The organism is Paenibacillus sp. FSL E2-8871, from assembly GCF_038000345.1.
GTDB lineage: Bacteria > Bacillota > Bacilli > Paenibacillales > Paenibacillaceae > Paenibacillus_AQ.
Genome location: NZ_JBBOBV010000001.1, coordinates 2,998,914 through 3,056,584, shown reverse-complemented (window position 1 = coordinate 3,056,584; position 57,671 = coordinate 2,998,914). Strand labels below are relative to the sequence as shown.

47 protein-coding genes, 1 other RNA gene and 1 pseudogene (2 of these 49 cut by a window edge) are annotated in these 57,671 nt (G+C 45.8%); 43 read left to right on the top strand and 6 right to left on the bottom strand.

The features are described 5' to 3' along the window. A protein-coding gene (gene mtaB, locus NYE25_RS13985) for a tRNA (N(6)-L-threonylcarbamoyladenosine(37)-C(2))-methylthiotransferase MtaB (RefSeq protein ID WP_339243213.1) crosses the window boundary here: on the top strand, nt 1–1,047 show its 3' portion. The gene continues 297 nt to the left of window position 1, outside the view; only the last 1,047 of its 1,344 coding nucleotides appear in the window; its start codon lies off the left edge, out of view; its stop codon occupies nt 1,045–1,047. 196 nt (nt 1,048–1,243) lie between these two features. Beyond that, a complete protein-coding gene (locus NYE25_RS13980; protein ID WP_341146141.1) occupies nt 1,244–1,615 on the top strand; it encodes a hypothetical protein in 372 nt (123 codons plus the stop codon). 244 nt (nt 1,616–1,859) lie between these two features. Here NYE25_RS13980 and NYE25_RS13975 read toward each other — a convergent pair whose 3' ends face one another. Beyond that, entirely contained in the window at nt 1,860–2,186 is a 327-nt protein-coding gene (locus NYE25_RS13975) for an AzlD domain-containing protein (RefSeq protein WP_149647625.1), read from the bottom strand. Next, complete coding sequence (locus tag NYE25_RS13970) at nt 2,177–2,911, bottom strand: AzlC family ABC transporter permease (protein ID WP_076284796.1); 735 nt, start codon at nt 2,909–2,911, stop codon at nt 2,177–2,179. The genes NYE25_RS13975 and NYE25_RS13970 overlap by 10 nt, the downstream gene beginning before the upstream one ends. A 211-nt stretch (nt 2,912–3,122) precedes the next feature. On the opposite strand from NYE25_RS13970, the gene NYE25_RS13965 reads away from it, so the two are divergent. From NYE25_RS13965 to NYE25_RS13950, 4 genes are all read left to right on the top strand, one after another. Beyond that, nucleotides 3,123–5,351: an Ig-like domain-containing protein gene (locus NYE25_RS13965; RefSeq protein WP_341146140.1), complete on the top strand. Its 2,229-nt coding sequence runs from the start codon at nt 3,123–3,125 to the stop codon at nt 5,349–5,351. Between the two features lie 158 nt (nt 5,352–5,509). After that, on the top strand, nt 5,510–6,070 hold the full coding sequence (locus NYE25_RS13960; RefSeq protein ID WP_341052248.1) for an ECF-type riboflavin transporter substrate-binding protein: 561 nt from the start codon (nt 5,510–5,512) through the stop codon (nt 6,068–6,070). A gap of 110 nt (nt 6,071–6,180) precedes the next feature. Continuing rightward, a complete protein-coding gene (locus NYE25_RS13955) occupies nt 6,181–7,887 on the top strand; it encodes an ABC transporter ATP-binding protein (protein ID WP_341146139.1) in 1,707 nt (568 codons plus the stop codon). After that, a complete protein-coding gene (locus tag NYE25_RS13950; protein ID WP_341146138.1) occupies nt 7,884–8,714 on the top strand; it encodes an energy-coupling factor transporter transmembrane component T family protein in 831 nt (276 codons plus the stop codon). The genes NYE25_RS13955 and NYE25_RS13950 overlap by 4 nt, the downstream gene beginning before the upstream one ends. 52 nt (nt 8,715–8,766) lie before the next feature. Here the strand turns inward: NYE25_RS13950 and NYE25_RS13945 are convergent, their stop codons facing one another. Beyond that, nucleotides 8,767–9,753, bottom strand: coding sequence for a Na/Pi cotransporter family protein (locus NYE25_RS13945; RefSeq protein WP_076284792.1), 987 nt, complete (start codon nt 9,751–9,753; stop codon nt 8,767–8,769). Nucleotides 9,754–9,852: 99 nt separating this feature from the next. On the opposite strand from NYE25_RS13945, the gene NYE25_RS13940 reads away from it, so the two are divergent. Continuing rightward, on the top strand, nt 9,853–11,277 hold the full coding sequence (locus NYE25_RS13940; protein WP_341146137.1) for a class I SAM-dependent rRNA methyltransferase: 1,425 nt from the start codon (nt 9,853–9,855) through the stop codon (nt 11,275–11,277). Nucleotides 11,278–11,564: 287 nt separating this feature from the next. After that, nucleotides 11,565–11,713: pseudogene (locus tag NYE25_RS13935) on the top strand (alcohol dehydrogenase catalytic domain-containing protein); the annotation flags it as partial. Between the two features lie 25 nt (nt 11,714–11,738). On the opposite strand, the gene NYE25_RS13930 reads toward NYE25_RS13935, so the two are convergent. Further along, complete coding sequence (locus NYE25_RS13930) at nt 11,739–12,413, bottom strand: DUF4097 family beta strand repeat-containing protein (RefSeq protein WP_341146136.1); 675 nt, start codon at nt 12,411–12,413, stop codon at nt 11,739–11,741. 248 nt (nt 12,414–12,661) lie between these two features. Here NYE25_RS13930 and NYE25_RS13925 point away from each other — a divergent pair, with 248 nt between their 5' ends. The 30 genes from NYE25_RS13925 (at nt 12,662) to rnpB (ending at nt 50,297) form a co-directional block, all read left to right on the top strand. After that, on the top strand, nt 12,662–13,456 hold the full coding sequence (locus NYE25_RS13925; protein ID WP_341146135.1) for a MerR family transcriptional regulator: 795 nt from the start codon (nt 12,662–12,664) through the stop codon (nt 13,454–13,456). A 503-nt stretch (nt 13,457–13,959) separates the two neighbouring features. Continuing rightward, nucleotides 13,960–17,472, top strand: a complete 3,513-nt coding sequence (gene addB / locus NYE25_RS13920; RefSeq protein WP_341146134.1) for a helicase-exonuclease AddAB subunit AddB — start codon at nt 13,960–13,962, stop codon at nt 17,470–17,472. Nucleotides 17,473–17,474: 2 nt separating this feature from the next. Next, nucleotides 17,475–21,593, top strand: a complete 4,119-nt coding sequence (gene addA / locus NYE25_RS13915; RefSeq protein WP_341147728.1) for a helicase-exonuclease AddAB subunit AddA — start codon at nt 17,475–17,477, stop codon at nt 21,591–21,593. A gap of 41 nt (nt 21,594–21,634) precedes the next feature. Then, nucleotides 21,635–22,816 carry an exonuclease SbcCD subunit D gene (locus NYE25_RS13910; protein ID WP_341146133.1) on the top strand — a complete coding sequence of 394 codons (1,182 nt, stop codon included), beginning with the start codon at nt 21,635–21,637 and terminating at the stop codon, nt 22,814–22,816. Nucleotide 22,817: 1 nt separating this feature from the next. Further along, nucleotides 22,818–26,231: an AAA family ATPase gene (locus tag NYE25_RS13905; protein ID WP_341146132.1), complete on the top strand. Its 3,414-nt coding sequence runs from the start codon at nt 22,818–22,820 to the stop codon at nt 26,229–26,231. A 366-nt stretch (nt 26,232–26,597) separates the two neighbouring features. Further along, entirely contained in the window at nt 26,598–26,957 is a 360-nt protein-coding gene (locus NYE25_RS13900) for a histidine triad nucleotide-binding protein (protein WP_042130338.1), read from the top strand. Between the two features lie 139 nt (nt 26,958–27,096). Next, complete coding sequence (rpsU, locus tag NYE25_RS13895) at nt 27,097–27,270, top strand: 30S ribosomal protein S21 (RefSeq protein ID WP_036657994.1); 174 nt, start codon at nt 27,097–27,099, stop codon at nt 27,268–27,270. Between the two features lie 15 nt (nt 27,271–27,285). Beyond that, on the top strand, nt 27,286–27,729 hold the full coding sequence (locus NYE25_RS13890; RefSeq protein WP_042190953.1) for a GatB/YqeY domain-containing protein: 444 nt from the start codon (nt 27,286–27,288) through the stop codon (nt 27,727–27,729). 139 nt (nt 27,730–27,868) lie between these two features. Continuing rightward, nucleotides 27,869–29,233 carry an NfeD family protein gene (locus NYE25_RS13885; protein WP_149647677.1) on the top strand — a complete coding sequence of 455 codons (1,365 nt, stop codon included), beginning with the start codon at nt 27,869–27,871 and terminating at the stop codon, nt 29,231–29,233. Between the two features lie 63 nt (nt 29,234–29,296). Beyond that, nucleotides 29,297–30,298 (top strand): flotillin-like protein FloA, encoded by a 1,002-nt coding sequence (gene floA / locus NYE25_RS13880; protein ID WP_042190951.1) that lies wholly within the window; start codon nt 29,297–29,299, stop codon nt 30,296–30,298. An 18-nt stretch (nt 30,299–30,316) separates the two neighbouring features. Continuing rightward, nucleotides 30,317–30,868 (top strand): hypothetical protein, encoded by a 552-nt coding sequence (locus NYE25_RS13875; protein ID WP_076284785.1) that lies wholly within the window; start codon nt 30,317–30,319, stop codon nt 30,866–30,868. A 169-nt stretch (nt 30,869–31,037) separates the two neighbouring features. Then, entirely contained in the window at nt 31,038–31,331 is a 294-nt protein-coding gene (gene yqfC, locus NYE25_RS13870; protein WP_060621997.1) for a sporulation protein YqfC, read from the top strand. Further along, nucleotides 31,328–32,509 carry a sporulation protein YqfD gene (yqfD, locus tag NYE25_RS13865; RefSeq protein WP_341146131.1) on the top strand — a complete coding sequence of 394 codons (1,182 nt, stop codon included), beginning with the start codon at nt 31,328–31,330 and terminating at the stop codon, nt 32,507–32,509. Before yqfC ends, yqfD begins: the two co-directional genes overlap by 4 nt. Nucleotides 32,510–32,524: 15 nt before the next feature. Then, nucleotides 32,525–33,496, top strand: a complete 972-nt coding sequence (locus NYE25_RS13860) for a PhoH family protein (protein ID WP_042190944.1) — start codon at nt 32,525–32,527, stop codon at nt 33,494–33,496. 14 nt (nt 33,497–33,510) lie between these two features. Next, complete coding sequence (locus tag NYE25_RS13855) at nt 33,511–35,766, top strand: HD family phosphohydrolase (RefSeq protein ID WP_076284783.1); 2,256 nt, start codon at nt 33,511–33,513, stop codon at nt 35,764–35,766. Further along, nucleotides 35,763–36,260, top strand: coding sequence for an rRNA maturation RNase YbeY (gene ybeY / locus NYE25_RS13850; RefSeq protein WP_076117315.1), 498 nt, complete (start codon nt 35,763–35,765; stop codon nt 36,258–36,260). Before NYE25_RS13855 ends, ybeY begins: the two co-directional genes overlap by 4 nt. Beyond that, on the top strand, nt 36,260–36,655 hold the full coding sequence (locus NYE25_RS13845) for a diacylglycerol kinase family protein (RefSeq protein WP_341146130.1): 396 nt from the start codon (nt 36,260–36,262) through the stop codon (nt 36,653–36,655). The genes ybeY and NYE25_RS13845 overlap by 1 nt, the downstream gene beginning before the upstream one ends. 205 nt (nt 36,656–36,860) lie before the next feature. Then, complete coding sequence (locus tag NYE25_RS13840) at nt 36,861–37,280, top strand: cytidine deaminase (RefSeq protein WP_149647613.1); 420 nt, start codon at nt 36,861–36,863, stop codon at nt 37,278–37,280. Nucleotides 37,281–37,946: 666 nt separating this feature from the next. Continuing rightward, nucleotides 37,947–38,840 carry a GTPase Era gene (gene era / locus NYE25_RS13835; protein ID WP_042190933.1) on the top strand — a complete coding sequence of 298 codons (894 nt, stop codon included), beginning with the start codon at nt 37,947–37,949 and terminating at the stop codon, nt 38,838–38,840. A gap of 112 nt (nt 38,841–38,952) precedes the next feature. After that, the gene (locus tag NYE25_RS13830) at nt 38,953–39,096 is read left to right on the top strand and encodes a YqzL family protein (RefSeq protein WP_076117313.1); all 144 of its coding nucleotides are present in this window, start codon (nt 38,953–38,955) and stop codon (nt 39,094–39,096) included. 36 nt (nt 39,097–39,132) lie between these two features. Beyond that, the gene (gene recO / locus NYE25_RS13825) at nt 39,133–39,888 is read left to right on the top strand and encodes a DNA repair protein RecO (protein WP_042190931.1); all 756 of its coding nucleotides are present in this window, start codon (nt 39,133–39,135) and stop codon (nt 39,886–39,888) included. A gap of 425 nt (nt 39,889–40,313) precedes the next feature. Then, a complete protein-coding gene (gene glyQ / locus NYE25_RS13820) occupies nt 40,314–41,201 on the top strand; it encodes a glycine--tRNA ligase subunit alpha (RefSeq protein WP_042130314.1) in 888 nt (295 codons plus the stop codon). Further along, entirely contained in the window at nt 41,194–43,269 is a 2,076-nt protein-coding gene (glyS, locus tag NYE25_RS13815) for a glycine--tRNA ligase subunit beta (RefSeq protein WP_341146129.1), read from the top strand. Before glyQ ends, glyS begins: the two co-directional genes overlap by 8 nt. A 239-nt stretch (nt 43,270–43,508) precedes the next feature. Further along, nucleotides 43,509–43,985, top strand: a complete 477-nt coding sequence (locus NYE25_RS13810) for a YaiI/YqxD family protein (RefSeq protein WP_042194373.1) — start codon at nt 43,509–43,511, stop codon at nt 43,983–43,985. 39 nt (nt 43,986–44,024) lie between these two features. Then, nucleotides 44,025–45,845: a DNA primase gene (gene dnaG / locus NYE25_RS13805; RefSeq protein WP_341146128.1), complete on the top strand. Its 1,821-nt coding sequence runs from the start codon at nt 44,025–44,027 to the stop codon at nt 45,843–45,845. A 40-nt stretch (nt 45,846–45,885) separates the two neighbouring features. Next, nucleotides 45,886–47,019 (top strand): RNA polymerase sigma factor RpoD, encoded by a 1,134-nt coding sequence (rpoD, locus tag NYE25_RS13800; protein ID WP_042130309.1) that lies wholly within the window; start codon nt 45,886–45,888, stop codon nt 47,017–47,019. A 106-nt stretch (nt 47,020–47,125) separates the two neighbouring features. Next, a complete protein-coding gene (locus NYE25_RS13795; RefSeq protein WP_341146127.1) occupies nt 47,126–47,950 on the top strand; it encodes a hypothetical protein in 825 nt (274 codons plus the stop codon). A 5-nt stretch (nt 47,951–47,955) separates the two neighbouring features. After that, nucleotides 47,956–48,726, top strand: a complete 771-nt coding sequence (locus tag NYE25_RS13790; RefSeq protein ID WP_076284867.1) for a tRNA (adenine(22)-N(1))-methyltransferase — start codon at nt 47,956–47,958, stop codon at nt 48,724–48,726. Continuing rightward, nucleotides 48,702–49,817: a Nif3-like dinuclear metal center hexameric protein gene (locus NYE25_RS13785; protein WP_341059774.1), complete on the top strand. Its 1,116-nt coding sequence runs from the start codon at nt 48,702–48,704 to the stop codon at nt 49,815–49,817. The genes NYE25_RS13790 and NYE25_RS13785 overlap by 25 nt, the downstream gene beginning before the upstream one ends. A gap of 64 nt (nt 49,818–49,881) precedes the next feature. After that, an RNA gene (rnpB, locus tag NYE25_RS13780) (RNase P RNA component class A) lies at nt 49,882–50,297 on the top strand. 532 nt (nt 50,298–50,829) lie between these two features. Here rnpB and NYE25_RS13775 read toward each other — a convergent pair. Beyond that, nucleotides 50,830–52,050 carry an aminotransferase-like domain-containing protein gene (locus NYE25_RS13775; protein WP_341146126.1) on the bottom strand — a complete coding sequence of 407 codons (1,221 nt, stop codon included), beginning with the start codon at nt 52,048–52,050 and terminating at the stop codon, nt 50,830–50,832. Between the two features lie 93 nt (nt 52,051–52,143). Here NYE25_RS13775 and pdxR point away from each other — a divergent pair, with 93 nt between their 5' ends. Then, nucleotides 52,144–53,583, top strand: coding sequence for a MocR-like pyridoxine biosynthesis transcription factor PdxR (pdxR, locus tag NYE25_RS13770; protein ID WP_341146125.1), 1,440 nt, complete (start codon nt 52,144–52,146; stop codon nt 53,581–53,583). 5 nt (nt 53,584–53,588) lie between these two features. Here the strand turns inward: pdxR and NYE25_RS13765 are convergent, their stop codons facing one another. Next, nucleotides 53,589–55,526, bottom strand: coding sequence for a S8 family peptidase (locus tag NYE25_RS13765; protein WP_341146124.1), 1,938 nt, complete (start codon nt 55,524–55,526; stop codon nt 53,589–53,591). A gap of 309 nt (nt 55,527–55,835) precedes the next feature. Between NYE25_RS13765 and NYE25_RS13760 the strand changes: the two genes are divergently transcribed. The 4 genes from NYE25_RS13760 to NYE25_RS13745 form a co-directional block, all read left to right on the top strand. Beyond that, complete coding sequence (locus NYE25_RS13760) at nt 55,836–56,333, top strand: YpuI family protein (RefSeq protein ID WP_042190914.1); 498 nt, start codon at nt 55,836–55,838, stop codon at nt 56,331–56,333. A gap of 233 nt (nt 56,334–56,566) precedes the next feature. Beyond that, on the top strand, nt 56,567–56,788 hold the full coding sequence (locus tag NYE25_RS13755; protein WP_042190912.1) for a DUF1540 domain-containing protein: 222 nt from the start codon (nt 56,567–56,569) through the stop codon (nt 56,786–56,788). A 12-nt stretch (nt 56,789–56,800) separates the two neighbouring features. Further along, nucleotides 56,801–57,214 (top strand): hypothetical protein, encoded by a 414-nt coding sequence (locus tag NYE25_RS13750; RefSeq protein ID WP_341146123.1) that lies wholly within the window; start codon nt 56,801–56,803, stop codon nt 57,212–57,214. Nucleotides 57,215–57,397: 183 nt separating this feature from the next. After that, a protein-coding gene (locus NYE25_RS13745; RefSeq protein ID WP_341146122.1) for a lytic transglycosylase domain-containing protein crosses the window boundary here: on the top strand, nt 57,398–57,671 show its 5' end (the start). It continues 437 nt past the right edge of the window; the window shows 274 of its 711 coding nt (coding positions 1–274); its start codon is at nt 57,398–57,400; its stop codon lies beyond the right edge, outside the window.

Sequence of the window (57,671 nt, the reverse complement as noted above, 5' to 3'; positions counted from 1 at the left end):
CAGGACCGCGATCAGATCATGACACATGTGAAGAATATTGAAGCCTCACGTCAGCCGGTTAATGCTGTGCGTAATATTATGAAGACACGCGAGTTCGAAGAGATGGATGTGCCAGGCTTTGCGGATCGGACGCGTGCTTTTATGAAGATTCAGGATGGTTGTAACAACTTCTGCACCTTCTGTATCATTCCATGGTCGCGTGGACTTTCTCGCAGCCGTGATCCAAAAAGCATCGTAGCTCAAGCGCATCAATTGGTAGAAGCAGGGTATAAGGAGTTTGTACTAACGGGTATTCATACCGGAGGTTACGGTGATGATCTTGATAATTACCGTCTTTCCGATTTACTGTGGGATCTAGATAAGGTAGATGGTCTGGAACGGGTGCGTATCAGTTCTATTGAAGCTAGTCAGATTGATGAGAAGCTGCTTGAGGTGCTGAACCGCTCCTCCAAAATGTGCCGTCATCTGCATATTCCGTTACAAGCCGGTCATAATGATGTGCTGAAAGCGATGCGCCGTAAATATACGACAGAAGAGTATTACGCCAAAATGCAATTGATCCGCCAGGCGATGCCAGATGTCGGGATTACTACGGATGTTATCGTTGGATTCCCGGGTGAGACCGATGAGATGTTCCGTGCCGGATACGATTTCATGAAGGCTGTAAATTACTCGGAGATGCATGTGTTCCCGTATTCCAAGCGGACAGGTACTCCTGCAGCGCGGATGGAGAATCAGATCGATGAGGAGATCAAAAATGTACGCGTGCAGGAGCTGATTGATCTATCCGAAGAAATGCAATTAGCATATGCCCGTAAGTTTGTAGGACAGACGCTTAGTGTGATTCCGGAAAGATCCGCTAAAGGAGCTCCGGGCCGTAATATCCAGCATGGATTCAGCGACAACTATTTGCAGGTCTTCTTTGATGGAGAGGATTCACTTCAAGGAGAACTTTGTGAGGTGAAGATCACCGAAGCTGGTGTGAACGAATGCCGAGGCGAATTGGTCGGGGTTAGTCAGAGCGGTCTTAAGCTGGCTGTTCGTTAAGGAATAGACGTTAGTTAAAAGACAGCAAAGGAGCAATTCTCCCGTTAATGGAGAATTGCTCCTTTGTGTGTTTGGCGTTAGCTGAGAAATGCAACCGCATAGCAGAGAAATAGCTGCCGGATGGCTGAGACGTGGCTGCTACATGGGAGAGGCATAGCTCTCTCCTAATCTTGCGGTTTTCTATGGAGATACCAGCATGCTTTTTAGCCATTTGAGCATACTTTCGGACTCCAGGGACAATATTCTTGGAAAAGTGGTACATATATTAGCAGTGATTTTGCAAAGAAGCCCAAAACTGCGCCCGTATCGCCCGGAAGGCGTGAAACGTGAGAAAGAGGGGTATAAATCCCCCAGATATCGCCCGGAAGGTGTGAAACGTGAGAAAGAGGGGTATAAATCCCCCAGATATCGCCCGGAAGGCGAGAAAAGTGAAAAAGAGGGGTATAAATCCCCCAGATATCGCCCGGAAGGCGCGAAAGATGAAAAAGAGGGGTATAAATCCCCCAGATATAGCCCGAAAGGTGTGAAACGTGAGAAAGAGGGGTATAAATCCCCCAGATATCGCTGAGAAGGTGGTGCGGAGCGTCTGAAAGAGAAGCTCTCGCTTACAATCACTATAAATGATTGGTACTATGTCATCTTTTTAACTCTTTTATGGACGAAACTGGCATGATGAATCCTGATCGTTACGCAGAAATAATGCAGCTATTCCTGATAACGAATTCTTACGAGTAGCGCCAAGAAGTGGTCAGATAAGAGACGGGGGAACTAGCAGCCACAGTAACTCATTGCTTTTGGGGTCCCCTGCATGATCAAAAAAACATCCGCAGGATCATAAGGGAAATAACACCCGTAAGTACAGTTCCCAGCAAACTCCGGGTCTTTATAGCGATCCAAAAAGTAGGGATTGCCGCAAAAAGCTCAACGTTATTAGCTATAGGTGAGAATTTTCCATCATTTAAGAGGATCTCCTGACCTATTAGTGCCGCCATAACAGAGATAGGAACATAATTTAACCAGCGCATTCCCCATTCAGGCAATTCGAATCGGCTTAGAATCATTAATGGAACCACCCTTGGAATGAAGGTTACCAAAGCCGCCCCTAGAATAATCAAAAATACATCCCATCTCACTTCCATTTTTCAAGCACCATCCCTACTGTTGACGCAATGACCGTTGCAATAATGACACCTACACTACCGGAGAATACGAAGGAGCTAGCTACAGCGATGATTACTGCTAGAATTGCGACAACTAAATCAAGTTTTATTTTATTACGATCAATCATGGAAATAACAAGGATGCCAATGAACATGGCAGGTAAAGCAAACTGTAGACCGAATTGATCTGGATCAGAAATCCACTGTGCCAAAAAAGCTCCTGCTATATTCGCAATAAACCAATTTAAATAGGCAGTGAGATTAAGGCCATGCATCCATTTTTCACTGATTTGTTGCTTATTCACTGTTTGATTAATAGCAACTCCAAAGGTCTCATCTGTCAGCAGGGTTCCAACCAGCATGTTTCTCAGTGGGGTAAGATGCCGGAAATAAGGTGAAAGAGCTGCACTAAGCAAAATATGACGAAGATTCACGATAAATATCGTAACGATAATAGCAACAGGCGAGCTGCTTACAGCTATCATTCCAGCAGCTATAAACTGTGCTGAACCGGCATAAAGCATCAGACTGATCAAGGCAATCTCAGCAATGCTCAGCCCGGCGGTCTTTTGAACAACACCTGCTGCAAGTCCAATGCTCAAATAACCGAGTAGTGTAGGAATGCAATCTTTTACCCCTTTAAGGAAGCTATCCTCCTCTTTTGGAGTAGGGATTGTCTCTAGTTGAAAGTTCTCTATACTCATCGTAGCCCCCTTGGTTCAAAAAAAGAATGTAGTAGCTAGCATATTACTTCCTAATATATTGATCAACCCTTCACCTGATTATCTAGTCTGAAAGTCCTGAATTTGGCTTTATGGAGTTATAGGGTAAACACTTGGTGTACAATTGTCGATATAAGTAAAAGAGTGTGGGGATAAACCACCAAACGACATTATAACCTAAGGGAGAGAACAAATGACTGTGTACAGGAAAATGACGAAAATGCTCCTCATCATGATATTGTTAGCTACTGCGGTTTTTCCGGTAAGTGTCTTTGCAGCTGCCGGCGATATCAACTCGATTGAGTTTGAAAGCTCAGCCAAAGTGCAGCTTACGGTTGGACAAACGCCAAAGCAACTGAAGGTATATGCGAATGTGGAAGGGTCCTCCTCCAAAAGAGATGTGACTGGTGCAGTGGTATGGAATTCTTCTAACACTAACGCTGTAAAAGTAGTAAATGGCTTATTGACTCCAATAGATAGCGGAAAAGCTATTATTACAGCTACTTATAATCATGCACTCGCTACTATAGAAGTAGAGGTCTCACATCCGATCAAAGAATTAAAGCTCGAATATAGCTCCGAAGGGAATTACAAATTGGGTGACGAAGAGGATAAACTGTTGGTCAAAGCCAATGCGATTGGTGGCGAAACAGCGACTTCTGCCAAGGATGTAACGGCTGATACCACTTGGAGCAGCTCCAATACAAGCGTATTGACGATTGCAGAAGGTAAGATCACACTGGCAGGTGAAGGTACTTCAACCATTACTGCCAAATACAAGGACTTAACAGCAACCTTTAAAGCAGTAGTCAAATTGCCTTACTCTGGAATTGAACTTAAAAATGATAAGGGCATCGTAATTAAGGAAATTGAAATGCTCGTTGGCGATAATCCGGTAAAAATCGCTGCGTTTACCAAAGAGACTACAAAATCGACCGCAAATGATATTTCCACGAAAGCGGAATGGTCTTCTTCCAATACCAGTGTTGCTACGGTAGACAAGGGAGAAATCAAAGTATTAGCCGCGGGAAAAGCTGTAATTACAGTAACTTATTTAGGAATTACACAAACTTTGGATGTATATGTACGTGCTCCTTATGAAGCGTTATTGCTAACTCCATCAGGCGATCAATTCTTGTTTATGGGTGAGAGCTTGAACGTCAAAGCAGAAGTTCGAGATGCTGCGAATTCCACTCCGAATGTATCCAGTAGTGCAGTATGGAGTTCGGACAACCAACTCGCGGCGACGGTTACTGCGGGTACTGATGCTGCAGCGATCACCGCAAAAGCAGTGGGAACATCGGTTATTAAAGCAGAGTACAGAGGGATTAGTAAAAGCTTTAAGTTGACGGTATATCCTACGATTACTGAGTTGGAAGCTGATAAAAAGGAACTGGACATGTACACAGAGGATTCCGTTAGTTTGCCAAAGGTCAACGGAACCAAGCTAGATGGAACGAAGCTGGATCTCAGTCAAGAAATCGAGTGGACTTCTGCCAACGATGAGATCGCCACCATCAAAGATGGCAAGCTCGTTGCTGAAAAGGCTGGTACTGTTAATATTGTCGGCAAAATAAAATCGGAGAATCCTACCTCCTCAAAAGCATCTATCCGGGAAAAAAGTGTTGTAGTGAGTGTTACAGTTAAAGATAAGGTTCATATTTTGCTCGGACCAGAGGAAAACGTTGTGATTGTTACTGGTGAAGAGAAGGCTGTTCCTGAAGTCAAAGCTGTGATGGAAAATGGGAATGAACTCGATGCTACAGGTACTATGGAATGGGAGATTACCGGTACGAATGCAATTATCAAGACAACCTCTTCCGGCAAGGTAATCAAAGGACTGGTGAAGGGTTCTGCCACTTTAAAGGGAACCTACGCTAATAAGACTATTAGTATCCCAGTTACTATTGAACAAAAGGTTACTAAAATTGTTGTAGAACCGAATGCGATTGAATTGAATATTAAAGGTTCTAAATCCATAAAGGTAACGGCTTACTACTCTAATGGTAAGACGGGGAATATCTCCAGCAGCATGAATTGGGAGTCCTCGAATGAAGCAGTTGCCACGGTTAAAAGTACATCTGTTAAAGCCATAACAGAAGGAACTGCGACGTTATCAGGTTCTTATCAAGGGCTCGCTGCTAGTGTCAAAATTAATGTAGTTCCTAAGCTATTGAAGTTGACTGTCAACGAAAATAGACTGAAGATGGCCCCGGGAGCTGTTCAGAATGCGGTTGTGATTGCGCAGTATGATACGGGGAAGACCGCTATTGTTACTGGAAGTGCGGCGTGGACTAGCTCTAAGCCTTCTGTAGCTAGAGTATCTGCTAGCGGCCAGATTGTAGCTGTGAGCAAAGGAACGGCATCCATTAAAGGAAAGATTGGCACCAAGACAGTGACGGTAACCGTTACTGTGAAATAGATAAAGCAAATCATATAATAACTCTATAAGTGGTCTGGGTCTGCAAAGCCAACATTAATGTTGCTTTGCAGATTTTTTTATTTTAATCTATATTAATTCCGACTATTCCGATGTATAATTACATAAAATAAAAAAGAAGCGTAGGGGGAGATGAAAATATGGCAAAACAAAAGGTGTTATCGATTAAGACGATTGTTGCGATTGGTATCGGTTCTGCTTTATTCGTTATTTTGGGCAGGTTCGGTTCGATTCCATCCGGAATTCCAAACACTAACATTGAGACTACATACGCTTTACTGGCATTGTTCGCACTGTTGTACGGTCCGTTTGCCGGATTACTCATTGGTCTGATCGGACATACACTGAAGGATGCGATTTTTTATGGTTCCCCTTGGTTCAGTTGGGTGATCGCTTCTGGAATTGTTGGGCTCGTTGTTGGTCTGCTTGTGGCTAGAATTGGGATTCATGACGGGGAGTTCGGACGAAAGGAACTGATTCGTTTTAATCTGGCCCAGATTGTAGCAAACGCAATCGCCTGGTTCTTAGTAGCACCTGTACTGGATATTCTAATCTATGCGGAACCAGCGAATAAAGTATTCTCACAAGGACTTATCGCCGGAGCATCCAATATAGTCACTGTAGCAGTGATTGGCTCACTACTCGCAATTGCATATGCAAAGACAAGAACGAAGCAAGGCAGCTTGACCAGAGAAGCCTGAGTAGCATATAATCCAAACCAAAAGCCGGTGGAGATCACCGGCTTTTTTATGGCTGTAAAACATATAATGGAAGTGAAATTCTTCAAACGAAGCTAAGAGGAAGGTCAAGGATGAAAAAAGCAGTGATTGAATTTAAGGATTTTAGTTTTCAATATCGAGCACAGCAGGAGCCTACACTCACAGATATCAACTTAACGATTGCCGAAGGGGAGAAGGTACTTATTGTGGGACCCTCTGGTTCTGGAAAAAGTACACTGGCTCATTGTATAAACGGACTCATCCCTTTTGCCTATAAAGGTGAAATGTCAGGGTCATTGCGAATTATGGGTCTGGAGCAGAAAGAACTTAGTATTGCGGCATTGTCGGATCAGGTCGGGACTGTACTACAAGACCCGGATGGACAATTTGTTGGATTAACGGTTGGTGAGGATATCGCCTTCAGTCTGGAGAATCACGCGGTTCAACAGGCCGAAATGATAGAAAAGGTAGTGGCTGCGGCAACAGCCGTGGATATCCACGAATATTTGGGAGCGTCACCTCAGGAATTGTCAGGTGGTCAGAAGCAGAAAACAACCTTAGCTGGTGTTCTGGTTGGTAATGTGGACATCCTGTTGTTTGATGAGCCTTTGGCAAACTTAGATCCATATACCGGCACAAAAGCGATTGAGCTTATTGACCGAGTGCAAAAAGAGACCGGTAAAACGGTTATTATTATCGAGCACAGACTCGAGGAAGTACTTCACCGTGCGGTGGACCGCATTATTGTGATCCATGACGGACGCATTGCGGCGGATATGCCAGCCGCTGAGCTATTAAGCACTCGCTTACTTTCAGAAGTAGGTATTCGGGAACCTCTCTATTTAACGGCTTTAAAGTATGCAGGATGTACGATTGCATCAGATATGAATCCACAGCATATAGATGAAATTCGGCTGGACTCTTGCTCCATCAAGCTTGAGTACTGGTATGATAATAATAATTCGCAGCAGGATAAACGTGAGAGTCTACCTATCCTTGAGTTACATGATGTTTCATTCGGTTATGAGAAGAGCAGACCAGTACTTCATAAACTTAACCTTCTTATTCATAAAGGAGAGATGGTCTGTATAGCTGGGAGAAATGGTGCTGGGAAATCCACGGTATCTAAGCTTATCTGTGGCTTTTATAAGCCCACTTCCGGTTCGATATTGATGAACGGAAGGGATATTGCCAAGGATACGATTAAGGAGCGGGCAGAGCGGATCGGTTTCGTGATGCAGAATCCTAATCATATGATTTCTAAGACGCTTTTATATGATGAGGTTGCGCTAGGCCTTAAATTACGAGGGGTGTCCGAGGAGATTATTCGTGAGCGAGTGCATCATGTTTTGAAAATATGCGGTCTATACGCTTTTCGTAGCTGGCCTATCTCTGCGCTCAGCTACGGACAGAAGAAACGTGTGACTATTGCTTCTATTATGATCCTGGAGCCGGAAGTGATCATATTAGATGAGCCGACTGCAGCACAGGATTATAGGCACTACAACGAAATGATGGAATTTCTTTTGACGCTTCGGGAACAGGGAATGACGGTCATTATGATTACGCATGATATGCATCTTATGCTGGAGTATGCCGATAGAGCTGTAGTGTTGTCTGATGGTGTTAAGCTTGCTGATGATAGCCCTGAGCGAGTATTAACCAATATAGAAGTAGTGAGGAATGCTAATTTGAAAGAGACCTCACTATTTACATTGGCTATGAGGGTCCAATTGGATCAGCCAGAAGAGTTCGTAAGAAGATTTATTGCATACGACAGGAGGAGCCGGGGCGGATGAAGGCCACAATGTTAACTTTTACGAAGCAAGATTCACCTATTCACCGTCTTACAGGCGCTACTAAGCTGATTTTATTTATAGTGTGGTCTGTGACAGGGATGATTACATATGATACAAGATGTCTAATAGTGATGCTATTATTTAGTTTGATTGCCTTTAGAGTCTCTAAAGTTCAATTTCAGGATTACGCTTTCGTACTATATTTTATCCTGATCTTCTTTGTGCTTAATCATATAGCTATCTTTATTTTTTCTCCATTGGAAGGTGTAAAGATATACGGTTCACGTCATGATATTGTTCATCTTGTAGGTCGGTATACCGTTACATATGAGCAGCTATTCTATCAATTAAATATTGCCCTTAAGTATGCAGTAGTCATTCCTATGGCACTGTTGTTCCTTCTAACGACAAATCCTAGTGAATTCGCAGCATCTTTAAACCGGATTGGTGTGAATTATAAAATTGCATATTCTGTATCGCTTGCGCTGCGGTACATTCCGGATATCCAAAGAGATTATGAGAATATATCGTTCTCTGCTCAGGCACGGGGAATAGACATTTCTCGAAAAGAAAAGCTGCCTAAGCGGCTTAAAAATATCATTTCGATTCTAATGCCCTTGATTCTGACTAGCATTGAGCGAATTGAGAATATTAGTACGGCTATGGAGTTACGTGGCTTCGGAACTAATAGAAAACGGACTTGGTACAGCAGTCGTCCGTTCTCAAGAAATGACTATATTGCTTTAATCTTATTCGCTCTGATCGCAATATCTTCGACGGTAATCACTTTTTACGATGGATCGCGGTTTTATAATATTTTCGATTGAAGTATAATAGTACAGTTGTGGAAAGTTTGGGATCAGGCGTTACAGTATATTGTTACGATTGAAGACGTTTCTCCAGTCTTGACCATACAGGCAGGTAACATAATGGCAGTGCGATTAGCGAGCATACTACATTAAAAATAGTCTGTGCATGGGCGATTTGTGAGGCGGCTCCTCCGCCAATCCATGCAGCAGTTGCTTGTAGGGGACCGATTAGAGGTAGGAACAGTAGCGCACCGCCTACATTGAGCGCAACATGCGACCAAGCGACGAAGACGCCGGAAGATGAGCCGCCGATGGAAGCAATGACTGCCGTGACGCAGGTACCGACATTAGCACCGAGCACGATGGCTATGCCGAGCTCTGGCGGCATGGCACCCGAGGCGGCAATACCCATGGCCATGGCTATAACTGCTGCGCTGCTATGTAACAGGGCAGTTAAGCAGGCACCTGCGGCGAGTCCCCATAGGGCACTTGTGGCTGCATGATTCAGGAACCAGAGGAATAGGCCACTCTCTTGAAGAGTTCCGCCGATGGATTGCATGACTGCGATTCCCCATAAGACTAGGGCGAATCCTGATACAGCCAGGCTGATGAATTGCAGCGGCTCTGATATTTTCCGGCACAGTGCTACCGCCCGTGACGTATGTGGTAACTCGCCTGCTATAACCGCAGCTGCCCACAGACTCAGCGAGGCAGCCAGCAATGGGGAGGCCATGGAATTGATCTGAAGTCCGATCAGTTCTGTGGTCAAAGTAGTGCCGATGTTGCTACCTAAGATAATGCCTAGTGTACGAGCATAGGTGAGCAGGCCGGCATTCACCATACCGATCGTTAGCACGGTTACAGCCGTGCTGCTCTGAAGCAGGGCCGACAGCAAGCTACTGGCAATCATTCCTTTGATTGGTGTAGAGGTAGCCTTATTAAGGCTTCTAGTCATCAGAGGGCCTGCGAGCTTGGACAAGGCTGTTTCCATAAGCTTCATGCCAGCCAGAAAGATAATAAGACCATATATGATAGGGAAAAGCAGTTCACGGAACATAGGGCATACTCCTTTGGACGAGGGTTGTACACCAATATATGAAAGTAACAAGTAGGACATGTATAAAATCATTTTTAGAAAAACAGGGAGTTGAAGTCATTGGCATCGGTTATTTTAGAACGCAATCGTAAAAAAAGACTGGAACAGGGCCATCCATGGGTCTACGCAGGTGAAGTTGCATCAGTTGAAGGAAACCCAGAGGCTGGGGGATTAGTTGATGTCCTTAACCATCAAGGTCGGTTTCTGGCTGTAGGATATTACAATCCAGCATCGCAGATTCGGGTGAGAATTGTATCACAGGGACCGTTGGCTATAATGGACACCGCTTTTTTCGCAGAACGGTTTACGAATTGTCTACAGCATAGAGAACGTTTCCTTCCTGGGGCAGATGCTTACCGTTTGGTTTATGGAGAGGCGGACTTTTTGCCAGGGCTTATTGTGGATCGATTCGGGGATATTCTGGTTGTGCAGCTCCTTACACTTGGAATGGACAAGCGCCGTACAGAGATTGTTGAAGCACTTGTACAGGTTATGACACCGCGTGGTATTTATGAACGCAGTGATGTTAGCGTGCGCGAACTGGAAGGGATGGAGCAGACTACGGGTGTGCTGTACGGGGAATGCCCGCGTCATGTTACCGTAAGTGAGAATGGCCTTAAGCTGGTAGTAGATATCGAAGAGGGCCAAAAGACAGGCTACTTCTTTGATCAGCGTGAGAATAGAGCATCCATTGCCCCACTCATGAAGGGCTGGGGTGGACGAAGTGGCATTACGCTGCAAGAAATCGAAGCAGAAGATGGCTCGTTACAAACTTTGCCGGTAAACAAGAGTGGTAAACACGTAACCTTCCCTTATTGGGATGGTGCTACAGTGCTGGAATGTTTCTCGCACACAGGCAGCTTCACTCTGCATGCTTGCAAGTATGGCGCGAAAAAAGTAACCTGCCTTGACGTTTCTGCTCATGCCATAGAGAGTGCCAAGGTCAATGTGGAGCTGAATGGCTTTAGTGATCGAGTGGAATTTGTAGTGGATGATGCTTTTGCTTACCTGCGCAATCAGGTAAAAGGTCTGGAGGAACGTTCGGAGCGGGCGACGATTGCAAGCGGAACGGAATCAACAGTAGCGTCTACAAATGCTAAATCCGGAGGCAAAACAACCAAAACGGATACCTCCAAGCCGATGACAGCAGGTGGAGGTAAAACTTGGGATGTAGTTATCCTAGACCCTCCAGCGTTTGCGAAAACTAAAAGTGCAGTAGCAGGTGCTTGCCGTGGTTACAAGGATATTAATCTACACGGCATGAAGCTGGTGAACGAAGGCGGATATTTGGTTACTGCAAGTTGTTCTTACCACATGCAGCCGGATCTATTCCTTGAGACGATTGCCGACGCAGCTAAAGATGCAGGTAAAGTATTGAGACTTGTGGAATGGCGTGCAGCAGGCAAAGACCATCCGCAGATTCTAGGCGTTAACGAAGGACACTATCTGAAGTTTGCGATTTTTGAAGTGCGGAGTAAGAAATAAGCTGGCTGTTCATATAGGTAATGGATTTTATTCCGTAAAAGGAGTCTTCGATTGAGGCCTCTTTTTACGGATTTTTTGCTATGTTCTAAGAAGAGTAGGATTCGGGATTAACAAGGTACGTCCGCTTAGTCCGAAAAGTTGCCAAAACAGCACGAAATTCATGAATGGCGACTCCTGAGTCTCAATGTAATTCAGAAAGTATAAGCCGCTGTAATGCGGCTTATACTTTATTTTGATGGAAGTCACGATCAAGCTTAATTTTGACCCTCGGGTACATCATAAAATAATCGATTTACGGGTCGGATCAACAAATTTATCAAGGTGATTTTCCATTACAAGAGGGATATTTTATCGGTCATAGGCCGGTGGAATAGTCGAAGAGGTAGGACCAGAAGTTTCAAAAGTGAAACAGGGGTTATCCCTTGTATTTGATTTCATACGAGCCAATATTTAACTACTGGCTACTCAGAAAATTGTAAGGTAATATCGCCGTTATTTGTATAAGCAGATAATTTTTTCGAACCATTCTCTTTATTGGCAGGTAAATTGCTATCTCCTTTCTTTACCTTGCTTAAGATCGCGAAATCATCATATGACCCTGAAATTGAACCGCTAATATTTCCGTTTTTTGTTTCAAGGGTTATAGCCGTCCCTACATTCAATTTGTCCAGTTGGATATTTCCGTTATTTATGTTTACTTCCACTGTCCCTAAAAACACGATTGTCGGTAATACAATACTTTCATTTGATGTTTTTAAAGTCAAATTTTTTAAAGTTGCATCAGGTATCGATACCTGAATAGTTCTGGTTACTTGCGAGCCTTTTCCTCCGATATAGTCGTTCCATTCCTTATTACTGTCACTTACCATTGACAGTTCTTTATCGTCAGATAGATCAATCTTGTAAAAATTTTTCTCACTTTCATAGTAAACAATATGAATTTGTTCATCTTTAGATTGGAGGATACTTATTTTTTTGTCCTTTACATCAATTGTTAAGGTATCAATCTTTTGGGCAGGTATGGTGTAATTTTTTTCCTCCATGGAAGTGGAGTCGGAGGAACATCCTGCTAATGATATCAATAGTGTCACCAATGTGCATATAGTAGTTAGTAATTTTTTTGCAGTACTTTTCATTGTAAAATGCTCCTTCGTTAAATCATTTTTCTTTTAAATATAGCCAGTCCTACGAATTCCAATCTTAAGCTGCTATGCAGACAAATTCAGATATACAACAAAGGATAATCCTTTGATACATGATTTAGTTCTTCATATTTGCCTTCCTCTCTGGTAATAAATTCATTTTGTATTTCGTTGCGTTTATCAGTCGCATATGTTTTAATCATCATAAACTTTTGTGTTACAAAAAGGTCAAGAGGGTAGATATGAACAACTATTTTACAATTAAGCAAGCAGCAGAGATCGTAGAGATGACCACTGAGACCTTGCGGCACTATGATCGTATTGGATTAGTCAAGCCATGCTATAAAGATGAATTGTCGGGATATCGATACTATTCCGAGCAGGAGCTCGTAAAGCTGCAAACCATTGAACTGCTCAAAGCAATGGACCTTACTTTAATGGATATTAAAGATATTTTGCAGCAGAATGATCTCTCTAAAGTAATTGCATTTCTAAAACAAGCAGAAAAAAGAGCAGACGATAAAATTGCTCGTCTGCAGTATGCAAAATCGAAAATTAAACGTGCCTATCTACATTATGAAAATAAGTTCCACGACGGTTATAGTCAAAGTGAAAATTACTTTGTCAGACACATAGAGGAAAGGGTAATTATGCTTTCGAATAAAATGGAAAGCCCCACACTTAAGAATTTATGGGACTATCACAGACATTTCTATCAACAAATTGAAACGTCTCTGCATTCACAATTTCTGTTTGAAGATATGGCAGGAATGTTCACGACTGAAGGAATAACACGATTATTTGCTGTTTGCTTGAAATATCCGTCTTTAGAGGGGCTGACTGTGCTACCAGAAGGGGACTATCTGTGTGCAATTTGTACCGAAGAGAATAAGAATGCTGTATTACAAAATTTACTTGAAAGGGCAAAGACGGAATACGATGTGTGTCCAGATTTTGTTCTTCATAACATTATTGTGACTGGAATATTGCAGTGGGATTATCAGATACAACTGTTCATTAAGAAACGCTCATGTTAGATGAAATACAAAGGAAAGGTTTAGGAAAAGAAAAATATTTGATTGAAAGTCGCTAATTTAGCGGCTTTTTTTGATTAAGGAATCATGTTTCTTGCCCTTGACTGAGGACAAGAACGTTATACTTCGCCGATTAGATAAATATTTAACTATAGTTCAATGTTATCTATTAAGCTAACTGGCAGATTAACGCTATAAGCGAACCCGAATCTCGAACCCTAACTCTACGCTCCAAACAGAAAGCATCGAACGTTGCGCACCGGGTATTAACAAACTAGAAATACTAAACAGCAAGTCACCAAAATACAATAGTTGCTGTTTACTTCGTAGCTTTTTTATTGTAAATCATTAGAAAATACTAGCAAACGCATGTTCTGATATGTGCAGCTATGTTATACTGAGGGGACGAGGAACGACTGAACTTTTTCATTTGAACATTATCAAACGGTGAGTATTTCACCTTGTATCATATACATTTTCTCCGCTACGGAAGGAGTCTATCATTTATGTCGGTAACCTTTTTACTAGGCCGCTCTGGTAGTGGCAAGACAACAAAAATATGGGAGTCTATTTCTTCTTCATTAGAGAAGGAGCCTCTTGGCGCGCCGATCATTATTCTTGTACCTGAACAAGGTTCCTTTGGAGCAGAACGGGGGCTTTTGACCGTAGGGAATGTGAAGGGAAGCATTCGGGCGCAGACACTGAGCTTTTCTCGGCTTGCCTATCGAGTGAAACAGGAAACTGGAGGCAGCGCTAGTCTGCCGATCAGTGAAGAGGGTAAAAAGATGTTGATTTACAAAATCATCAGTCGCCGTAAAGAGGAACTGAAATTATTCGGTGCCTCTGCCGACAGACCGGGTTTTGTCGAACGGTTGAATCAACTGCATACGGAGATGAAGCGTTGCTGCTTGGCTTCCTCTGATTTAGAGGAGCAGTTATCCGCAATGCGAGGCGCTATTGCAAGAAGTCCTATTCTTGAAGGCAAGCTGGATGATTTACAGCTGGTATTCAGCGATTTAGAGAAGGAAATGTCACGCCTCTATATCGACGAAGAGGATCGTTTAGCGGAACTAGCTGAGCATATTCCTGATTCCTCTTACATTCGCGGGTCGGAGATTTGGGTAGATGGGTTCCACGGCTTTACCCCGCAGGAATTCGTAGTGCTTCGAGAATTGATGCAGCAAGCATCGAAGCTGACCGTGTCCCTTACACTTGATCGTTCGTATCCCTATGGAGATCAGTTGAATGAGCTTGAATTGTTTCACCCAACTGCGGTTACTTACATTAAACTGCGTGGAATAGCTGAAGAGCTGGGCATTGATGTGTGGGACGAGCTTCTGGAGCCAGCGGTTCTTCCGCGTTTTGAAGAAAGTCCTGTTCTTGCTCATCTCGAAAGGGGATATGACCGCCGAAAGGTCTGGATGGGTGCAGATGAACTGGCAAATGAAGCGATATCTATAGGCGCAGCAGTTTCTCATAGAGCAGAGGTTGAGGGAGCACTGCGTGAAATGATCAGACTGGCGCGAGATGAAGGTGCAAAATATGGTGAAATGGCCGTATTGATGCGTAATATTGGAGATTACGAGCAACTGATTAAACCGTTGTTCCAAGATTACGGAGTACCTTTTTTTCTGGACCAGAAGGTAAATGAGCTGCACCATCCATTGGTAGAGTTTGTACGCTCCGCATTGGATGTGGTGCGTCGACGCTGGCGCTTCGAGGATGTATTCCGCTGTGTAAAGACAGAGCTTTTGCTACCGCTGGACGGTAGTATTACGCGTGAGGATATGGACGCCTTAGAGAATTATGTGCTGGCTTGTGGGATTCAAGGGTATCGCTGGACGGATGGCCGTTCATGGAAAGGGATTCCTAGCTTGTCGCTGGAAGGCGGCAGACAGATGGATGAAGAACTGCTTGCTACAATGGAGCGATGCCGTGCTAGTATAACGGGACCTCTATTTGCTTTTGAGAAACGGATACAGAAGAGTAGAAGCGGCCTTGAACTATGTACCGCAGTGTACAAGCTGCTTGATGAGACGGATGTTGCCCGAAAGCTGGAGAAACTTAGTGTCGGTGCTATGGAGAAGGGGCAACCCGAGAAGGCTAGAGAACATAGTCAGCTGTGGGGTGCAGTGCTTGATCTGCTAGATCAGATCGTCGAGATGATGGGCAACGAGAGACTTGAATTTGATGTGTTCACCGGAGTCCTAGAGACAGGACTTGCTGAGCTTAAGATGGGACTTGTTCCTCCCGCGCTCGATCAAGTACTGGTTGGTAACATGGATCGGACTCGACCAACGGGAGTTAAATACGCTTTTTTGCTTGGATTTAATGAAGGTGTTGTGCCTGCGCAGTTTAAGGAAGATGGAATTCTCTCGGAAGGCGAACGCTCTGTGCTTGAGAACGCCGGTATGGAGCTTGCTCCTGGTGCTTCTCGTAAGCTGCTGGACGAGCGGTTTTTGATCTATAATGCGCTAACGACAGGAAGTCGAAAGCTCTGGATTAGCTACGCCACTGCTGATGATGAGGGCAAGGCGCTTCTTCCCTCTGAGGTAATCCGTCATTTGCATAGAATGTTCCCAAGGGTTCATGAGCACAGCTTGGCAGCACTTCCACCTGTAGGACTACCAGAAGAAGTCAGAGATTCCATTCACCTCGGTTACATTGGTCATCCAGAACAGAGTCTTCGTGCATTGATTATGCAGCTACGCCAGTGGCGCCAGGGGACGGAGATACCTGAATTATGGTGGGATGTGTATAACTGGTTCGCTGCTGATGATATTCGTAGTCTCGAATTGAAACGTCTGCTCAGTTCATTGTTCTACCGTAACGTGGGAACGAAGCTAAAACGTGGAACAAGCCTTAGATTGTACGGTGGATCGACACTGCGAGGCAGTGTGTCCCGGATGGAGAAGTTTGTTGCTTGTTCCTTCTCCCATTTTGCATCTTACGGACTTAGACTGAAGGAACGCCAGCTATATAAGCTGCAAGCACCTGATATTGGACAACTGTTCCATGCTGCATTAAGTGACATGGCGGTAAGACTGAAAGAAGAGGGCCGCGGCTGGGGAAGCTTGTCTCCAGAGGAATGTCGGCGTGAGGCAAGTGAGACGGTAGAACGTTTATCGCCGATGCTGCAGGGTGAAATTCTGATGAGCTCTAAACGTTACGGATACATCTCACGCAAGCTGAAAAATATTGTTGGACGTGCTTCTGTAATTCTGGGCGAGCATGCCCGCCGAGGCAGCTTTGAGCCGGTAGGGCTGGAGCTGGATTTTGGACCGGATAAGGAGTTGCCTCCTTTAAGAATTACGCTGCCGAATGGCTGTGTGATGGAGGTTGTTGGACGGATTGACCGTGTAGACATGGCCCGAGGAGAGAATGGAATTCTTCTGCGGGTGATTGACTATAAATCGAGTCAAAAAGACCTCAAGCTGCACGAGGTGTACTATGGATTATCGCTACAGATGCTGACCTATCTGGATGTGCTGCTTACGTATTCGGAGCAATGGCTCGGGCAACCGGCGCTTCCAGCAGGGACACTGTATTTCCACGTACATGACCCACTGTTAACCTCATCTAACGGGATGAACAAGGAACAGGCAGAACAAGAATTGCTGAAACGCTTCAAGATGAAAGGACTGCTTACAGCAGACCGCGAGGTAGTATCCCTGATGGATACGACTTTAGACAAAGGGTATTCTTCTATCGTGCCTGTAGCAGTAAAAGCTGATGGCAGTTTTTATAGTAGTGCTTCTGTAGCTACACCAGAGCAATGGGGACACTTATTATCATCCGTTCGGGGAACGATCTCGGATATCGGGACACGTATTACGGAAGGTGATGTGGCGATTGAGCCATACCGGATTGGGCAAGAGACAGCCTGCACATTCTGTTCCTTTAGACCCGTCTGCCAGTTCGATGAAGCCGTGGAAGGCAATGGCTACAACAATCTGGGTAAGCCAGGGAAGGACGTTATTTGGGATCTGCTGTCCCGCAAAGGAGGAACTACACCGTGAGTATGAAGTCTGAAATAGAAGCGAAACCGGAAGGAAGCATATGGAGTGATGACCAGTGGCGCGCCATCGCTGAGAGCGGTGATGATATCCTCGTTGCCGCGGCGGCAGGTTCCGGTAAGACAGCGGTACTTGTAGAACGGATTATTCGCAAAATCAGCAAGGAAGAGAATGGCTTTAGCGTAGATAGATTGCTAGTAGCTACGTTTACCAAAGCTGCTGCTGCCGAGATGCGCCAGCGGATTAGGGAAGCACTAGATCGGGAGCTTGAGGAGAATGGAGAGAATGACCATTTACGCCGTCAGCTGTCGTTGCTCGGGAAAGCCTCGATTACAACACTACACTCCTTCTGTCTGGAAGTGATCCGGCGTTATTATCAGATTATTCCTATAGATCCTGGTTTCCGTATCCTGAACGAACATGAAGCAGAGATGATGCGGCAGGAGCTGCTTCAAGAGCTACTGGAGGAAAAATACGGTGAAGTAGGTGAAGATGGCGCGGACAGCGTATTTGTACAGCTTGCTGACTGGTTCAGTGGTGAACGCAGCGATGATGCGGTACATGCGCTCATACAGCGACTGCATGATTATGCCCGCAGCCATCCTTGGCCAGAGCAGTGGCTTCGTGATACCGCAGCTGATTTCTCATTACCTGACACAGATAGCTTGGGTCGAACTCCTTGGGTGCTAAGTATTCTTGAAGAAGCGAAGCTGACCCTTGCGGGTGCAGCCAGTCAGCTTATCCAAGGCCGGGAGGTCGCGCTACAGCCGGGTGGTCCGGCGCCTTATGCCGAGAATTTGACGACTGACCTTGAGATGGTAAATGCATTGCAGGAGGCTGTGAATGAACGGCCATGGGCAGAATTATATGATATTTTCATGGAAGTATACTTTGGAAAATTGAAAGCTTGCAAGAAGGATTCGACAGATCCTGGACTGCAGGAAATGGTTAAAGAACTGCGCGATAGTGTGAAGAAGAGTATTTTAGATCTTCAGAAGGCATTGTTTGGCCGTCCTGCAGATGTTTTTTTGAGAGAACTGAACGAGGCGGCTCCTCTTATGGCAGAGCTTGCTGAGACGGTGATAGCGTTCGGTGAACGTTATCGAATCGAAAAAGCAGGACGGGGTCTCGTCGACTTTAGTGATTTGGAGCATTATTGTCTGCAAATTTTGCGCCATCCTGATTCTCTACCAGGCCATTCCCTGCCTTCTGATGCAGCGATGGAGTACCGTGCCCAATTCGATGAGGTCCTGTTAGATGAATATCAGGATACGAATAGTGTGCAAGAAGAGATTGTGCGGCTTATCTCCCGCGAAACACCTGGTAACCGATTTATGGTCGGAGATATGAAGCAAAGTATTTATCGGTTCCGTCTGGCAGAGCCGGGGCTGTTTCTGGATAAATACCGTAGCTTTGGCTCTAAGAATGCCGGAGGTGGCAGTAATACAGTTGGCGAATCCGAGTTAAGCGAGTTATCTGAGAAGCCTAATGAATCGTCCGGCGGTTCGGTTATCGATCTAGCCCGTAATTTCCGTAGTCGTATGGAGGTTGTAAATGCCGTAAATATGATTTTTCGGCAGATTATGAACGAGACAGTGGCGGAGATTAATTATGACGAGCGTGCTGAGCTTGTGTATGGAGCGAATTTCCCGGGTGCAGCAGAGAAGGGGCCAGATACTTTTTTTGCACCAGAGCTATTATTGATCGATCGCGGAGCGGCAGCAGGTAAATTAGAAGAGACTGAGGACGGTGAGACTCCACTTCAGGAAAGTGAAGCTATTGAAAGTGAGACTGCGCAACTGGAAGCACGGGCGATTGCTCGCCGCATTTTACAGATGACTGGCCTGAATGGCGGATCTCCGCTGCTGATTTATGATAAAGGGCTTAAGATTATGCGCCCAGTGATTTATGGTGATATCGTGATTTTGCTTCGTTCGGCGAGAATATGGACCCCTTTAATTATTGAAGAGCTTCGGATGGAGGGAATCCCTGCTTACGGGGATCTGAATAAAGGCTATTTTGAAGCTACAGAAGTAGAAATTGCACTCTCACTCTTAAAAATAGTCGATAATCCTCAGCAGGATATTCCACTCGCTGGTGTGCTTCGTTCACCTGTTGTTGGTTTAACTGAAGAGGAACTGGCTAAAGTTCGGATGTACAGCCATGGTTCTTTCTATCGTGCTGTACAAATGGCAGCAAACATGCAAGATGCAAACGAAGCTGAGGAAGAATACGATCTTTTCTCGGCTCATGTGATAGAAACAGCAAGTGCAGCGGAAGAGAAAGTTACCTCAGATAATAATGATGAAGTCATTAATGAGGTGGAATCTGGAAGTGGAGCTTTACCGCAAATCAGCCTAAAGCTGAAGCAAAAGCTTAAGAATTTTCTAGAACGGCTTGAAAGCTGGAGAGATGCGGCTAGACAAGGCAGTCTCAGTGAGCTGATCTGGCGTATTTATGGTGAGAGTGGCTATCTGGAATGGGTTGGAGGCTTGCCTGGTGGCTCACAGCGACAGAACAATCTTAAAGCTTTGTATGATCGGGCTGTTCAATTTGAGAATGATACTGCGGCGCGTGGGTTGTTCCGTTTTCTGGTGTTCATTTCACGGCTTCGTGAGAATGGCGGAGATCTTGGTGTAGCTGGTAGTGGCGGTGAAGAGGGCAATGGGGTCAGAATTATGACCATCCATAAATCCAAAGGCTTGGAATTCCCTGTTGTTTTTATAGCGGGCATGGCGAAGCAGTTTAATCGACAGGATTTGCATTCTCCTTTCCTGATGCACAAAGAGCTTGGCTTCGGGCCACGTTTTGTGGAGCGGGAAACACGGGTCAGCTACCCAACGCTTCCTTATTTGGCTATTAATCGTCGTACACGACTTGAATTATTGGCTGAGGAAATGCGGGTATTATATGTAGCTTTAACTCGTCCGAGAGATAAGATGATTCTAGTCGGTACCGTAAGAGATTTACCACGGAAAATTGCTAGCTGGAGCAGTGTGCAGAATCGGGATGAGCTACTGCTTGCTGATCATTTACTAGCCCGGGGTCGCAGCTATCTGGACTGGGTTGGACCGGCATTGATCCGGCATCCGGCGGCGGCTATTCTTCGGAAGCTAGGCGGCTCTGAAGGTACCGTCTCGACAGTGCTGCACAGCGATGTCTCGAACTGGAGCATCAGTGTGCAGAATGCTTCCGAACTGAATTCCGGGGCGTTCCTTCCTTCGGATGACTCAGAGGACAAAGCAGAAGAACGTCAATCTGTACTCAAGGCGCTGCAAAAAGGTGAATCTGTAAGCGTCTATGGATCAGTGAATAGCGATGAAATTGCTAGAAGACTAGAATGGCCTTATCCGTTTGCGGCTGCCTCTGGTATTCCGGCCAAAACCTCTGTTACAGAGTTAAAATCTTTGTTGTCGATGCAGGACCAGCCTTCTTATGATCTTCTAGAGGAAGGTGGCTATCCTGTCACCTCAACAGAAAACAATAAACGCACAGATGTGGCAGGAGCAGACAGTCTGCACTTGCGGCGTCCGAAATTTATGGAAAAGCGCAGTCTAACCCCAGCGGAGCGCGGGACAGCCTTCCATACGGTTATGCAGCATATTCCGCTGGAGGGTTCTGTTGATCCTAAAGTTGTGGAAGAAACATTAGCCCGTTTGCAGAGATTAGCTATTCTTACTGCTGAGCAGGTGGAGGCGGTAGCCCCTGATCAGATAGAGACTTTTTATGCGAATGAACTTGGTCGTAGATTAATAGATTCTTCTTGGAAGCTTAGAGAAATGCCATTCAGTTATATGCTTCCCGCAGGCGAGGCTTATATAGGGCTCGATTATATGAATAAAGCCGTCTCAGAGCTAAGCCATGGAAATAATAATGAAGGCTTTAGTGAAGGAGTGCTGATCCAAGGGGTGATTGACTGCCTGTTCCGCGAGGAGGACCGGATTATTTTGTTAGACTATAAGACGGACTCTGTTTTAGAACATCAGGGTGGGTTAGAAGCGCTTAAGGAAAAATATCGTTTTCAGCTAGAGTTATACAGCAAGGCATTACATGATATTTTGGGAGAACCGATCAGCGAGATTTGGCTGTACTTTTTTGACGGCGGACATGCTGTGAAATTATAAATCTATTCATTACCGCATAGGAGCGGGGAAAGAGGACGAAGATGCGGATATTGCACACGGGAGATTGGCACCTCGGCCGAACGCTGGAAGGAAGAAGCCGGCAGAAGGAGCAAGAGCAGTTCATAGATGAATTGGTGGAGATCGCCGATTTTCATAAAGTGGATTTGATAATGATGGCGGGAGATGTGTACGATTCCGTTAATCCACCAGCGGCTTCAGAACAACTATTCTATGAGGCTGCCGCAAGGCTGACTTCAGGGGGCAGGCCCCTTGTTGTGATCGCCGGAAATCATGATCAACCGGAGCGCGTATCTTCAGTTTCACCGCTTGTACTAAGGCAGGGGATTACATTAGTGGGGCTTCCTACCTCAGAGCCAGTGACTGTTCATGCTGCACGCACGGGTGAGATCGCCAAAATCGCAGCTCTTCCTTATCCCTCCGAGGCGCGTCTCGGTGAACTGCTTGCAGGAGATAGCGGAGAAGAGGAGCTTCGACTGGCTTATAGTACACGGGTTGGCAAGCTCATGCAGCTGTTGGGACGGGAATTCACGCCGCAGACTGTAAATTTGGCGATGAGCCATATTTATGTGCTTGGTGGTGTGGAAAGTGATTCGGAACGTCCAATTCAAGTGGGCGGAGCGTATACCGTTGATCCTTCTGCTTTGGCTTGTGGAGCGCAATATACTGCACTAGGTCATCTTCATCGCGCACAACGTGTCAAAGGGGAAGGAATGATCCGTTACAGCGGATCTCCGCTGGCATACAGTTTTTCTGAAGCAGGACAGGCTAAATCGGTGACGCTTATTGATGTTGCGCCGGGTGGCGAGCCAACCTTTGAAGAGATTTATCTTCGCTGTGGGCGTCCGCTTGTAAGATGGAGCTCCACTGGTGGATTGCAGGAGGTATATAACTGGCTGGATGAAGGTAGAGATGCTTCTGCTTTTATAGATTTGGAGATTCGGCTTAGTGAAGCCATGTCGATGAATGATATTCAGCGCCTGCGCAAATCACGCGAGGGGATCATTCATATTCGTCCAATCTACCCGCAAATGGAGATGGAGCTCGAACAAACTGCCCGTTCACGAATGCCGGTGCAAGAATTGTTCCGTAAATTCTATCAGCGTCAGACAGGTGGAGCAGAACCGGAGGATAGCTTGATAGAGCTGTTCTTACAGCTAACCGAAGAAGAACGGCGTCAGCCGGAGGAAGGAGAGGAGAACTAAGGTGAAACCTATTCTATTAAAAGTAGCAGGATTACAGAGTTATAGAGAAATGCAAGAAATAGATTTTGAAAGTCTGTGTGAGACGGGTCTGTTTGGGATTTTTGGACCTACGGGCAGCGGCAAGTCTAGCTTGCTGGATGCTATTACTTTGGCGATGTACGGGAAAGTGGAACGTGCCGTTAATGGAACACAGGGGATTATGAACCACTCTGAAGATTCACTCAGCGTGGCGTTTACCTTTGAGCTCACTTCTTCCGTGGGGGCACATCGTTATCGTGTTGAAAGGAAGTTCAAGCGGACTGGTGAACAAACTGTCAGCAACACGATTAGCCGTTTCATTGAAATCACACCTGACGGTGATAATGTTATGGCGGATAAGCTCGCAGATGTTACACGCTGTGTGGAGGAGCATATCGGTCTAAAAATGGATGACTTCACGCGAGCGGTTGTATTGCCGCAGGGGAAATTTGCCGAATTCTTATCACTTCGTGGCGTAGATCGTCGGCAAATGCTGCAACGCCTGTTCCATCTGGAACAGTATGGCGATCAGCTTGCGATTAAGCTTAGTCGCCGGGTGAAGGAGAATGAGGCTGCGCTCCGCGCGCTGGAAGCGGAGCAGCAGGGTCTTGGCAGCGCAGGCAAAGGGGATGTAGAGGCAGCGGCGGAGCGCCTCGAGCAGGCCACCCTTTATGCTGCGGAATGCCGCCGCAAGCTGGAGGCGGCGCTGCAGGTCTCGGAGCGTTTTGCGCGTATACGCGAGCTCCAAGAGGAACGGACCCGCCGCGAGTTACAGCGGCAGGGGCTGCTCGCCAAGGAGGAGGAGATTCTCCTCCTTGAACAGAAGCTCGGCCAAGCTGACGAGGCCGAGGCAAGGCTTCCCGCGCTGAAAGCATGGCGCAGCGCGGAAGAAGCCTTTAAGAGCCGATTGGCCCGCGCGGAGGGCCAAGAGGTGATGGCCGCCGCCGCCGAGCAGGAGGCGGCGCGTGCCGCTGCCGTCGCGGCTGCTGCGCAGGCCGCGCTTGCGGCGGAAGAGCCGGCCCTCCGGGAGGGGGCCGGCACCTACCGCCGCGCGCTCGAGCTCGAGTCCGAGCTCGGCGGCCTGCGGCGCGAACTCGCGGCTCTGCGCGAGCGCCGCGAAGAGGCCTCCCGCAAGCTGGCGGAGCTGCGGGAGGGCATGGCCCGGGAGCGTGAGCTTTTGGCCAAGGGCCAAAAGCGCCAGCAAGAGCTGCAGCAGAGCTTGCAGCCGCTCGGTGTCCGCTCCCAGGAGCGGCAGTCTCTGCAAGAAGCGATGCAGAGACTGCAAGGGCTGCACTCCGCCGAATCCCAGTGGGATAAGGCGGAGAAGGAGCGCCGCGAGCGTGCCGCTGCACTCGCGGCTGCGCAGGCGCGACTCGCGGAGGCCGAGGGCCGTCGCGAGCTGCAGGAAGCTGCTCGCGGGCAACTGATCCGCGAGGCGGCGCTGCATCAAGAGAAGCTGCTGGCGACAGAAGAAGCTGCGCGCGCCGCAGCGGAGCGCCTGGAGCAACATGTCAGCACTTTGGAAGCGGCTATGAAGGATCAAGAGCTTCACAGATTATCGTTAGCACTAGCTAAGGAGCTGGAAGAAGGACAACCCTGCCCTGTATGCGGCAGCGAGCATCATCCTTCACCTGCATTATTGCAGGATAGCTTAGAGCAACAAGAACTGGAAATGAAGCTTCAGCAAGTCCGAACATTGTCTAGACGGGCTTTGGAAGCTCGTCATCTGTTCCGTGGTCTTCGTGAACAGGATCAAGTATGGCTGGAGCAGGTATTTGGAAATGAAGTCATCGAAGCGGCAAATCACCCTGCAGCTGCAGGTTCAGAAGTAAGTAGTGCAGTTACTTCCACCGATTTAATCATTCCAGATGAAAAAGCCTTGGCAGAACTTGAAGCTGCACATTTGGGATTAAAAGGACAGTCAGGTGAAGAACGCCGAACTGCGGTACAGTGGCAGCAATCGATGCAGGAGGTCCAGCAGCTGTGCCTCAAAGAAGCGGCAGCTGTCGCAGGTGAACGGAGCTGGGTAGAAGGAATTGCTGCCAAAGCTGAGGAACTCAGCGCCCAGCTAACGGCTCTACGGCAGAACTGGACACAGCAGTTCCCGGATCTGGCACCTGGAGAAGTGGAACAAGCTTACCGTGATCTGTTAGCTAAGGATGCACAAGCTGAAGAAATTAGATCTCGACTTGATATCAGTGTCAAGTTTCTGGAGGAGAAAAGTGCTTCAGTGCAGAACCTTCAAGAGACCATAACGGGGCTGGATAAAGAGCTGGCTCAGTGGATCACACAGATCGAAGGCAAGGAAGAATTGCAGCGTGAAAAAGAACAGCGTTTACTGGAGTGGACGAATGGTCGTTCTGCTGCTCCTCTTCTAGCGGAATGTGAAGGACGTCTGCAGGAATTGTTAACTGCTCTGGAGACAAGCAAGCAGTCACATCTCGCAGCGGCGGAGAAGGCTCAGCATGAGGTTAAGGAAGCAGCGATTACTCGCCAGGCTGCGGAATCTGCGCGTGAACATTACGTAGCAGCTACCAGTCATTGGGAACAAAGCTTGGCTTCTTCACCGTTTAGTTCAGCCACTGAGGTTGAAGGAGCAGCGCTCACATCCGAAGCAAGGGAAATGGCTTATTCCCGCGTACGTGCTCATCGTGCCGAAGAAGCTGAGGTCTCGTTGCAACTGCGTAATATTGAAGAGAAGCTTGACGGAGCCAGCTTAAGTGAAGAAGAATGGCAAGAAAGTCAGGGGATCTTAAGAGAAAGCAAGGCTGAGGATGAAGTATCTCTTCAGTCAAGAGCACGTGCAGAGCGTGATCTGGAGGACCTGCGGCATCGACATATTCGCTGGATGGAGCTCGAAGCTAAGCAGATTGAGCACGCTTCTATGCAAGATCAACTCTCCAAACTACAGACGGTCTTACGTGGGAACGCCTTTGTTGAGTACATTGCTGAGGAACAATTGATGCAGGTGTGTCAGTCCGCTTCCCAGCGGCTTCGATTCCTGAGTAAGCAGCGTTATGCATTGGAGGTTGATTCGGGTGGCGGCTTTGTGATCCGTGATGACGGGAACGGCGGGGTGAGAAGACCTGTATCAACCCTGTCTGGTGGAGAGACCTTCCTAACATCCCTTTCGCTGGCACTTGCTCTTTCAGCTCAGATCCAGCTGCGTGGGCAATATCCGTTACAATTTTTCTTCTTAGATGAAGGGTTTGGTACTCTCGACCCAGAGCTGCTGGATACAGTGATTACTTCACTTGAAAGGTTGCATAATGACCAGCTGTCTGTCGGTATTATCAGCCACGTTCCAGAGCTTCGTGCAAGGTTACCGCGCAAGCTGGTGGTAGTTCCTGCTGAACAAGGTGGAGGGGGATCTCGTATCCTTTTGGAAAAAATGTGAAGCATTTTAAACTGTGTGATCGATATCACAGATACAGCATCAACGCGCTGTTATAATACAGCTAAGCCGACATTACTTTAGAAACACCTCGGCGGACGTATGACCGGGAATGTACTCCTTTTCATACGTCCGCCGCCGAATCAGCTTTATAAGCTGTGAAGGGTGTTTCTCTTTTTTTTGCCTTTTTAGGCCCTACGGGTATATATATAGCTCAACTTCATTTGTAAACGGATTTCATTCTGTAATAGATACAGTTTTAGAGTGTGGATGTTGAATCTTCTAGCGTCTTTCGTAATTGGTGATTATCCTGTATGATTATCTTATGATGAAGTAGAATTTCACCAATTTTTAGGAGGCAAGCACTCTATGGAGACCGTGTTTAGCAAAATTATTGAGGGTACTATTCCTTCCAAAAAAGTATTTGAGAACGAACGTATTCTTGCATTCTACGACATCGAGCCGGCTGCACCGGTACATGTGTTGATCATTCCAAAGAAGTTCATTGCTTCCATGAATGATGTCACACCTGAGGATCTTCCGCTAATTGCAGAAATTCACAGTGTAGCGCAACAGATCGCTATCGACCTAGGGATTGCCGAATCTGGTTATCGTTTGATCAATAATTGTGGTCCAGATAGTGGACAAGCTGTGCCTCATCTTCATTATCACTTGCTTGGTGGGGCCAAGCTGGGAGCTCTCACAGGAAACTCAGCTTCTCACGCATAGTACAATCATTAAATGTTGAAGAACTTGCCAGAAAAAAAGAATAACACGAAGGTTGACACCCTATTTCCGTTTGACCTATAATGGAATTTGATAAACCGTGTTATGCTCTTGGACGGTATGGTCGGAGGGAGGGGAAACTGTGTCTGAAACGAAAGTTCGCAAAAACGAGACAATTGATGCTGCACTTCGTCGCTTTAAACGTTCCATCGCAAAAGATGGTGTCTTGGCTGAGGTGAAGAAACGCAAACATTACGAAAAGCCAAGCGTTAAGAAAAAGCTGAAGTCTGAGGCTGCTCGTAAGAGAAAGTTTTAGGAGGATTACCCACGCATGAATCTTAGCGAGAGATTGAACGAAGATATGAAGCAAGCGATGAAGAGTAAGGACAAGTTCACGCTCTCCACGATTCGAATGGTTCGTTCTACAATAAAGTATCTTGAAATAGATTTGAAGAGAACATTGGACGACAACGAAGTGCTTGATATCCTTAGTCGTGAAATCAAACAGCGCAAAGATGCCCTCCAAGAATTTGAATCAGCGGGTCGCGACGAGCTTGCCGCGAGTACGAAGGCAGAAATCGAGATTATTATTAAGTATCTTCCCGAGCAACTTTCCGAAGAAGAAATTAAAGCAATTGTACAGCAGACCATCCAGGAAACCGGTGCTTCTTCGAAAAGTGAAATGGGTAAGGTCATGAGCGCACTGATGCCTAAGGTCAAAGGTCGCGCCGATGGTAAACTCGTGAACCAAGCGGTTCAGCAATTTCTGCAATAATATAGCGCCAGCACCCCTTGTAAAAGGGGTGCTTTTCTTTGTTTTGAAACGTAATTACGCTTACAACGTAATAAAGTTTATGTGTCCCGGGTCAAGTTGAAGAAGGGAGGTAAAAACATTGAAAAGATTACGGAAAATTATGTTAGCCAGCATTCCAGTTGTTTTACTGCTATTGCTCTTAACGCCGTTTATCCCGAACGTCAGCGCTGATGTAACGGTACCAAAAGCACCAAAGGCTGCGAATGGTGAGATGAAGAAAGGCCCTGTGTTTATTATTCCGGTTGATCAGAAAATTGAAAGAGGTCTGCAAAGCTTTTTGGAAAGAGGGTTCGCAGAAGCTGCTAATTATGGAGCGGTTCTAATTGTACTGGAGGTCGATACACCGGGTGGACTGGTGAGTTCAGCAGAACAGATTGGGACGATGGTAAGAGATAGTGACATACCTACGGCTGCTTTTATTAAAGGTGATGCCGCTTCCGCAGGCAGTTACATAGCACTTAACGCAGGTGCAATCATCATGAAGCCGGGCAGCATGATCGGTTCTGCATCTCTAGTAGATAGTAGCGGCCAGAAAGTAGATGACGCGAAGATGGTCTCCTACTGGAAATCAAAAATGATTGGAGCCGCTGCTCTAAATGAGCGTGATCCTGATATTGCTGCGGGAATGGTCGATAGTAATTTGGTTGTGGATAAGCCAGATCTTGGCGTATCTAAAGCGCAGGGCGAAATTATTGCCTTGTCTAGTGACGAAGCTTTAAAAGCTGGTTATGCTGATCAAATTACAACCACTCCAGAAGAGGCGATTACTTGGTTAGGTTATACTACAGATGACATTTTTCGTGTGGAGCATACGGGTGCCGAGAAAATGTCGCAATTTCTGACGAATCCGATTATTATGACGATTTTGCTATTCATCGGGATCACAGGCATTGTGATTGAGTTGATCGTTCCGGGCTTCGGTGCACCTGGGATTATTGGGACATTAGCCTTTGTTTTATATTTTTTCGGAAATTCTGTAGCAGGGTTTGCCGGATCAGAGACTTGGCTTTTGTTCATAATCGGACTTGTCATGCTTGTGCTGGAGCTATTCGTGCCGAGCTTTGGGATATTGGGGATACTTGGTTCCGTGAGCCTTGTGGCAGGTGTCGTACGCGCAGCATACAGCTTCACACATGCATTGTTTAGTCTAGGTATCGCATTCGCGGCTGCAACAGTAGTCATTGTGATTGTGGCTGTCGCATTTAAAGAACGTGGAATTTGGAATAGGTTTATTTTAAAGGATACGCTCTCTAAAGATCAGGGATTTGTACCTGTTGAAGAAAAGTTAAGCTTAGTTGGAGCTATAGGAAACAGTATTACTCCACTTCGTCCATCCGGAACGGCTATGATTGGCGGCGAGCGAGTAGATGTCGTTACTGAAGGCAGCTTTATTAGCGTTAATGCACCGGTCTCTGTTGTAAAAGTTGAGGGCGGACGGATTGTGGTGAAGGAAATTAAGGAATAAGGTAAAAGATAAAGGGTATGGCGAATAGTAGCTCCACAATAATTTACTGGAGGTTGTAAAGTTATGGAAGCATCTTTAATTACTTTTTTGTTGATTGCGGTAGTCGTAGTCATTTTGTTGAGTGTCTTTTTAAGCTTCTTCCCGGTCATGCTCTGGATTTCTGCACTGGCGTCAGGGGTTAGGATTAGTATTATTACCCTAGTAGCGATGAGACTGCGTCGTGTAACACCAAGTCGAATCGTTAATCCAATGATTAAAGCGACTAAGGCAGGTCTTGGACTGAATATTAATCAACTGGAGAGCCACTATCTCGCAGGTGGTAACGTAGACCGGGTGGTTAATGCGCTTATTGCAGCACAACGTGCAGATATTCCTTTGGAATTTACACGCGCAGCGGCTATTGATCTTGCAGGACGCGATGTGCTTCAGGCTGTGCAAATGAGCGTTAACCCTCGTGTAATTGAAACACCAGTTGTTGCGGCTGTCGCTAAAAACGGGATTGAAGTTAAGGTAAAAGCACGTGTAACTGTACGTGCCAATATCGACCGTCTCGTGGGTGGTGCGGGTGAAGAAACAATCATTGCCCGTGTTGGTGAAGGGATTGTAACGACAGTAGGTTCAAGTGATTCACATAAAGATGTCTTGGAAAACCCGGATTTGATTTCTCGGACGGTATTGTCGAAAGGTCTGGATTCAGGTACTGCTTTTGAGATCCTCTCTATTGATATTGCGGATATCGATGTAGGCAAGAACATCGGTGCGTATCTTCAAACCGAACAAGCAGAAGCGGATAAACGTATTGCACAAGCTAAGGCAGAAGAACGCAGAGCAATGGCTGTCGCTCATGAGCAAGAGATGAAAGCGCGTGTAGTTGAGATGAAGGCGCTTGTTGTGGAAGCTGAATCTCAGGTGCCTATGGCGATGGCTGAGGCACTCAGAAATGGTCAAATCGGTGTGATGGACTACATGAACATCAAAAATATCGAGGCAGATACCCAAATGCGCGGTTCCCTCGGCAAAATGAATGATCAGGACGATAATAACCGTCCTAACAATAATAAATAAAAGGGGATGTGAATCTCCATGAGCTGGATCTATATTGTTGCGGTTATTATCTTCGCGATTGTATCCAATGTGAACAAAGCTACGAAGAACAAACCCAAAGGTACTACACGCGGAGGGATGCCGACCTTTGGCGGAGGAGACGGGAATCCTCTCCACCGTAATAAGGATGTAGACGGGAACAGAGATCAGCCAGAACAGTCTGGTAGCGGGTTTCCTGCTCCTGTTACTACATCCTCCCGTGAGTATGACGCATCACCTGCATTTCCAGAGCCTGCGTACATCCCGACACCAGATTATTCTACTGGAGAAGGTATGTCTTTGGAGCATGCTGATGACGGAGTTGAGTTACGCACACAAAGAATGCAGGAAGAGGTGCGGCGTCTTCAATCTGCTTTTGATGGAATAGCGGGAGCAGATCCCAGGTCGAAGAAGACGAAGAGTTCATCCCCTGATACAGATGTTCAGTCAAACAGAACAGGGAATAGGGATGAGCTGCGTAATGGTGTGGTTTGGGCGGAGATTCTAGGACCTCCGCGTGCTCGCCAGCCGCATTCCTCCCGAAGATCGTAATTTTCGGTCAAGTAACAATTTAGCCTTAGCTTTCTTATCTTAACGATAGGAAAGCTGAGGCTTTTTTATGTTTTTTATACCTGAAAGGTGCTCCTTTATGAGTTCTTCTCATAAACAAAAGCGTTGCCGCATAAGGTGTACAGAAGGCAGGAAGGGGGAGCGTCTACTTATGACCCGTATTGGCCGCAGGCTGCGGGGATGGACAAACGGGGTGTTGGATTTACCACAGGACTTACTACAGGAAATGCCCCGGATCACCCTGATCGGCAATAAGGAACTGTATATCGAGAATCATCGCGGCGTGCTGCATTTTTCCTCAGGCCAGCTTAAGCTCGCGTTAGCTAAAGGATCGCTTGAAATCACAGGCGAGGATCTTGTCATTCGCAATATTCTTGGTCAGGAGCTGGCGGTAGAAGGCATTATCGGAGAGATCAGATATAAAGAAAGCGAGGGGAAATCATGAAGGAACCACCTCTTTCATCACTGCGGGGATTCGTTACACTGCATGTGACGGGGCCTCAGGTGGAGAGATTCATTAATGTCATTTCTGAAGCAGGTATAGTGATTTGGGATGTGAGGCCCGCTGAGGGCGGCGCTTCCCTTAAGCTGCTTCTGAATGATTTTTATGTCCTCCGTCCGATTTTAAAGAAGACAGGCTGTCGGATGCACGTTACAGGAAGAAGCGGACTGCCTTTTTTGATGGCGCGGCTTTGGAAACGTAAATTTTTTGGCATGGGAATATTGATATTCGGGATTATGCTCTTTATGTTATCTACGATGGTGTGGAGCATTAGAGTCGAGGGAAATGAAAAAATTGCCTCCGAGGATATATTGGCAGCTGCTCGCCAGGAGGGGGTGTATCCTTTTCAATGGATATGGCGTCTGGATGAGCCGGACAAGCTCTCTAAGGGGCTCCTAGCCCAATTACCCGGCGTTTCATGGATAGGGGTGCAGCGGACGGGGACGAGCATTAAAATTCAGGTGGTAGAATCTAAACAGCCGGATATCAAACCTCTACTTAGTCAGCGGCATTTGATTAGCAGAACAGATGCGGTGGTAACTGAAATATATGCGGAGCAGGGCAGACCGGTTGTAGCGCGTAACTCACGGGTTAAAAAAGGGGATATCCTGATCTCGGGTGCTTTAGGCGACGAAGAGAATGTACAGTATGTGGTGGCTAAAGGTGAGGTTAAGGGTCTAGTGTGGCATGAATACAATATAGAGGTGCCTCTTACAACAACAAGTAGCTCATATACAGGGGAGCGTAAGGATCGAACCTATCTGGTGCTTGGTAAATGGGCTATCCAGCTATGGGGTTATGGCGATTCTCCTTTTGAGAAATCACGAACACTTACTGAGCACGATCCGCTGTCCTGGCGGTCCATTAAGCTGCCGCTGGGCCTAATGACTGAGAAAGAAATGGAGATTAGTGAAACAAGTGAGACATTAACTCCAGAGGCTGGATTTGAAAAGGGAATAGAGCGAGCGAAGAATGATATTTTGGCGCGTTATGGCGTTGATAGCGTCATCAAAAGTCAAAAAGTTTTGCATGAGAAGAAAGAGAATGGTAAAGTTTATATGAAAGTGATCTTTGAAGTAGAAGAAAAAATTTCCGAAGAACTGCCAATAGTAAACAATTGAGGAGAATGAGGCTACTTGTCAGAACAGACTGCAAGCATTCGTATTACTTTGCAAAATGCGGGAGAGGCGCAATCGCTGTTCGGCCCGCAAGATGGATTCCTAAAAATCATCGAGAGTGAAATTCCTGCTATTATTGATTCCCGTGAAGCAGAGTTAACGATACGTGGTGCGGAGCGGGAAGTAGACATGCTGGGACAATTGTTTAATGTGTTGCTGTCCCTCATTCGGAGCGGTTACATACTTACTGAACGTGATGTGCAGTACGCTGTGGAGCTGGCGAAAGACTTTCGGGTCGATCAATTGCTCGATTTGTTCAAGGGAGAAATTACAACAACTTTTCGTGGAAAGCCTATCCGTGTCAAAACGATTGGCCAGAAGCATTATGTGACAACGATCAAGAAGCGTGATATTGTATTCGGAATCGGTCCTGCAGGAACGGGTAAGACCTACTTGGCGGTAGTGCTTGCAGTTACGGCACTTAAAGAAGGTTCTGTTAAGCGTATCATTCTTACGCGCCCAGCAGTAGAAGCAGGAGAGAGTCTAGGGTTCCTCCCAGGGGATTTGCAAGAAAAGGTAGATCCATACCTTCGTCCGTTATATGATGCCTTATACGACGTTATGGGGCCCGATCAGGTGGCTAAGGCACTCGAACGGGGATTGATTGAAATTGCTCCGCTCGCTTATATGCGTGGTCGTACGCTGGATGATTCATTTATTATTTTGGATGAAGCCCAGAATACAACGCCTGAGCAAATGAAAATGTTTTTGACTCGACTCGGCTTCGGGTCCAAAATGGTGATTACGGGTGACGTTACCCAGATTGACCTGCCTCGCGGCAAGAAATCCGGTTTGATTGAGGCTAAAGCGATTTTATCCGGCATAGAAGAACTCGGTTTTGTTTATTTTGCGGAGCAGGATGTAGTACGGCATTCCCTGGTGCAGAAAATTATCGTTGCCTATGACCGCTCTGCCGAAAACCTCCAATAAAGGGGATTGTCTTCATGGCTTCAAAGCAACCATCTAAATTAAGCGGATTTGTATATACGAACAACGGATGGAAGTATAGCGCGGCGACACGCTATGCTCTTTTCCTGTTACTCGGACTTGTGTTCTACTTCAGTCTGTCGCCCGATCTACTACCTAAGCGGTACGATATTAAAGAGAATACGCTCAGCGCGAAGGAGATAACAGCGCCTAAGCAAATTTTGGACAAGAAGGCAACACTAAAGGCGGCGGAAGAAGCAGCCGAAGGTGTATCTCCTAAGTATAAAATCATCCCGATGAGGGCCGATAATCTTGTGACATCGCTGCTGGACCGGATTGATCGTCTGAATCAGGATGATTTGATTTCGCAAAGCGATAAGACTGAGATTTATCGTGATGAGATCCCGCAGAGAGCCAATGATTTTATTTTGAATTTCATAGCCTCAAATCGGGGTGCAGGTACTTATTCCGATCATCTTTTGGAGGAAATGCAATCTGTCATAAAAGAGCAGACCTATGTCATTCCAGATGAAACTTACATTAAGATTCCGCGACTGACCTCTCAGGACATTATCGAAATGAAGCCTGTCGCTCGTGATATTGTGACTAGGCTGATGAACGATCAAATCACGGACGCCCAGACTGCGCGCGCCAAAGTGGCGGAGCAGGTCAGTATCAGCTCTCTGAGTCAGCGTACGGCGCGTGAGGTTGTGCAAGAGTTAGTCCGGCTCGTTATTACAAGCAATAAGTTCTATGACGAAGATGCAACGAAGGAAGCGAAGGTACAGGCTCGTGAGAACACACCTGATGTGTTTATTGAGCAAGGGGAGGTTCTTGTCGCTAAAGGGCAAAAAATCACCCCTGAGCTGTACGCCCTATTGGATGAGAATGGCCTGCTAAGCAATGAGGTCAACTATTGGCCTCAGGTTGGATTGCTATTACTTGCTACCATGCTATCTGCGGGTCTGATGGTGTTTATCCGTTACTCTGGCGGAACTGCGGGCTTCAAGTATAATAATTCCCAGTTATTAATGCTGGTGCTTGTGTTTGTTATTACGATCATCTCCATGCGGTTGACCGCAATTTTGCAGACGGATGTCCATTCCTATCTCGGGTATCTGGCTCCAGTAGCCATTGGTGCTATGCTGATTACCATGCTTCTGGATATGACATTAGCGTATTTCTGTTCTATTCTGATCAGTATACTCGCCAGTATCATTTTGAATGTTCAGCAGAATTCGGTGTTTGATTTTACCTTTGGCTTCTTTTCAATTGTTGTTTGTTATGTAGCTATTTTTGCCACTCATCGTGCAGGCCAGCGTTCCACATTATTAAAAGGCGGGATTATGGTATCCCTTTTTGGCTGTGTGACCGTCTTTATGCTGACCCTCTTAGCTGGTGGTGAATGGAAAGATGTAAGCACGCTGTATGCCGTTGGTTTTGCTTTTGCGAGTGGACTTTTGACTGCAGTGCTTGTGATTGGTCTGATGCCTTTCTTTGAAGCTACCTTTGGTATTCTATCTGCCCTGAAGCTGGTAGAGTTGTCTAATCCGAACCATCCCTTATTGCGCAAGCTTCTTACGGAAACACCAGGAACCTATCACCATAGCGTAATGGTAGGTAACTTGTCAGAAGCGGCCGCAGAAGCGATTGGAGCAGACGGCCTATTGTGCCGGGTAGGATCGTATTATCATGATATTGGTAAAACAAAACGTCCGTTTTATTTTATTGAAAATCAGAATAATATGGAAAACCCACATGATTCTATTGAACCGAAGCTTAGTAAATCTATCATTGTAGCTCACGCCCGCGATGGGGTGGAGATGCAACGAGAATATAAGCTGCCCAAACCGATTCGTGATATTGCTGAGCAGCATCATGGGACGACGTTCCTGCATTATTTTTACCATAAAGCCCTGAAGCTGGCGGAAGAAAAAGGTGTAGAGCCTGATTTTACCGAGGAAGATTTCCGTTATCCTGGCCCGAAAGCCCAGTCGAAGGAATCGGCTGTTGTAGGAATTGCCGACAGTGTTGAAGCTGCGGTGCGATCCTTGCGCAAACCAACCGTCCTTCAGGTGGAAACGATGATTGAGAAAATTATTAAAAGTCGACTGGATGATCATCAGTTTGACGAATGTGATTTAACGATTAAAGAATTGGACATTATTGCACGGACGCTGAAAGAAACGGTCATGGGGATTTTCCATTCACGGATCGAATACCCAGAAGATGTGCGTAAGCCGAAAAAAGAGGAAGGGGCAGCTAACCCATGAGTTTGGAGATCGTTTGGGATAACGAGCAAGAAGAATACGAGATAAAGGACGATCTCATAGCACTGCTGGAGAGCATTTTGCAAAAAGCAGGTGAGGCGGAAGGGATCGATCAGGGAGAGGTTGCGCTTACTTTTGTCGATAACACTCGTATTCATGAGTTGAACTTGGAATACCGGGGAATTGACCGTCCGACGGACGTACTTTCTTTTGCGATGAATGAAAGCGGAGAGGACGAGCTGGACATTATATACGAAGTAGAAGAAGGCGAAGCGCTGGAAGATGTTCCGGATGTACTGGGAGATATCATCATTTCCGTAACTCGTGCTCAGGAGCAAGCGCAGGAATATGGTCATTCGCTGGAGCGTGAGCTTGGTTTCCTCTTTGTGCACGGATTTCTGCATTTGTTAGGATATGATCATCAGGATGAAGCTTCAGAGGCTGAAATGATGTCTAAGCAAGAGAAAGTACTAGCTCAGGTTGGGTTGACTCGCTAATGGTGAAGAACACGGCGGTAGGACATAAGAAGTTCTGGCACTCTTTTCGGTTTGCATCGCAAGGCATCGTGTCGGCATTCAAATCCGAGCTTAACATGAAGGTGCATTGCTGTTTGGCTGTGGTTGTACTTGTTGCCGCTGCCGTGTTCAGACTTCCGCTGGCCAGTTGGATGTTGCTGCTCTTCTCCATCACGCTTGTCTTAACCGCCGAGTTGCTCAATACAGCAATTGAAGCGACGGTAGACCTGATCTCGCCGGAGATTCACCCACTGGCTAAGAGAGCAAAAGATACCGCCGCAGGAGCTGTGCTTCTTACGGCGGTGTTTGCTGTCTTAGTCGGGATCTATGTTTTTTACCACCCGGTGATGGACTGGATTACCGGACTTATGTCATAATCAGGTTACAATTCAATTCAGGGGAGAGGCGGACCCGCGTTTTGCGATTCCGCCTCTTTGGTTACTGGATGTTTAGGATGCGAGTTTTGTACGAAGAAAATTCAATGAAGTAATGCTAACAAAACTAAGTGGATGCTTTCGAAGCAAGTTTTGTACGAGGCAAATCAGTGAAGTAATGCTAACAAAACTTTAGGAGGACCCAAATATGGATTCCGCTCTTCTTATGCAAGAAGCGATTAAAGCACGTGCTAAGGCATATATTCCTTACTCCCGATTCGGAGTTGGAGCCGCCCTTCTTGATCAGGACGGTCATATTCATCACGGATGTAATGTAGAAAATGCTGCTTTTGGCCCAACCAATTGTGCAGAGCGCACCGCGTTATTCCGTGCCATCGCTGACGGTCATGCTATCGGTTCTTTCAAGGCAATTGCCGTTGTTGCCGATTCCGATGGCCCCGTATCTCCTTGTGGTGTATGCCGCCAAGTTCTAATTGAGTTGTGTTCACCCGACATGAAGGTTATCCTTGGAAACATGAAGGGCGATATTGTTGAGACGACGGTGGGAGAATTACTTCCCGGCGCTTTTGGTCCCGTAGATCTGAAGCAAGGACAAGCTCCAGAATAAAATGAGGGTTTGATTTAATGCCTGTTTAAAGGCAAATCAGGTATAGTTAGACGAAGGTTATTATTTTAATTGCACAATGTACAGTTACATTGCTACTCTTTCGCACAAAAATGAATTTAGTTGCAGATAGTGCAATTAAATTTATGATATAGTCCATATTTGGCTCTTAAGACAGGATTTAATTGCACAGAATACAACTAAAACACCAAAACATAAACTCAAACTCAAATTAGTTGTACAAAATACAATTAAAAGTGTGCGCTAACAATCAAGTTAGGCTAAAATCGTGCAAATTATGTGTTGTTAGAGTAACATTACGAGGTGAGCGCCGCGGCGAAGCCGCTAGCGATTCTTTGCACATCGTAACTTGAAACCCTGCCTGTAAGCTGCATCACAGTAATCTTTATCCATGGCGAGCTTAATGCGAACCGTGTTAATAAACGAGAGTGAAGCGTGTCCCCAACAGGGGACGAAAGCGCTCATGCACGACCGTCCCTCTAATCCCGCCGAACGTTGCAGGTACGCCTATTTCCGGGTGTCCAGAGGGCCGGGGCCCTTGGGGTCCCCCTTGGCTAAGGGGGATTTAGGGGGATCGAAAAAGCTTTAAAAAAAGATTGAATGATTGAAAAAGATTGAACTAGAAGGAAAGTATGGAAGGAAGATAATATGAAATTCAAATCAGGCTTTGTCGCAATTATCGGCAGACCGAACGTAGGCAAATCGACACTCATGAACCAGGTTATTGGACAGAAGATTGCAATCATGTCGGATAAGCCACAGACCACTAGAAACAAAATCCATGGGGTCTATACAACGAATAATTCGCAAATCGTGTTCCTGGATACACCAGGTATTCATAAAAGACAGTCCAAGCTAGGCGACTACATGAACCAAACTGCAATGAGCACGCTGGGTGAAGTTGAGGCTGTACTGTTCCTTGTGGATGCTGCAGATGGTTTGGGCGGTGGAGACCGATACATTGCTGAGCAATTAAACGGACTTAAGACGCCAGTTATTCTTGTACTCAACAAGATCGATAAAATAGAGCCGGAAGCATTGCTCCCACTAATGGCTCAGTACAACAAGCTGCATAACTTTGCTGAAATCATTCCAATTTCTGCTAAGATGGGTAGCAATGTTAACACGCTGTTAGAGCAAGTCGCTAAGTATTTACCAGAAGGTCCGCAATACTACCCGGAAGATCAAATTACGGATCACCCTGAGCAATTTGTGTGCGCAGAACTAATTCGTGAGAAGATTCTGCATTTGACGCGCGAAGAAGTACCGCATTCCATTGCTGTGGCTATCGAAGATATGAGGGTTGAGCCGAATGGTGTGGTGCATGTGTCTGCCGTTATTTTTGTTGAACGTGATTCTCAGAAGGGGATCATTATCGGTAAGCAAGGTGCGCTGCTGAAAGAGGTTGGCAGACGCGCTCGGACAGACATTGAGAACCTTTTGGGTTCGAAGATTTTTCTGGAGCTATGGGTAAAAGTGAAAAAAGACTGGCGTAATCAGGACCGCGTTCTGCGGGATTTGGGCTTCCATAAAGACCTTTAAGATCTTTATCCGTCATTCCTCGTTTGGCAGGAATTGCAAGGATAGAACCTGGCTCATCGCACATCCTAATTCTTGAAGAGACATCGTCTTTCCCAAGAAAGGATGAATACGAATGCGAAACTTTTCGTGGAAGTATTTTGCAATGACAGGAGACGTCGATGCTTACCTGCTATACAAGGAAGCTGGCTATCCACTTGAAGACAGTGGATTACAGCTAGTGGAAGAAGAGAAGGTCTGTGATGAAGAAGCGCAATAAGGACTGGTTGCTTGCCGAATGGTTGGGGGAAGAGGCATGCTACACAGGGTGGAAGGGATCGTCATCCGCAGCATGGACTACGGCGAGGGGAACGCAATTATTACGCTTTGCACCGAGAACGCCGGGAAAGTAGGAGTTCTGGTACGAGGTGCTAAGAAGGTTAAGAGCCGCCATGCTGCCCTGATCCAGCTGTTCACCGTCGGGGAATTTGTTTTTTTTAGAAATAACGGAGGTCTTGGAACGCTGAATTCCGGCGAGATCACGAAGTCTCACCACCCTCTGCGTGAGGATTTGATTAAAGCAGCATATGCATCATACGCTTGTGAACTGCTTGATAAAGTCCTGCATGATGAGGAGACGGGGAGCTTCTGGTTTCGCCAGCTTACGGCCTGCTTGAACGCACTTGAAGAAGATAAGGAACCTGGAGTTATCATAAATGTTTATGAAATGAAGATTTTGCAAGCAGCCGGTTATGGTCCAGAGTTCGACACCTGTGTGATATGTGGAGCTGAAAAGCCTGATGAACAACTGCTGATAAGCCCTCGCCTTGGTGGAGCACTCTGCCGCAGCTGTAAACATAATGATCCTCCAGCAATGGAGGTCTCTGCTCGTGCGTTGAAATTACTACGCTTATTTGCCAGACTTGATCTAACTAGATTAGGGAATGTGGATGTCAAAGAAAGCAGCCGTGATGAGCTAAAAAAAATTATGCGTGCCTTTATGGATGTGCAGCTTGGATTAAAGCTAAAATCACAGAATTTCCTGGATCAGCTCGACAAGTACAAGATTTGACGAAATCTGATTTTTCCGTTACTATAGGAACAGTTTAATTATAAGATTGTCGCCGTTTTGCTCTACTTCGGGAGAACGTGCATTGATCGGGAAAGTAATGAGCGATATTGTCGCGATTCAGCGAGCTGGGGGTAGTGAGAGCCTGGCGGGACAATGTTCATGAACATGGCACCCGGGAGTACGGATACGGCGAATGAAAGTGGATTTCGTTCTTGTCTTTAGCAAGTGATATTGCTGAATCAAGGGTTGGAATCAAGTAGGGTGGAACCGCGGGAGAATAAGTTAAGCTCTCGTCCCTATGTCTGTTAATCAGGCATGGGGGCGGGGGTTTTTTGTTGCTGTCAGGAGCGAAAAATGCCGCCTCCATGGTAAGAAGTTTTAAGCAAGATGAACTAAAAAACTTGTAAAGCGAAGGAGACGGTATTATGAACTTTCAGCAGATGATTTTGACGCTGCAGCAGTTCTGGGCTGAACAGAACTGTATTATCGTACAGCCTTATGACACTGAAAAAGGCGCCGGTACGATGAACCCTATGACATTTTTACGCTCACTAGGTCCTGAACCATGGAGAGTTGCGTACGTAGAGCCTTCACGTCGCCCATCCGATGGACGTTATGGAGAGAATCCGAACCGTCTGTATCAGCATCATCAATTTCAAGTCATTATCAAACCATCGCCTGATAACATTCAAGAGATTTACTTGGATAGTTTGAAAGCACTCGGCATTGATCCGCTCTTGCATGATATCCGTTTTGTTGAGGATAACTGGGAGAACCCTTCACTGGGTTGTGCAGGTCTAGGATGGGAAGTATGGCTAGATGGTATGGAAATCACTCAGTTTACGTACTTCCAACAGGTCGGTGGAATTGAGGCCAATCCAGTTGCCGTAGAAATTACTTACGGAATGGAGCGGCTAGCATCCTACATTCAAGATAAAGAAAATGTATTTGATCTTGAATGGGTTAGCGGCATGACTTATGGTGATGTTTTTCATCAACCGGAGTTTGAACATTCTACTTACACCTTTGAAGTATCTGATGTAAAAATGCTATTTTCACTGTTCAACATGTACGAAGAAGAAGCGCGTAGAGCGATGGAGCAGCATCTTGTGTTCCCTGCCTACGATTACGTGTTGAAATGCTCACATAGCTTTAATTTGCTGGATGCACGTGGAGCTATCAGTGTTACTGAACGGACTGGATTTATTACCCGAGTGCGTAATCTTGCCCGCTCTGTAGCGGCAACATATCTTGAGGAACGCGAGAAGCTTGGCTTCCCGCTGCTGAAGAAAGAAGGTGCTGACCGTGTCTAAAGATATCCTGTTTGAGATCGGTCTGGAGGAAATTCCTGCACGTTTTATCCGCGCTGCGATGGAACAGCTGCAAGATAGAACATCCAAGTGGTTGGATTCTGCACGGATTACCCATGCTGGAGTTACTGCTTATGCAACGCCACGTCGTCTCGCTGTTTTTGTTAAGGATGCGGCTGAGAAGCAAGAGGATATCAGCGAAGAAGTCAAAGGACCATCACGCAAAATCGCACTGGATGCAAACGGAGACTGGAGCAAAGCTGCTTTAGGATTTGCCCGTAGTCAGGGTGTATCTCCGGAGCAATTTACGTTCAAAGAGTTAGCTGGAGTAGAGTATATATATGCTACTAGAAATAGTGCTGGGGTAGAGACAGCTTCGCTTCTTTCAGAAGGGCTTTTAGGGATTGTAAATGCGATGACTTTTCCGAAAAACATGCGTTGGGGAGCTTATGATTTTAAATTCGTGCGTCCGATCCGCTGGTTAGTTGCTCTTTTCGGGAAAGATATTATTAATTTGGAAATTACGGATGTAAAAGCGGGTAATGTGAGCCGTGGACATCGTTTTCTGGGTACAGAGACTGTAATTTCGGAGCCTGCACAATATGTTGAGAGCATGCGTGCGCAGCATGTCCTTGTAGACGTGAAGGAACGGGAAGAATTGATCCTGAAACAAATCAATCAATTGGCTGAAGAAAAAAGCTGGACGATTGCGATCAAAGAGGATCTTTTGGAGGAAGTACTGTTCCTAGTTGAAACACCAACCGTGTTGTTCGGAACCTTCGACCCATCTTTCTTGAACATTCCACAGGATGTGCTGATTACTTCGATGCGTGAGCATCAGCGGTATTTCCCTGTATTTGATGCAGCGGGCAAACTTCTACCTTTCTTCGTAACGGTGCGTAACGGGAATGCAGTATCTTTGGAGGTTATTGCTAAAGGTAATGAGAAGGTACTCCGTGCTCGTCTATCAGATGCCAAATTCTTCTATCAAGAAGATCAAAAGATGAAGATTGATGATGCACTAGCCAAATTGGAGAATATCGTCTACCATGAAGAGCTTGGCAGTGTTGGAGATAAAGTGCGTCGTATTCGCCAAATCTCCGATCGTCTTGCTGTAAAGTTGGGATTGTCTGATATAACCCTTTCTGAAGTAAGTCGGACTGCTGATATTTGCAAATTCGACCTTGTGACTCAAATGGTTTATGAATTCCCAGAACTTCAAGGCACCATGGGTGAAGATTATGCACGCAAAGCAGGAGAACCTGAAACTGTGGCAAAAGCAATCTTCGAGCATTATCAGCCAAGGTTCGCGGGTGATGCAGTACCATCGACAGATGCCGGTTCAGTTGTCAGCATTGCGGACAAGATCGATACGATTGTAGGTTGCTTCTCTATCGGTATTATCCCAACAGGCTCACAGGATCCTTACGCACTGCGTCGCCAGGCTGCAGGGATTGTTCAAATCGTGCTGGAGCATAAATTGCCGATTACGCTGCGCGAGATTTTTGAAGCAGCGATTGAAATTCATAAAAATTCAGGGAATTCGAAACATTCTGACGATGAACTACGTATAAACCTGTACGAGTTCTTCGGTCTGCGTGTTAAACGACTTTTATCCGACAATGTACGCTATGATGTTGTGGACGCTGTTACAGCAGCTGGCTTTGACAACGTGGTAGATGTTGTGGGCAGAAGCCGTGCGCTTATGGGTGGTGTGTTAGACCAAGCAGACTTTAAAATTACAGTAGATTCACTCACTCGTGTCAGTAATTTGGCAGCTAAAGCAACCAGCGAAGTGATTGATCCTTCTTTACTTAAAGAAGATGCTGAGCTGAAGCTGTACAATACATGGCAGGAATTACACACACCGTATCTTGAAGCGATGTCCGCGAATAATGCCGAAGAAGCACTCCGTATTCTCTCGGGTCTAAAAGATGCTGTTACAGCATTTTTCGATTCCGTTATGGTTATGGCAGAGGATGAGCAGGTACGTGCTAACCGTTTAGCTTTGCTAGCTGGTATTGATGCTGACTCCAAGGCGTTTGCTGATTTTGGCAAGCTCGTTTGGTAAACGACTGAGCACCGGAGTTCCCGGCTGAATTCAAGATTCGACATTTGATCAAAGGACAGCTTTTTGAACAACATCTATAAGAAAAGTTTGTGTCTTATGGTATAGAATGTTGGTTTGGGGTATAAATATACGGAACGGTGCCAATGCGTCATTTGACATCCGTTCCGTATTTATGCATAGAAAGAAGGATTTCTTGCGGTAAGGGCGTATATATATTACACGGGAAATTGGTGATGATCATGGAGAAGAAGTCCCGGTCTAGAACTATAGTCGTGGATGGGGATGCTTGTCCGGTCAAAAAAGAGATTGCTGAAGTTGGCCGCGCCTTTGGTGTGCCGGTACTGATGGTATCTTCTTATGACCATGCACTGAAAGCTGAAGAGGGTGTAACGGTTGTGCAGGTGGACCGGGGAGATCAGAGCGCCGATCTATATATTGCCAATCATATTTCTGCTGGAGATGTGGTATTGACTGGGGACTATGGTCTCGCAGCACTTGCGCTCGGGAAACGTTGCAGTGTTCTTTCTTTTCGTGGCCAGGAATATGACGATTCCAAAATGGATTTTATGTTGGAAGGCAGGCATGCCAGGGCCGTGGAACGAAGACGGGGACATTATTCTAAGGGTCCAAAACCTATAACGGCAGAAGAAAAAATATATTTTCAACATAAAATGACAAAACTTTTAATACTTTTGCAGGAGAATGTGGAGCAATAGCGAATTATATTTATTTGTTAAGAATTGAAGGTGGTTGAAGTGGCTAGCGGACACGGGAATATTCCGGAAGAAGTTATCGAAAGCGTGCTTGCACGTCATGATATTGTCGATACTGTCGGTAAGGTAGTCCATTTGTCCAAGCAGGGGAAATATTTATGGGGCCTCTGCCCGTTCCATTCGGAGAAAACCCCTTCCTTTACAGTTACCCCCGACCGGGGAGTATTTCATTGCTTTGGCTGCGGCATGGGTGGAAATGCCATCAAATTTAGGATGGAAATCGAAGGATTAACCTTCCCCGAAGCCGTCAAAATAATGGCTGAAGAAAGTGATATTCCCGTTCCTGAAGGTAAGGGAGGCCTAATGTCTCCTCCTGATCCGGAACGCGATCGGTTGATTCAAGCTTATGAATGGTCTGCAAAGTTTTATCATTACTTGCTGAAGAATACGGAACACGGCAAAGCCGCAATGGAGTATTTAAGAGCCCGGAACTTCAGCGATAAAATGATTGACCTGTTTCAGATCGGATATGCTCCGGACCGCTGGGATACTTTGCTACAATTTTTGGAGAAACGGAATTTTGACCTTGCTGAGATGGAGAAAGGTGGACTCTTGTCTGCCCGAGGTGAGGGTAAAGGCTATATAGACCGTTTCCGTGGTCGGATTATTTTTCCGATTGCGAACCGCACAGGCAAGGTGATTGCGTTTGCCGGAAGAATTTTTGGTGAAGGACAACCCAAGTATCTTAATTCTCCAGAGAGTAGATTGTTTAACAAAAGCCGGATTTTATACAATTTGCACCAGTCCAAAGCATCCATCCGCAAAACGCGGCAAATCGTCCTCTTTGAAGGATACGGAGATGTCATTTCGGCCTGGGAAGCAGGTGTGCATAACGGTGTAGCAACAATGGGAACATCTTTAACTGAAAGTCATGTAGCACTGATGAAGAGTCTGGCCGATGAAATTGTACTGTCTTATGACGGTGACCGGGCAGGACAAGCAGCTGCTATGAAGTCCATTCCAATGCTTGAAGGCAGTGGCTTGCGTGTAAAGATCGCCTTACTGCCAAGCGGGCTCGATCCAGATGAATTCATCTCAATGCATGGTGGAGAAAGGTTTATGGATCAGGTTATTGATTCAGCGGTTTCATCCATAAAATTTAAGCTTATATATCTGAAAAAAAACCATATACTCCTAGAGGAAGATGGCAAAATTGCCTACGTCAAAGAAGCTTTGGAGGTCATTGCTTCGTTACATTCCTCGACAGAGAGAGAGGTTTACCTAAGGGAAATCGCTTCTGAGCTGGAACTTTCATATGATAGTTTGAAGCAGGATTGTAATTTACTTAGGGCATCGATGCAAAAAAACATCCCTGAAGGGGATAATAACGACAAAAGGTGGAATAATGGTAGGCATAAAAAAGGGCAAGTGCAGACACCAACTTTGCTGCCCGCTTATCATGTCGCGGAACGGCGTCTACTGTCCTTTATGATTCAGGACCCGGAAGCTGCCACGTATGTGGGCGAACGCCTCGGAGAAGATTTCAACATCGATGATCATGCGGCAATTGCCGCTTATCTATATGCCTATTACGCGCAAGGCAAACCACCCGGCATTAGTCGGTTTCTATCATCGCTTCAGGATGATCGTCTAGAGAAAACTGCAACATCAATTTCCATGATGGATACACCTCCAGACTGGAATATGCAGGTGCTGGACGATTGTATCCGTGAAGTACGGAAATACCCACTGCAGCGCAAGATGGATCAGAAGCGTGAAGAGATGATTCAGGCGGAAAAGTCAGGTGACTTTTTGCGTGCGGCACAAATAGCAAGTGAGATTATAGCCCTAGAGAGACAATGAAATGTTGACAGGATGTACCTAGGGAGGAGGGAGTCGAATTATGGCGAACGATCAGCATACTGAATTGGAAGCAGAATTTACTTTGGATCAGGTTAAGGATCAGCTTATTGAGCAAGGCAAGAAAAGATCATCATTGCTATACAAAGATATTATGGAGAAATTATCGCCGTTTGATCAAGACCCCGAGCAAATGGAGGAGTTCTATGAACAACTCAGTGATTTGGGGATTGAAGTTGTAAACGAGAACGATGAGGAGGTTAACAGCCTCCGGCCAAATGAGGACAATGAAGACAAAGAGGGCGATGAGTTCAGCTTTGATGATGATTTGTCACTGCCGCCAGGGATTAAGATTAATGACCCTGTCCGTATGTATCTAAAAGAAATTGGACGCGTTCCGCTGTTGTCGGCTGACGATGAAGTAGAGCTTGCTATGCGTATTAAGAATGGTGACGAGGAAGCCAAACGTCGTCTCGCTGAAGCGAACCTACGTCTTGTAGTAAGTATTGCTAAACGTTATGTTGGACGCGGTATGCTGTTCCTTGATTTGATTCAGGAAGGTAATATGGGTCTGATCAAAGCGGTAGAGAAATTTGACCATAACAAAGGGTTCAAATTTAGTACGTATGCAACTTGGTGGATTCGTCAGGCCATTACCCGCGCGATTGCGGATCAGGCACGTACGATTCGTATTCCTGTACACATGGTTGAGACGATCAACAAGCTGATTCGTGTCTCTCGTCAATTGCTGCAAGAACTGGGACGTGAACCTTCGCCAGAGGAAATTGCGGCTGAGATGGAGCTGACGGTTGAGAAAGTTAGAGAAATCATGAAGATTGCCCAAGAGCCAGTATCGCTCGAAACACCGATCGGTGAAGAAGACGATTCACATCTGGGAGATTTCATTGAGGATCAGGAAGCCTTGGCTCCTGCGGATGCAGCAGCTTATGAACTGCTGAAGGAACAGCTGGAGGATGTACTGGACACGCTCACGGAGCGTGAAGAGAATGTACTTCGTCTGCGTTTTGGCCTAGATGATGGCCGGACGAGAACACTTGAAGAAGTGGGCAAAGTGTTCGGTGTTACCCGCGAACGGATTCGCCAGATTGAAGCTAAAGCATTACGTAAGCTTCGTCACCCTAGCCGCAGTAAACGGCTTAAGGATTTCCTTGAATAGTATTTCATGAACTGGACCTTCTGCTGCTCAGTAGCAGGAGGTTCTTTTATTTGAATTACGACCCTAAAAGTGCTGACCTTGTGTATCTGGAAAGAAGGATGAGCCAGTGAATTTGGAAAAACGCGAAATTATTATAAAAGAGATACAGTATTGGAGAAATAACAAATTGCTGCCAGAGCAATATTGTGACTTCTTAACCAACCTGTATGATGATGAAGCTGCGGCGAAGGATAAAAATCCGATTTCGCTGAAGAATCTACAGCAGGGAAACATCAAAATTTGGCTGTTTGGTTTTGGAATTATTTCCTTGATTTTCTTGATTAGTCTTTATTTTAGCGTTTTTCCCTGGCCTTTGCAACTTGCAACAGCACTATCCGTATTAATTATTTGTTATGGATACTCAGCGGTTTACAGGAACCGAAATCATGTTATTAGTCTTATCCTGGCGGTGCTGGGCAGTGTGTTATCGCTTGGTTTTGGGCTATGGCTGATTGCTTTGCATGATCTTGATCCTCAGCTCTGGAGACCGATTCTGATTGGGGCTTGTGGCTTGTTATGGTGTATTCTGGGATTTGTGCTCCGTATAGGCTTGCTGCAGTATTGCGGTTATGCTTTTTGGGCCTTATTATATGCGGGATTCTTCGGTGGAAAACGCCCTGAGGCTTCGATGCTAGAGCTTGAGCTCTTATGGCTTCCACTCTGTGTAATGATGGTGTGGCTGAGCTGGCTATTACATCACAAAGTTAAAGGCGTTGCCAATGTTTTTTTTGCAGTGGGAGTATCACTATGGATGATGCCGGAACTCGATGCTCTTTTATTGAGGCAGGATTATCCACAGTGGATTTCGTTTATGCTAATTTTAAAAATTGCGGTAGGCTTGGCCCTGCTGTTCTTGTTTCGAAAAAAATGGATAACGTGGGTGGCAACATGAACAATGTGAAATTATCAGATCGACTTCAGCAATTGCTGGAACAAATTCCGCAAGGAAGCAGGTTGGCAGACATCGGCTCTGATCATGCTCTGCTTCCTGTGGCTGCTGTAGAAAGCGGTAAGGCTGTATTCGCAGTAGCAGGTGAGGTAAACCCGGGTCCCTTTGATGCTGCTTGTAAGGGCGTTGCAGAGGCCGGACTAGGGAAGATAATCTCGGTGCGTCGAGGAGATGGCCTTGAGGTACTGGAACCTGGTGAAGTTAATTGTATCACGATCGCTGGCATGGGAGGGGCTTTAATTGCCTCGATTCTAGACCGTGGTCAGAGTCAAGGCAAGCTTAAGGATGTTACAACACTGGTACTTCAACCGAATGTGGGCGAGGATATTTTGCGCCGCTGGCTGTTAAATAATGAATGGGTTCTTACCGCTGAAAGTATTCTGGAAGAAGACGGCAAGTTATATGAAGTATTAACAGCTGTACCAGAGGATGCAGGTGCCGGAATTACGAATGCCAATGTATATCGAGAGGTAACGTTAGGCGATTCCGCTATGGTTCGTGGTCAGGAGACCTTGCTACAGATGGGACCTTTTCTGATTCAAGCACCGAATGAAGTGTTTTTTGCCAAATGGCAGGGAGAGGTTCAAAAATTGGAAGGCATTCTTACTTCATTGTCACGTTCAGAACTCGAATCTGCGGAGAATAAACGAAAATTAATTCGAGAACAGATCAAGGAGATTACGGAGGTGCTGCAATGCTTGCCAAAGGACAAACAGTAATTCAATATATGGAGCAGCTGGCTCCAAAGCATTTAGCTGAAGATTGGGACAAAGTCGGTCTGCAACTAGGTTCCTTACAGAAAGAAATAACCAATGTACTGGTTGCACTGGATGTGAACGATGAAGTCGTTGAAGAGGCAATTCGTCTCGGCTGTAATCTAATCATTGCCCACCATGCGATTATTTTTCGTCCGCTGCAAGGGATTCAAACAGACACTCCAATGGGCCGAATGTATGAAAAATTGATTAAAAATGACATCGCGGTATACATCAGTCATACTAATCTGGATGTTACCGAAGGTGGAATGAACGATTGGATGGCGGAAGCTCTTGGTATAGAGAACGGAGTGCCTATTAAAGACATTCATTCCGAGCAATTGTCAAAGCTGGTTGTGTTTGTGCCGAAGGATCATCATCAGAAGGTACTGGATGCCATTTTGAATGCAGGAGCAGGGGCAATCGGCAACTATAGTCATTGCAGCTTCAATATCGAGGGATACGGGACTTTTATTCCGGGAGAAGGCACAGATCCTTATATCGGGGAAAAAGGGAAGCTGGAGCGTGCTGAGGAGATCCGTATTGAGACAATCGTGCCACAAAGTATCCGCAATAAAGTGGTACAGGCTATGCTCAAGGCTCATCCTTATGAAGAGGTTGCCTATGATTTGTACACGATGGATCTTAAAGGCCGCAGTTTAGGGCTTGGGCGGGTTGGAAAGCTCAAAGAGCCTACCACACTTGGGCAATTCGTTGAGACGGTAAAAAAAGGTCTGAAAGTTGACCATGTACGTGTTGTGGGTGATTTGGATCGTCCAATTCGTAAAGCGGCTGTTCTCGGCGGTTCGGGTGGAAAGTATTATAACAGTGCTATTTTCCGCGGTGCGGATGTGTTGGTTACGGGAGATCTTGATTACCATACAGCACAGGATGCCGTGCTCGCTGGGATCACTCTGATTGATCCAGGACATAATGCAGAGAAGATCATGAAAGAGAAAGTAGCAGAGTGGATGACTGGGAAACTGGTGGAGCATAAGTACGATACAGCTGTACATGCTTCGCAGGTGAATACGGAGCCATTTAAGTTCCTATAAAATTGCCATTTAATAATGCTTGTGCCAGACAGGTGATGTCTGTATAATATATAATGTTGTTCGGAAAGTTTGACAGACAATCGCCGGTGACGTGAAGACGTCACGGGAGGAAAGTCCGGGCTCCATAAGGCAGGATGCTGGATAACGTCCAGTCGGCGCGAGTCGAAGGATAGTGCCACAGAAATGGACCGCCGATGGCCGCCTTAGGGCGGCACAGGCAAGGATGGAACCGAGGTGTAAGAGACCCCGAGGAACGCTGGTGACTTCGTTCCTGGTAAACCCCATCTGGAGCAAGACCTAATGAGACGCAGCAGATTCCTTTATTGGAATAGGCAGCCTTAGCCTGAGGCGCGTCTAGGTTGGTCGCTGGAGCTGTGCAGTAATGTACGGCCTAGATAGATGATTGTCGCTTATGGTGGGAGGGTAGTTCCCGATTGAACCACGACGAGCACAGAACCCGGCTTACGGCAAACTTTCCTAACTGCAACGTTATGATAACAACAACAACCATACAAGCGGCGGCGTATCTCGGGAAACCGGATCACGTCGCTTTTTTAAAATATAAGAAAGTATAAGTTTCACTTTATACATTATCCTTATATTTCTCGCAACGCTTACCATCCTTATAAAGACGCCGAAGGTGTTTATGCTCGTGGCAAGAAGATATGTAGAAAGTGGGAAACGTGTAGCATGGGTAATTATCAGATTTGCGGGTTCTGCGGACATTTATATGAACGAAACAATAAGAGGATGTGCAATAGTTGTGATGAGATGTATCAGAAAATCAGGCGTATCGTAGAGACTTCACCCGACACGATGGTATTAAATATATCCCTTCAAACAGGGGTAAGTGTCAGTCGAATCATGTCTTTCGTTGAAAATGGATATTTTAGGCTCAATAAAGATAGCATAGAAGTATTTAAGAAGTAAATTATTCTAAGCATGGCTGGAAAATAAAAAAAACCCGTCTTCCTCATCCCATAAAGGATGAAGAAGACGGGTTTTGTCATGCTCATGATCGAATGCCGGTCTGACTTTCCTGCCATTGTACCAACGCCTTCTCCAGACGCTGAACAGCAACGGGTACAAGCTCAGGTGGCGTATGTGTGAAATTCAGACGCATCTTATTCTTATGGGGCTGTGATGAATAGAACACTTCACCTGGAACAAAAGCAACACCGTTCTCTACTGCTAGAGGAAGTAATTCCTTCGTGTTGATCTCTTGGGAAAGTGTTAGCCAAAGGAACATACCGCCTCGTGGCTCCAGAAAATGAGCTTCTTCCCAGTTCTGTGATCGGATTTCCGCGGATAAGAGCTTCATTCGAGAATAATATTCTCGTGAGATGACACGGATATGCTGCTCAATATCGAAATGCAGCAGCAGTTCATCTAAAGCGCGCTGGTCAATGGTGCTAGAATGCAGATCAGCTGCTTGCTTTGCTTTCGCGATGGTCTTGATTAGATTAGAATCGCCGATAATCCAGCCGGTACGCAAGGCAGGGGCTACGATTTTGGAGAAGGTTCCAGTGTAAGCGACACAATAACCGCCGTCATAACTTCTGTCGATGGACGCTAGTGAGGGTGGATAAAGATCTTTATTTTCTTCAAAGGTTATTTCACCATAGGGATTGTCCTCTAAGATAAGAACATTGTAGCGGCGGCAAATTTCCACCACTTTCTCACGGCGTTCCTTACTCCAGGTTGCTCCTGAAGGATTGTTGAAGGTCGGAACTGCATATAGGAGTTTGGGCCGTAATTTTTGTATTTGATCTTCCAGGTGATCTGGCAGAATGCCTTGCTCGTCATTGTTTATCGTATGAATATCAGCTCGGTAAGAGCCGAGTACCTGCAAAGCTGCTAGATAAGTGGGGGCTTCAACAAGTACAGCATCACCGGGATCAAGTAGTATTTTACATAGTAGATCTATGGCTTGCTGGGAACCTGTGGTCAGAATCATCTCAGACGCTGTTACAGGGATTCCTTGCCGAGTAAGTCTTTCAGCGATTTTGTCACGTAGTGGAGTAAAGCCCTCGGTTAGTCCGTATTGAAGCACTGAGGTATCGCTGGAGAGTACACGGTTATAAGCGTCTCGTACTGCCTCCAAGGGAAACAAATCCTCCCCAGGCAGCCCGCCTGCAAGTGAAATGATGTCATTGCCCTGTGTAACCTTTAGAATCTCACGAACGGCTGATGATCCTAGATGATTGGCTGCGGCCGAGTATTTGATATCCATAAATGAGTTCTCCACCTTTCGATTTGGTGCTATCATAATAGGAGTACTGTATAACAGTAAAGCGTTGAATATAACAGTGGAGGTGAGGGGTTCATGCATATCGATTTGATTCGCAGCGGCAGTAAATCTTTGCCTCATCAAATCAGTGAAACCCTAAGTCAGCGGATTTCATCAGGACTGCTCCAGCAAGGTGTCCGGCTGCCCTCCGTAAGAAGCTTGGCTACAGCTTTGAGAGTAAGCCAGGTTACAGTAAGCAAGGCATACGATGTGCTTGAGAAGCGGGGACTTATTTATTGCAGACAAGGACAAGGCTGCTTTGTAACCGACCCTGAACACACTAGACGTCAGGAAGATGGTCGCTGGCAGGATGTATATGATGATTATTTGCCGCGAGCTCAGCTTTGGCGCAATTTTGATTACTCTGAAGTTAAGTATCCCTTTCATATAGCTGCAATTCATTGTGAGTTACTTCCTCTAAAAAATATTGGTGACTCCTTCGCATCATTAGTTACTCAGCAGCCGGAGCTTATGGCAACCTATGGGAACTTCCAAGGTGATCTGGAGCTGCGAGGAATTATGAGAGATCATTTAAAAACACGTGGAATTGCACTTACTTCCTCTGATGTAATGATCACAAGCGGAACTCAGCAAGGCATTGATCTGGTGGCGCGTACCTTTGTCGGACCAGGGGACACAGTGTATCTAGAGGCTCCTAGTTATACAGGGGCTATAGATGTTTTTGCAGGACGAGGTGCAGAGATGATTTTTGTACCTACGGACGGTGAAGGGATGCGGGTGGATATTCTCACAAGATTGTGTGATCAAAGACCGCCTAAGCTAATTTATACCATCCCTACTTTTCAGAATCCAAGTGGAGTAACCATGAGCATAGCAAGAAGACAACGTCTGCTGGAATTAGCCCGCAGTTACCGTTGCCTTATTGTTGAGGATGATCCATTTAGTGATTTATACTTCCATGCGCCTCCGCCGCCTACGATCAAATCGATGGATTCCGAAGGGCATGTAGTATATATGAAGAGTTTCAGTAAAGTTATTGCACCCGGCTGCAGAATTGCCTGTGTAGCCGCTGGTGGGAATATTCTGTCACGGCTTATCGCCGCCAAGTCCGCAAGTGATTTAGGGAGTCCGCTGCTTACACAAAGGGCGGTACTGCCATTCATAGCGGACAAGTATGAAACCTATGCTGCTCAGTTACGAGTTACACTCCGTGGTCGCATGGAAAAGGCGGCGAAGCTTCTGAAGCTTTACGCGCCGCCTGGAGTAAAATACATTCTCCCAGAGGGTGGTCTTAATCTCTGGTTGGAGTTGCCGGCTTCACCTGATATCGGAAGGCTACATGAGCTGGCCGAACAGGAGAGCATTTCTTTTTTACCGGGTGATGTTTGTTACTCTGCGGAGACCCCTTCCCGGCATATCCGATTGTGTTATTCACAAATGAATGAAACGGATATGGAGGAAGGCTTACGATTATTTCTCCGTTTGCTTGGTAGATTTTTGCAGATGGGTGGTTAAGGTTGTTACTTAGAGTTACTTAATCTTTGTTTCAATTGATTCATTTGTTTTTGGACATGCTGTGGCCATAGCTGTAGTGGAACCTGATTGCCGCTAGCGGCTTGCAATGTTTTATAGATATCGACCTGACCCCAGCCAAAATATTTGTCATGCCCGGGAGTGCCTAAATCAACAGCATTTTTGGTCATAAGATCCATAACTTCCGTATTCGTTAGATTCGGATTTAGTGAACGCACCAGACCCGCCAGCGCAGCGACATGAGGACTGGCCATCGATGTACCGGATAACGCGGCATACTGGCTATCTGGGTAAGTGCTTGCTATGCTTTCTCCGGGTGCTGCGACATCAATATAATCGCCGTAGTTGGAGAAGGAAGCTTTTTCCCCTGAAGCATTAGTTGCAGCTACTGCAATCACTTCGGGATACGCAGCAGGAAAACCTGGTCGTTCTGTATTATCGTTGCCTGCAGCAGATACGAGGACGATATCTCGGTCGTAGGCATATTTGATCGCGTCATGAAGAAACTGGGAATCCGCATAGTTACCTAAACTCAAGTTTATGACTTTCGCACCGTTGTCCGCTGCCCAAATGATTCCTTCTGCAACAGAATAAGTGGTACCTGCTCCTGAATTATCGAGTGCTTTTACCGGAAGGATCTTGTTGTACCAGCTGATTCCAGCTACTCCCTCTCCATTATTGACCAGGGCGCCTATAATTCCAGATACATGTGTGCCATGTCCAACATCATCTTCTGGAGTGGAGCCATTGGTGATCGCGTTATGCCCTGTCAAAAGCTTGCCCTTCAAATCCGGATGATTGATCTGGACTCCCGTATCCACTACGGCTACGATCACTTCTTTACTTCCCTTAGAAAGATTCCAGCCCAGCTCCGTTTCGATCGCTGGCAGATTCCATTGATAGGTGGAGAATAACATGTCATTTGGAGTAACTGTTCCCTCTGCGTTTTTAGATATCGTATCATTGGTTAAATACATATAGTGAGGCTCCGTATATTCGGGGTGCCATTTATTGGTGAAATAGTCTTTGAGCTCATAATAAGTCATCTTCTCCGAACGGAAAATATAGGCATACCCAAGCTTACGTGGCTTCTTGCCGTTGATATCAGCGGTTATCGTTTGAAGCTGCCCCGGAGTAGGTGAGTTGTTGCGGAAACGTACGACAATTTCATTCTCATAAAAATGGCTCGCGTTTTCGTTATCATGACCGGTCTTAACGGTGATATCTTTTAAATTATCGGTATGAACGGATTCTACACGGTACTTACCTTCCTTCGGATAAGGAATGAGACGCAGGTTCTTCAGCTGATGGTCTGCCACACGACCAAGCACCTTTTGGTTAATAAGTGCAATGATGCCTACATTTTTTTCTTTGTTCCGCTGAGCGATAAAGTAATATTTCTCTTTACCGATTGTAAACGTTGGAGATTCATAGGATTGATGACCATGGATCGCTGATTTCGCCGTCTTAAGATATTTTTGCAGCTGCTGATTCTCCTGTTCGGTTCCTTGAGGAAATGAAGAGGACTTAAAGGTTTCCGTTTTATGCTTGCGAAAATCAATCCACATAAGCATAGTGATAAATCCGTGGTTCTGCTGCAAACGTTTTGCATACACTGATTTATCATGAAGCGAAGTGATTCCATCCGTTTCAGAGAGGAGCTTAGTCAAATGTCTGCTGACATCCACTCTATTCAGATGATCCGTCGCATCAACATCTTGAGATAAGGAGCTTTTCTTCAATGATTTTTCCTGTGAAGGGTTTGGTGCTGAATGTAGGGCTGAAGTTGGAGCAGGATTTGGTACAGCAACATTAGCGACTTCTCTGGTCGTCCCATTAGTGGCAGGACGTAGCGCAAAGGTAAGTAATACAACTGTGAACGCAGCTGTTACCAAACCTGCAACCGTTAGATTTTTACGTGACATGATTTCCGCTCCTCTACGCATTGTAATGCCTATAGGTTTAGAAGAGAGCGTATGTTTTATGCATCTTAGAAAAGGATACCTTCCTAACGTTTTTTATGATAATATCAGAGAGAATAAGCATCTTGAGTTCGCATCCTGATATTGCAGGAGATACGTCGATAGATGTTCTTTTGATTTTCAGAAGGTTAGACTTCTCTGTGTTTGCATCCTGATATTGCAAGAATAAAGAGATATGTCTAAAGACTATTTCTTCATAAGATTAACTTTATTGACTACAAGAGCAGGGAATAATAAGGGGGAGCAACCGCCATGTCAGCAGCCAATGTGCAGAAATTATGTGAATCGACGAGAGACAAACTTAAAGATGTAATTGATAAGATGGAAATTTTTCTGAACGAGCATGCATTGCCTCAGCTTGTAACAGAAGATGATGAAGAAACTGTACAATTTTATCAAGGATTTCTATCCGATGTCCGTCATCTGTTAGTGTTCTCGGAAATGTCTTATGAGAAGCTGGGAGTTGCGCTGCGTCGTGCTACATTCGATGAATCTTTTGCGCAGAAAGCGCTTTATAATGTATATCACTATGGCGTGAATAACTTCTTCTATCCAAAGAACGAAAGCTATTCTGAAGATGGACGTTATGCTTATACTGGACAGGATGCTATCCGTTTCCGTAAAAAGCCAGTTCGTCCGGCGCGTGATATCATTCTAGAAATTACCAAGACCTATGAAGAGCTACGCGATGACCTTACTTATTATGAGAACGACTATTTGACTGAGAAACGTATGCAAAATCAGGTTTAACAGTTAACTCGTTCGTGTAAAGGATCAGCACTTCGTCATAATGACGAGGGCTGATCCTTTTTTGACGTATTAGAATTTATATATTTGGGGCCCCCACAAAGTACCTGAGTACGCATCGAAGCGCCCCCCCACTTTGTGGGGATATTTTGCGTGGGCATCGTTACATCAACTGGAAACCGTCCTGTCGAATAGGGGGTAAATCATGCGGACATAATGAAGCCGAGGTGATAAATATGTCGAGTGTAAAGCCATTAGTCAAATGCAGTGTAAGCAATTGTCATTATTGGGGCGAGCATAATTTATGCCGGGCAGAAGAAATTATTATTGAGATCGACAAGCACGCTGGCAGTGGATTTAAAGAAGAATATGCTGAAGAAATGACGAATGAAGGTCACCACGATCAAGTCGCAACATCGTCTGCAACATGCTGTTTAACATTTAAGCCGAACTCCTAGGAGGCCGCCCTAATGGACAGAGAAAAGGAACATGAATCAGGTTCATCAAATGGACAATCCGGTCCGAGAAAAGTTATTTTGCGTCCGCGCAGAGTAGACTATCCACGCCGGGACAGAGAACATCAAGAGGAATATGCCGCAGAGGTGAATCCGGTTTCGATGCCGATCCGGGATACAACACCACGCGTGGCGAGTGAAGCAAAGGAGCATGAAGAGGAATATAGTGGAAGCAAAGCGATAGGTTATACTGGGCTAGCTATGGGTATTGCCTCCTTGTTTCTCTGGTCCATCATACTTGGGCCCATTTCAGTTGTGGTTGGTTATTATGCATATGCCAAGGAGCAAAAAACGCTTGGGGCATGGGCGATGGGGTTAGGGATTGTATCCACTCTTAGTTACTTTGTGATGATACCCTTTGCTCGCTAAGAAATGAACTGGTAAGTTTGAATTATAACAGGCTTTAGACCTAAATATCAGGGTCTGAAGTCTGTTTTTCATTCCAGCATATAGCAATAATCTCGGATAAAATGTAATATTAAGCCGTAATTCATCGAAATCTAAGGTTAGACCAATAGATATGATTCAACAGGATCAAAGGAGTGCGCCGGTATGGAGATTAATCCCGCTGTAACCAATGGGTTAGGGCAGCTTAAATGGGTAAGCTTAAAGAGTGCAACCGACAAGAGTAGCTCAGCAAATGAAACTGAAAGATCAGGCGCGTCAGCCTCTCAATTTGCAGCAATGCTTCAAGCTTTATCTTCTAACTCGTCTAATGGCGGGGATACAAACTTCTTGACGTCACTTCCGGATGCTTCATCAGTTAGTAGCTTGTTATGGCAACAGATAGGCGGAACAGCTGAAAGTATCGATAGTGTAATTTCCG

What these genes read in the sequence shown, in the direction of transcription:
- NYE25_RS13980 (WP_341146141.1), top strand. Translation starts at nt 1,244, where the DNA reads ATGCTTTTTAGCCATTTGAGCATACTTTCGGACTCCAGGGACAATATT.
- NYE25_RS13975 (WP_149647625.1), bottom strand. Translation starts at nt 2,186, where the DNA reads ATGGAAGTGAGATGGGATGTATTTTTGATTATTCTAGGGGCGGCTTTG.
- NYE25_RS13970 (WP_076284796.1), bottom strand. Translation starts at nt 2,911, where the DNA reads ATGAGTATAGAGAACTTTCAACTAGAGACAATCCCTACTCCAAAAGAG.
- NYE25_RS13965 (WP_341146140.1), top strand. Translation starts at nt 3,123, where the DNA reads ATGACTGTGTACAGGAAAATGACGAAAATGCTCCTCATCATGATATTG.
- NYE25_RS13960 (WP_341052248.1), top strand. Translation starts at nt 5,510, where the DNA reads ATGGCAAAACAAAAGGTGTTATCGATTAAGACGATTGTTGCGATTGGT.
- NYE25_RS13955 (WP_341146139.1), top strand. Translation starts at nt 6,181, where the DNA reads ATGAAAAAAGCAGTGATTGAATTTAAGGATTTTAGTTTTCAATATCGA.
- NYE25_RS13950 (WP_341146138.1), top strand. Translation starts at nt 7,884, where the DNA reads ATGAAGGCCACAATGTTAACTTTTACGAAGCAAGATTCACCTATTCAC.
- NYE25_RS13945 (WP_076284792.1), bottom strand. Translation starts at nt 9,753, where the DNA reads ATGTTCCGTGAACTGCTTTTCCCTATCATATATGGTCTTATTATCTTT.
- NYE25_RS13930 (WP_341146136.1), bottom strand. Translation starts at nt 12,413, where the DNA reads ATGAAAAGTACTGCAAAAAAATTACTAACTACTATATGCACATTGGTG.
- NYE25_RS13925 (WP_341146135.1), top strand. Translation starts at nt 12,662, where the DNA reads ATGAACAACTATTTTACAATTAAGCAAGCAGCAGAGATCGTAGAGATG.
- addB (WP_341146134.1), top strand. Translation starts at nt 13,960, where the DNA reads ATGTCGGTAACCTTTTTACTAGGCCGCTCTGGTAGTGGCAAGACAACA.
- addA (WP_341147728.1), top strand. Translation starts at nt 17,475, where the DNA reads ATGAAGTCTGAAATAGAAGCGAAACCGGAAGGAAGCATATGGAGTGAT.
- NYE25_RS13910 (WP_341146133.1), top strand. Translation starts at nt 21,635, where the DNA reads ATGCGGATATTGCACACGGGAGATTGGCACCTCGGCCGAACGCTGGAA.
- NYE25_RS13900 (WP_042130338.1), top strand. Translation starts at nt 26,598, where the DNA reads ATGGAGACCGTGTTTAGCAAAATTATTGAGGGTACTATTCCTTCCAAA.
- NYE25_RS13890 (WP_042190953.1), top strand. Translation starts at nt 27,286, where the DNA reads ATGAATCTTAGCGAGAGATTGAACGAAGATATGAAGCAAGCGATGAAG.
- NYE25_RS13885 (WP_149647677.1), top strand. Translation starts at nt 27,869, where the DNA reads ATGTTAGCCAGCATTCCAGTTGTTTTACTGCTATTGCTCTTAACGCCG.
- floA (WP_042190951.1), top strand. Translation starts at nt 29,297, where the DNA reads ATGGAAGCATCTTTAATTACTTTTTTGTTGATTGCGGTAGTCGTAGTC.
- NYE25_RS13875 (WP_076284785.1), top strand. Translation starts at nt 30,317, where the DNA reads ATGAGCTGGATCTATATTGTTGCGGTTATTATCTTCGCGATTGTATCC.
- yqfC (WP_060621997.1), top strand. Translation starts at nt 31,038, where the DNA reads ATGACCCGTATTGGCCGCAGGCTGCGGGGATGGACAAACGGGGTGTTG.
- yqfD (WP_341146131.1), top strand. Translation starts at nt 31,328, where the DNA reads ATGAAGGAACCACCTCTTTCATCACTGCGGGGATTCGTTACACTGCAT.
- NYE25_RS13855 (WP_076284783.1), top strand. Translation starts at nt 33,511, where the DNA reads ATGGCTTCAAAGCAACCATCTAAATTAAGCGGATTTGTATATACGAAC.
- ybeY (WP_076117315.1), top strand. Translation starts at nt 35,763, where the DNA reads ATGAGTTTGGAGATCGTTTGGGATAACGAGCAAGAAGAATACGAGATA.
- NYE25_RS13845 (WP_341146130.1), top strand. Translation starts at nt 36,260, where the DNA reads ATGGTGAAGAACACGGCGGTAGGACATAAGAAGTTCTGGCACTCTTTT.
- NYE25_RS13840 (WP_149647613.1), top strand. Translation starts at nt 36,861, where the DNA reads ATGGATTCCGCTCTTCTTATGCAAGAAGCGATTAAAGCACGTGCTAAG.
- era (WP_042190933.1), top strand. Translation starts at nt 37,947, where the DNA reads ATGAAATTCAAATCAGGCTTTGTCGCAATTATCGGCAGACCGAACGTA.
- NYE25_RS13830 (WP_076117313.1), top strand. Translation starts at nt 38,953, where the DNA reads ATGCGAAACTTTTCGTGGAAGTATTTTGCAATGACAGGAGACGTCGAT.
- recO (WP_042190931.1), top strand. Translation starts at nt 39,133, where the DNA reads ATGCTACACAGGGTGGAAGGGATCGTCATCCGCAGCATGGACTACGGC.
- glyQ (WP_042130314.1), top strand. Translation starts at nt 40,314, where the DNA reads ATGAACTTTCAGCAGATGATTTTGACGCTGCAGCAGTTCTGGGCTGAA.
- NYE25_RS13810 (WP_042194373.1), top strand. Translation starts at nt 43,509, where the DNA reads ATGGAGAAGAAGTCCCGGTCTAGAACTATAGTCGTGGATGGGGATGCT.
- rpoD (WP_042130309.1), top strand. Translation starts at nt 45,886, where the DNA reads ATGGCGAACGATCAGCATACTGAATTGGAAGCAGAATTTACTTTGGAT.
- NYE25_RS13785 (WP_341059774.1), top strand. Translation starts at nt 48,702, where the DNA reads ATGCTTGCCAAAGGACAAACAGTAATTCAATATATGGAGCAGCTGGCT.
- NYE25_RS13775 (WP_341146126.1), bottom strand. Translation starts at nt 52,050, where the DNA reads ATGGATATCAAATACTCGGCCGCAGCCAATCATCTAGGATCATCAGCC.
- pdxR (WP_341146125.1), top strand. Translation starts at nt 52,144, where the DNA reads ATGCATATCGATTTGATTCGCAGCGGCAGTAAATCTTTGCCTCATCAA.
- NYE25_RS13765 (WP_341146124.1), bottom strand. Translation starts at nt 55,526, where the DNA reads ATGTCACGTAAAAATCTAACGGTTGCAGGTTTGGTAACAGCTGCGTTC.
- NYE25_RS13760 (WP_042190914.1), top strand. Translation starts at nt 55,836, where the DNA reads ATGTCAGCAGCCAATGTGCAGAAATTATGTGAATCGACGAGAGACAAA.
- NYE25_RS13755 (WP_042190912.1), top strand. Translation starts at nt 56,567, where the DNA reads ATGTCGAGTGTAAAGCCATTAGTCAAATGCAGTGTAAGCAATTGTCAT.
- NYE25_RS13750 (WP_341146123.1), top strand. Translation starts at nt 56,801, where the DNA reads ATGGACAGAGAAAAGGAACATGAATCAGGTTCATCAAATGGACAATCC.